At 55.1% G+C, this 57,671-nt stretch carries 46 protein-coding genes; 25 read left to right on the forward strand and 21 right to left on the reverse strand.

Going from position 1 to position 57,671, the window contains the following annotated elements; translation table 11 throughout:
• The 3 genes from ACR0M3_RS11755 to ACR0M3_RS11765 form a co-directional block, all read right to left on the reverse strand.
• A partial coding sequence (locus tag ACR0M3_RS11755) for a M10 family metallopeptidase C-terminal domain-containing protein (protein WP_480910874.1) occupies positions 1 to 1,832 on the reverse strand: 1,832 nt, incomplete at its 3' end.
• A gap of 462 nt (positions 1,833 to 2,294) precedes the next feature.
• Entirely contained in the window at positions 2,295 to 4,667 is a 2,373-nt protein-coding gene (locus ACR0M3_RS11760) for a 1-deoxy-D-xylulose-5-phosphate synthase N-terminal domain-containing protein (protein WP_480911053.1), read from the reverse strand.
• Between the two features lie 14 nt (positions 4,668 to 4,681).
• Positions 4,682 to 5,881 (reverse strand): methionine gamma-lyase, encoded by a 1,200-nt coding sequence (locus tag ACR0M3_RS11765; protein ID WP_480487510.1) that lies wholly within the window; start codon positions 5,879 to 5,881, stop codon positions 4,682 to 4,684.
• Positions 5,882 to 5,996: 115 nt separating this feature from the next.
• Between ACR0M3_RS11765 and ACR0M3_RS11770 the strand changes: the two genes are divergently transcribed.
• A complete protein-coding gene (locus ACR0M3_RS11770; protein ID WP_480547002.1) occupies positions 5,997 to 6,449 on the forward strand; it encodes an Lrp/AsnC family transcriptional regulator in 453 nt (150 codons plus the stop codon).
• Between the two features lie 222 nt (positions 6,450 to 6,671).
• On the opposite strand, the gene ACR0M3_RS11775 is transcribed toward ACR0M3_RS11770, so the two are convergent.
• The 6 genes from ACR0M3_RS11775 to ACR0M3_RS11800 all read right to left on the reverse strand — a co-directional run bounded on the left by ACR0M3_RS11775 (position 6,672) and on the right by ACR0M3_RS11800 (position 11,901).
• Positions 6,672 to 7,610 carry an HAD-IIA family hydrolase gene (locus ACR0M3_RS11775; protein ID WP_480910876.1) on the reverse strand — a complete coding sequence of 313 codons (939 nt, stop codon included), beginning with the start codon at positions 7,608 to 7,610 and terminating at the stop codon, positions 6,672 to 6,674.
• A complete protein-coding gene (phnE, locus tag ACR0M3_RS11780) occupies positions 7,574 to 8,389 on the reverse strand; it encodes a phosphonate ABC transporter, permease protein PhnE (RefSeq protein WP_267366604.1) in 816 nt (271 codons plus the stop codon). The genes ACR0M3_RS11775 and phnE (ACR0M3_RS11780) overlap by 37 nt, the downstream gene beginning before the upstream one ends.
• Positions 8,389 to 9,204: a phosphonate ABC transporter, permease protein PhnE gene (phnE, locus tag ACR0M3_RS11785; protein ID WP_480910878.1), complete on the reverse strand. Its 816-nt coding sequence runs from the start codon at positions 9,202 to 9,204 to the stop codon at positions 8,389 to 8,391. The genes phnE (ACR0M3_RS11780) and phnE (ACR0M3_RS11785) overlap by 1 nt, the downstream gene beginning before the upstream one ends.
• A complete protein-coding gene (gene phnC, locus ACR0M3_RS11790) occupies positions 9,201 to 9,995 on the reverse strand; it encodes a phosphonate ABC transporter ATP-binding protein (RefSeq protein ID WP_267366602.1) in 795 nt (264 codons plus the stop codon). Before phnC ends, phnE (ACR0M3_RS11785) begins: the two co-directional genes overlap by 4 nt.
• Positions 9,996 to 10,055: 60 nt before the next feature.
• Positions 10,056 to 11,030 (reverse strand): phosphate/phosphite/phosphonate ABC transporter substrate-binding protein, encoded by a 975-nt coding sequence (phnD, locus tag ACR0M3_RS11795; RefSeq protein WP_480483730.1) that lies wholly within the window; start codon positions 11,028 to 11,030, stop codon positions 10,056 to 10,058.
• 61 nt (positions 11,031 to 11,091) lie between these two features.
• Positions 11,092 to 11,901, reverse strand: coding sequence for a DeoR/GlpR family DNA-binding transcription regulator (locus ACR0M3_RS11800; protein WP_480487502.1), 810 nt, complete (start codon positions 11,899 to 11,901; stop codon positions 11,092 to 11,094).
• 224 nt (positions 11,902 to 12,125) lie between these two features.
• On the opposite strand from ACR0M3_RS11800, the gene ACR0M3_RS11805 reads away from it, so the two are divergent.
• From ACR0M3_RS11805 to ACR0M3_RS11825, 5 genes are read left to right on the forward strand one after another with little or no spacing between them, the layout of a single operon-like run.
• Entirely contained in the window at positions 12,126 to 12,590 is a 465-nt protein-coding gene (locus ACR0M3_RS11805; protein ID WP_480910881.1) for an NUDIX hydrolase, read from the forward strand.
• A 58-nt stretch (positions 12,591 to 12,648) separates the two neighbouring features.
• Positions 12,649 to 13,674 (forward strand): ABC transporter substrate-binding protein, encoded by a 1,026-nt coding sequence (locus ACR0M3_RS11810; RefSeq protein WP_480539136.1) that lies wholly within the window; start codon positions 12,649 to 12,651, stop codon positions 13,672 to 13,674.
• On the forward strand, positions 13,675 to 15,891 hold the full coding sequence (locus ACR0M3_RS11815) for an ABC transporter permease (protein ID WP_480547007.1): 2,217 nt from the start codon (positions 13,675 to 13,677) through the stop codon (positions 15,889 to 15,891).
• Positions 15,888 to 16,958: an ABC transporter ATP-binding protein gene (locus tag ACR0M3_RS11820; protein WP_480483725.1), complete on the forward strand. Its 1,071-nt coding sequence runs from the start codon at positions 15,888 to 15,890 to the stop codon at positions 16,956 to 16,958. Before ACR0M3_RS11815 ends, ACR0M3_RS11820 begins: the two co-directional genes overlap by 4 nt.
• The gene (locus ACR0M3_RS11825) at positions 16,959 to 17,525 is read left to right on the forward strand and encodes a histidine phosphatase family protein (RefSeq protein WP_480910884.1); all 567 of its coding nucleotides are present in this window, start codon (positions 16,959 to 16,961) and stop codon (positions 17,523 to 17,525) included.
• Positions 17,526 to 17,528: 3 nt separating this feature from the next.
• Here the strand turns inward: ACR0M3_RS11825 and ACR0M3_RS11830 are convergent, their stop codons facing one another.
• Together ACR0M3_RS11830 and ACR0M3_RS11835 are read right to left on the reverse strand one after the other, a co-directional pair.
• On the reverse strand, positions 17,529 to 18,320 hold the full coding sequence (locus tag ACR0M3_RS11830; RefSeq protein ID WP_480910887.1) for an inositol monophosphatase family protein: 792 nt from the start codon (positions 18,318 to 18,320) through the stop codon (positions 17,529 to 17,531).
• A gap of 93 nt (positions 18,321 to 18,413) precedes the next feature.
• On the reverse strand, positions 18,414 to 20,462 hold the full coding sequence (locus ACR0M3_RS11835; RefSeq protein WP_480910890.1) for a dockerin type I domain-containing protein: 2,049 nt from the start codon (positions 20,460 to 20,462) through the stop codon (positions 18,414 to 18,416).
• Between the two features lie 228 nt (positions 20,463 to 20,690).
• Here ACR0M3_RS11835 and ACR0M3_RS11840 point away from each other — a divergent pair, with 228 nt between their 5' ends.
• From ACR0M3_RS11840 to ACR0M3_RS11860, 5 genes are read left to right on the forward strand one after another with little or no spacing between them, the layout of a single operon-like run.
• Entirely contained in the window at positions 20,691 to 24,521 is a 3,831-nt protein-coding gene (locus ACR0M3_RS11840) for a beta strand repeat-containing protein (RefSeq protein WP_480910893.1), read from the forward strand.
• 46 nt (positions 24,522 to 24,567) lie between these two features.
• On the forward strand, positions 24,568 to 25,395 hold the full coding sequence (locus ACR0M3_RS11845) for a SapC family protein (protein ID WP_480910896.1): 828 nt from the start codon (positions 24,568 to 24,570) through the stop codon (positions 25,393 to 25,395).
• A gap of 1 nt (position 25,396) precedes the next feature.
• Positions 25,397 to 26,740 carry a TolC family protein gene (locus ACR0M3_RS11850; protein WP_480910899.1) on the forward strand — a complete coding sequence of 448 codons (1,344 nt, stop codon included), beginning with the start codon at positions 25,397 to 25,399 and terminating at the stop codon, positions 26,738 to 26,740.
• Positions 26,737 to 28,884 (forward strand): type I secretion system permease/ATPase, encoded by a 2,148-nt coding sequence (locus ACR0M3_RS11855; RefSeq protein ID WP_480910902.1) that lies wholly within the window; start codon positions 26,737 to 26,739, stop codon positions 28,882 to 28,884. Before ACR0M3_RS11850 ends, ACR0M3_RS11855 begins: the two co-directional genes overlap by 4 nt.
• A 22-nt stretch (positions 28,885 to 28,906) precedes the next feature.
• A complete protein-coding gene (locus tag ACR0M3_RS11860; protein WP_480911055.1) occupies positions 28,907 to 30,178 on the forward strand; it encodes an HlyD family type I secretion periplasmic adaptor subunit in 1,272 nt (423 codons plus the stop codon).
• Between the two features lie 115 nt (positions 30,179 to 30,293).
• On the opposite strand, the gene ACR0M3_RS11865 is transcribed toward ACR0M3_RS11860, so the two are convergent.
• The 3 genes from ACR0M3_RS11865 to ACR0M3_RS11875 form a co-directional block, all read right to left on the reverse strand.
• On the reverse strand, positions 30,294 to 30,995 hold the full coding sequence (locus tag ACR0M3_RS11865) for a response regulator transcription factor (RefSeq protein ID WP_480483716.1): 702 nt from the start codon (positions 30,993 to 30,995) through the stop codon (positions 30,294 to 30,296).
• Positions 30,995 to 32,890, reverse strand: a complete 1,896-nt coding sequence (locus ACR0M3_RS11870; protein WP_480911058.1) for a PAS-domain containing protein — start codon at positions 32,888 to 32,890, stop codon at positions 30,995 to 30,997. Before ACR0M3_RS11870 ends, ACR0M3_RS11865 begins: the two co-directional genes overlap by 1 nt.
• A gap of 201 nt (positions 32,891 to 33,091) precedes the next feature.
• Complete coding sequence (locus tag ACR0M3_RS11875; RefSeq protein ID WP_480773678.1) at positions 33,092 to 34,630, reverse strand: alkaline phosphatase family protein; 1,539 nt, start codon at positions 34,628 to 34,630, stop codon at positions 33,092 to 33,094.
• Between the two features lie 257 nt (positions 34,631 to 34,887).
• On the opposite strand from ACR0M3_RS11875, the gene ACR0M3_RS11880 reads away from it, so the two are divergent.
• The 4 genes from ACR0M3_RS11880 to ACR0M3_RS11895 are packed head-to-tail and all read left to right on the forward strand — an operon-like array spanning position 34,888 to position 38,804.
• Complete coding sequence (locus tag ACR0M3_RS11880; protein ID WP_480483714.1) at positions 34,888 to 36,012, forward strand: ABC transporter permease; 1,125 nt, start codon at positions 34,888 to 34,890, stop codon at positions 36,010 to 36,012.
• A 1-nt stretch (position 36,013) separates the two neighbouring features.
• On the forward strand, positions 36,014 to 36,829 hold the full coding sequence (locus ACR0M3_RS11885; RefSeq protein ID WP_480483713.1) for an ABC transporter ATP-binding protein: 816 nt from the start codon (positions 36,014 to 36,016) through the stop codon (positions 36,827 to 36,829).
• A gap of 5 nt (positions 36,830 to 36,834) precedes the next feature.
• Positions 36,835 to 38,151 (forward strand): MlaD family protein, encoded by a 1,317-nt coding sequence (locus tag ACR0M3_RS11890; RefSeq protein WP_480910904.1) that lies wholly within the window; start codon positions 36,835 to 36,837, stop codon positions 38,149 to 38,151.
• Positions 38,148 to 38,804, forward strand: coding sequence for an ABC-type transport auxiliary lipoprotein family protein (locus ACR0M3_RS11895; RefSeq protein ID WP_480483711.1), 657 nt, complete (start codon positions 38,148 to 38,150; stop codon positions 38,802 to 38,804). Before ACR0M3_RS11890 ends, ACR0M3_RS11895 begins: the two co-directional genes overlap by 4 nt.
• An 85-nt stretch (positions 38,805 to 38,889) precedes the next feature.
• Here ACR0M3_RS11895 and ACR0M3_RS11900 read toward each other — a convergent pair whose 3' ends face one another.
• A complete protein-coding gene (locus ACR0M3_RS11900; RefSeq protein ID WP_480487475.1) occupies positions 38,890 to 40,470 on the reverse strand; it encodes an FMN-binding glutamate synthase family protein in 1,581 nt (526 codons plus the stop codon).
• A 251-nt stretch (positions 40,471 to 40,721) separates the two neighbouring features.
• On the opposite strand from ACR0M3_RS11900, the gene ACR0M3_RS11905 reads away from it, so the two are divergent.
• Complete coding sequence (locus ACR0M3_RS11905; RefSeq protein WP_480483709.1) at positions 40,722 to 41,090, forward strand: fluoride efflux transporter FluC; 369 nt, start codon at positions 40,722 to 40,724, stop codon at positions 41,088 to 41,090.
• On the forward strand, positions 41,087 to 41,449 hold the full coding sequence (gene crcB / locus ACR0M3_RS11910) for a fluoride efflux transporter CrcB (RefSeq protein WP_480483708.1): 363 nt from the start codon (positions 41,087 to 41,089) through the stop codon (positions 41,447 to 41,449). The genes ACR0M3_RS11905 and crcB overlap by 4 nt, the downstream gene beginning before the upstream one ends.
• A gap of 200 nt (positions 41,450 to 41,649) precedes the next feature.
• Here crcB and ACR0M3_RS11915 read toward each other — a convergent pair whose 3' ends face one another.
• Complete coding sequence (locus ACR0M3_RS11915; protein WP_480483707.1) at positions 41,650 to 42,267, reverse strand: TetR/AcrR family transcriptional regulator; 618 nt, start codon at positions 42,265 to 42,267, stop codon at positions 41,650 to 41,652.
• Between the two features lie 145 nt (positions 42,268 to 42,412).
• Here ACR0M3_RS11915 and ACR0M3_RS11920 point away from each other — a divergent pair, with 145 nt between their 5' ends.
• The 5 genes from ACR0M3_RS11920 to mtnA all read left to right on the forward strand — a co-directional run bounded on the left by ACR0M3_RS11920 (position 42,413) and on the right by mtnA (position 47,408).
• Entirely contained in the window at positions 42,413 to 43,342 is a 930-nt protein-coding gene (locus ACR0M3_RS11920; RefSeq protein WP_480910907.1) for an AEC family transporter, read from the forward strand.
• 102 nt (positions 43,343 to 43,444) lie between these two features.
• Positions 43,445 to 44,278, forward strand: a complete 834-nt coding sequence (gene fghA, locus ACR0M3_RS11925; RefSeq protein ID WP_480910910.1) for an S-formylglutathione hydrolase — start codon at positions 43,445 to 43,447, stop codon at positions 44,276 to 44,278.
• Between the two features lie 3 nt (positions 44,279 to 44,281).
• A complete protein-coding gene (gene sthA / locus ACR0M3_RS11930; RefSeq protein WP_480910913.1) occupies positions 44,282 to 45,739 on the forward strand; it encodes a Si-specific NAD(P)(+) transhydrogenase in 1,458 nt (485 codons plus the stop codon).
• Positions 45,736 to 46,191 (forward strand): YaiI/YqxD family protein, encoded by a 456-nt coding sequence (locus ACR0M3_RS11935; protein WP_480910915.1) that lies wholly within the window; start codon positions 45,736 to 45,738, stop codon positions 46,189 to 46,191. Before sthA ends, ACR0M3_RS11935 begins: the two co-directional genes overlap by 4 nt.
• 122 nt (positions 46,192 to 46,313) lie before the next feature.
• Positions 46,314 to 47,408 (forward strand): S-methyl-5-thioribose-1-phosphate isomerase, encoded by a 1,095-nt coding sequence (mtnA, locus tag ACR0M3_RS11940; protein WP_480910918.1) that lies wholly within the window; start codon positions 46,314 to 46,316, stop codon positions 47,406 to 47,408.
• 62 nt (positions 47,409 to 47,470) lie between these two features.
• Here the strand turns inward: mtnA and ACR0M3_RS11945 are convergent, their stop codons facing one another.
• Positions 47,471 to 48,706 carry an MFS transporter gene (locus ACR0M3_RS11945; RefSeq protein ID WP_480910920.1) on the reverse strand — a complete coding sequence of 412 codons (1,236 nt, stop codon included), beginning with the start codon at positions 48,704 to 48,706 and terminating at the stop codon, positions 47,471 to 47,473.
• A 149-nt stretch (positions 48,707 to 48,855) separates the two neighbouring features.
• Between ACR0M3_RS11945 and zapE the strand changes: the two genes are divergently transcribed.
• Complete coding sequence (zapE, locus tag ACR0M3_RS11950) at positions 48,856 to 49,914, forward strand: cell division protein ZapE (RefSeq protein WP_209507118.1); 1,059 nt, start codon at positions 48,856 to 48,858, stop codon at positions 49,912 to 49,914.
• Between the two features lie 60 nt (positions 49,915 to 49,974).
• Here zapE and ACR0M3_RS11955 read toward each other — a convergent pair whose 3' ends face one another.
• Genes ACR0M3_RS11955 through ACR0M3_RS11970 form a run of 4 tightly spaced genes read right to left on the reverse strand, consistent with a single transcriptional unit; the run spans position 49,975 to position 56,223 of the window.
• Entirely contained in the window at positions 49,975 to 51,249 is a 1,275-nt protein-coding gene (locus ACR0M3_RS11955; RefSeq protein WP_480910923.1) for a bifunctional folylpolyglutamate synthase/dihydrofolate synthase, read from the reverse strand.
• A complete protein-coding gene (accD, locus tag ACR0M3_RS11960) occupies positions 51,246 to 52,178 on the reverse strand; it encodes an acetyl-CoA carboxylase, carboxyltransferase subunit beta (protein WP_209597255.1) in 933 nt (310 codons plus the stop codon). Before accD ends, ACR0M3_RS11955 begins: the two co-directional genes overlap by 4 nt.
• A gap of 60 nt (positions 52,179 to 52,238) precedes the next feature.
• Complete coding sequence (locus tag ACR0M3_RS11965; protein WP_480910926.1) at positions 52,239 to 53,123, reverse strand: CPBP family intramembrane glutamic endopeptidase; 885 nt, start codon at positions 53,121 to 53,123, stop codon at positions 52,239 to 52,241.
• Positions 53,116 to 56,223: an ABC transporter transmembrane domain-containing protein gene (locus ACR0M3_RS11970; protein WP_480910928.1), complete on the reverse strand. Its 3,108-nt coding sequence runs from the start codon at positions 56,221 to 56,223 to the stop codon at positions 53,116 to 53,118. The genes ACR0M3_RS11965 and ACR0M3_RS11970 overlap by 8 nt, the downstream gene beginning before the upstream one ends.
• A 250-nt stretch (positions 56,224 to 56,473) precedes the next feature.
• On the opposite strand from ACR0M3_RS11970, the gene ACR0M3_RS11975 reads away from it, so the two are divergent.
• Together ACR0M3_RS11975 and ACR0M3_RS11980 are read left to right on the forward strand one after the other, a co-directional pair.
• Positions 56,474 to 57,235 carry a DUF6478 family protein gene (locus tag ACR0M3_RS11975; protein ID WP_480773664.1) on the forward strand — a complete coding sequence of 254 codons (762 nt, stop codon included), beginning with the start codon at positions 56,474 to 56,476 and terminating at the stop codon, positions 57,233 to 57,235.
• Between the two features lie 11 nt (positions 57,236 to 57,246).
• A complete protein-coding gene (locus ACR0M3_RS11980) occupies positions 57,247 to 57,606 on the forward strand; it encodes a hypothetical protein (protein WP_480773663.1) in 360 nt (119 codons plus the stop codon).
• Positions 57,607 to 57,671 lie beyond the last annotated feature (65 nt).

Consider the following 57,671-nt stretch of genomic DNA (forward strand, 5'->3'; position numbering starts at 1 on the left):
TTGTAGCCACCGCCCGAAGCTTCGGCCTGAAGCGCCTGCCAGCCCGGCAGGCTGTCTGGCCCAATTGTATTGCCATTATACGTCAGGTTGATGGTACCGTTGATCAGGTACTCACCGCGGGTTGAAGACGCGAGTGTTATCGACCCGCTGGTCTCGATATTGGTTATGGCGTGGCCGGTGTGGCCGTCATTGTTCAGATCAACACCATAGAAAACTTCGACATCGACAACATTGGCGATGGTAACGCCGCTTTGGTATTGCCCCGAAGCATCCGTGGTCCATTCGGCATATGACCCGTTGGTGTTCAGCCACAACACCTTGTAGCCACCGCCCGACGCTTCGGCCTGAAGTGCCTGCCAGCCTGCAAGCGAGTTTTGCCCAATAGACTGGCCACCGTAAATCAAAGCAATGTTCGCACTGCCGCCATCCAGCACATAAAGCCCTTGGCTGGCATGTTGTAGCGTTGTTCCCTGAGTATCGATATCTGAAAGCTGCATTGCAGACTTGATATTCGACCGGGCATACTGCTGTAGCCCGTCAAGAAACTGGACCAACTCTACGTCGTTTGCAATCGTGAATGTTGTGCGTGTGACTACATCCAGAAATTCGTACAAGACACCGTTTTCAAAGAATAAATAGTTGCTTATAGCGCTAACGAATCTGACAGTGTCGGTGCCGGTTCCACCCGAAAACGTACCTGCGTTGCTCCGCACAACAGCCAGATCATTGCCCTGGTCCCCAAAGACCTGGTCAGCACCAGTACCTTGGGCCACAAAGATGATATCGTCGCCTTGGCCGCCATAGATGGTGTTGTTGTTGCTTCCGTTGGACAGCGAGTGAATGGTGTCGTTTCCGTCGTTCCCGCGCAAGACGTTCTGAGCGGTATTGCCGACAATAGTATCAGCACCCGATCCGCCAGACGCGTTTTCAATCACAACGCCATGCGCGATTGTGAAACCACCTTTTATTCCAGCCGCATGCGAAATCAGCCCACCTCCGGTGACGGAATAGTCCAATGTGGCGGCCCGGAGATCTATGTGTGCGTTCGAACTGCCAACATGTTGTATTGTGTCAATCCCGCCAGTATCCCAAATGGCCTGATACCCAGTTCCTGCGACGTTTGCAGAGGGAAGTGTGTAGGTATTGCCCCCGGAATTATATGAAGTATTCGCCCCATACATGGCCTGCAACGCGGCAATATCCAAAGCCCCAAGCCCCGTTGAACCACCGTACGTTGCGTTAAAGTGTAGCCCCCCGTTTTGTGAAGTCCATCCATCGTTATACGACATCACAGTGTAGACACCCTGATTGAGGCCCGCCGCCCCAAACGAGTCGAATGGCGACGTTACACCGCTCAACACGGTTGTACCCAATCCGGTGTCATGAGGATGCCCCAACCCAAGGGCGTGACCTAATTCATGGACCAAAGTAGTAAAGAAAAACCCGCCCGGATCACCGTTTCCGTTGAAAGAAGCAGTCCAGTATGACGTGTTGAACGCTCCATAGGATGTCCCGCTCGATGGCGAATAGTGAAATCCGAGAGTTCGCGGGTTTTCAAAGAATGAAGAAGGCGCGAGAACCTCAACCAAGTCAGCGGAACCGGAGGTGACTTCGACAAAAGTAATGTTTGCAACGGCTTCTATTGCGGCCAGCGCCGCACGGAACTCCGCCTTATACTCTGATGACCAAGCCTGCGTATCAGAGAAGTGCCCGAAACTGTAGGAAATCACCGTCGTGGTCGACGGATTCCCGTCACCATATGCATAGGTGCCCTGGATAGAGCTGAGCGGAGAACTTACGGACGGTCTGGGGATTGTTGTAACGGTGGCCATTATTCTGTCTTAGAAATTAGGTGTTATTGATTGCGCTGAAACTGCTCGAACAAAGTGTTCTTTTTGGGGCAAACGCGTACTGGAGTGTCTCCTGCAAACTACATTATCAACGGCTATTCAAGAGTTACATTCTAGAGGAACAGACCCATTTTTATTAAGCGCATACATGAATAAGAATATTTCCAAAAAACCGGTCGGATAGCGTGCATGGGCCGACTTGATACACGCAAAATTGATTTTCATGGCGGTCCATACCTACGACAGTTTTGAGCACCTGTAGTGACAGAAGCAAAGGCGTGCGGATCTTTTCTTTAGTCCCGAGTCGTAATTCTTCTCAGATCCCAAAAGTTTGGTTCGAACAAGGTGCCTTTCGTTCGGGGCTTCGAACCCAAACGCGCGTCTGCACAAAGGGCCCAAATACCCTGAGGGTAAGGCCCAAGCTGTGACGTCCAACACCGCCGCTCATGTGCGAAGCAAAGCCTTGCCATGGGTCAGACCATTCACCTTCTCCAGGATAGCGTCCGCGTCAATGCAATGGTGCCGATAGAGGTCGCCGATTGTCCCTGTCTGACCAAAATGTTCGACCCCCAAAGGGATGGTCTGATGTCCCTGTACGGCACCCAGCCAAGACAATGTCGCGGGGTGTCCGTCAATCACGGTAACCAGCTTGCAGTGGCGCGGCAGACCGGACATCAAAGTTTCGATGTGGGACCGAGCCTCCTGATTGCCGCGCGATCGCGCCCGTTGCGCTGCCGTCCACCCGGCGTTTAGCCGGTCTGCCGAAGTCACCGCCAGCACTCCGATGTCTTTGCGTCCTTCGCCCATCACGCCAGCGGCTTTGATCGCTTCGGGTGCAACGGCCCCCTGATAGGCGATTACGACCTCGCAATTCGGCCCCGGTTTTCGCAACCAGTATGCGCCATCAATAGCACCTTGACGGAACTCATCGTCCACGCGTTTGCCAGGCTGTTCAATCGGGTTTGTCGTCAAGCGCAGATAAACTGAACCGCCTGTTTCGTCACGCAGCCAGGTGCGTTCGTCCGGTTGCCCTTCGCCGTCACGCTGCAGATAGTCAAAGGCCCACTCCATTATCACCGCCAGTTCATCAGCAAAGGCTGGCTCAAAGGCCGCCAGCCCGTCCTGGCTCATCCCGATCAAAGGTGTGCCAATGGATTGATGCGCGCCGCCTTCTGGGGCCAGCGTTATGCCCGAAGGCGTGCCGACCAGCATAAAGCGCGCATCCTGATAACAAGCATAATTGAGCGCATCGAGGCCACGGCTGACAAAGGGGTCATACACAGTACCGATCGGGATTAGCCGCTTGCCGAACAGGGAATGCGAAAGGCCCGCAGCGCCCAAAAGCAACATGAGGTTCATCTCGGCAATACCAAGCTCGATATGTTGCCCTTCGGGAGTAAATTCCCATCTTGCCGTCGAGGGGATACGATGTTCAATAAAAGCGTCGGCTTGCTCGGATCTGGCAAACAGTTTGCGCCGGTTAACCCACGGGCCAAGGTTTGTTGTGCCTGTGACATCAGGGGACGTCGTCAGGATACGCTCGGCCAATTGGCTGTCGCCCTTCGACAAGTCATCCAAAATCTTGCCGAAAGCCATTTGGGTCGAGATTTCGCGGCTTGTGTCGATGTCAATTGATGGAACATCCAGCTTGCCATCGAAATAGCGTCGCGGACCTTTTGCAAAGAAGGGAACTTTCGACAGAAAATCTTTCAACGCCTCTGGGTCCGGCACTGCCGAGAGAGGTTCCCATTCCTTGCCGGCAGGCACGCCCATATGTTCTTGCCACGCGACGAACTGGCTGTTGTTCATCAGTCCGCCGTGGTTGTCCTTGTGGCCCGCAATTGGCGTGCCCCATCCCTTGACAGTGTAGGCCAGGAAACAGGTAGGGCGGTCATGTTCGATTGCATCAAAGGTTTGGGCCATGGTCTCGACGCAGTTGCCGCCGAGGTTTTCCATCAATGCAGCGAGTTCGGCATCTGTGCGCCGTTCGATCAGCGCCGTCACATCCCCCTGATCCCCAAGATCGTCCATGAGGCGCTTTCGCCAAACCTCGCCACCCATGAACGTCAGGGCCGAGTATTCCTGGTTCGAGCAGGCATCAATCCAGTCTCGCAGCCGATCACCGCCAGGTTCCTTGAAGGCCGCGCGCTGCAGGACACCATGCTTCACGCGCACAACATCCCATCCAAAGGCATCAAAGATTTTCTCGATCCGTTCGAACAAACCTTCACGAACGATGCCGTCGAGCGACTGCCGATTGTAGTCGATAATCCACCACGTGTTGCGCAGGCCGTTTTTCCAGCCTTCCTGCAATGCTTCGTATACGTTGCCTTCATCCAGTTCAGCGTCGCCTACAAGCGCCACCATGCGCCCCATCGGGGCATCTGCCCCCCAGTTTTTGGCCTTGACGTAGTCCTGAATGATCGAAGCAAACGAGGTGATCGCGACACCCAAACCTACCGAACCTGTCGAAAAGTCGACATCATCGATATCCTTTGTCCGGCTGGGATAGCTTTGCACGCCGCCAAACCCGCGAAAGTTCTCCATCTTCTCGCGGGTCTGGTTGCCCATAAGGTACTGCATCGCGTGGAAAACCGGTGACGCATGAGGCTTGACCGCAACCCGATCTTCGGGACGCAAAGCCGAGAAGTAGAGCGCCGTCATGATCGAAACCATCGACGCGGACGACGCTTGATGACCACCAACCTTGATCCCATCCACCTTGGGACGGATATGGTTGGCATGGTGGATCATCCAATGCGACAACCACAGCAAACGCTGTTCGACGATTTTCAACAGCTTGGGATCATTCGGCATGGTGGTCTCCGGGTTCATGCGGCACTGCGGGCAGGGTAGGGCAGAGCTTGCTCCAAATCCGCAAGGATGTCATCAACGTCTTCCAGCCCGACGGAAAGACGGATCAGACCGTCGCTGATCCCATGTTCTGCCCGTTCTTCCGCAGTATAAGTCGAATGAGTCATGGATGCCGGGTGCTGGATCAGGGTTTCTGCATCCCCCAAGGACACGGCGCGTTGGATCATGTTCAGGCGGTTCATGAACTCGATGCCACCGGACAGGCCAGACTTGATTTCAAAGGCGATCATGGCCCCCGGCTGCGACATCTGGCGTTGTGCGACATCGTGCTGGGCAAAACTCTCAAGCCCCGGGAAATAAACCTCACTGACGGTAGGGTGTGCCTGAAGGTAATCGGCAACCACCTTGGCGGACGCACAGTGACGATCCAATCGCAGGTTCAGTGTCTTCAACCCACGCAGGATCAGCATTGCGTTAAAAGGTGCCATCACTGCGCCTGTCATGTCTTTCATGCCGACCAGCCGGATCTCAGAAATCTGCTCGGCGGTTCCGACCACAAGACCCGCGACCACATCGCCATGCCCGCCCAGATACTTGGTGGCGGAGTGCAGGACGATATCCGCGCCGTGCTCGATCGGGCGGGTCAGATAGGGGCTGGCATATGTATTGTCGACCACAACATGCGCACCAACAGAATGCGCAATTTCTGAACTGGCAGCGATATCCACCAAGCGCATGTTTGGATTGGCTGGGGTTTCAAAATAGACGACGCGGGTTTTTTCGGAAACGGCGGCTTTCAGGTTTGCAGGGTCCGTCATGTCGACATGGGTAATAGTGACACCCCATTTTGCCAGCCCGTGGCGCATGAAAGCGAAAGTGCAGCCGTAAAGCGTTTTGTCGACAATGACTTCGTCACCTGGTGACAACAGGGTCCAAAGTACGGCGGTAATTGCGCCCATCCCGCTGGAGAGGGCGAGCCCGGCCTCGGCACCTTCCAGCACGGCAATGCGCTTTTCAAGAAGGTCACATGTCGGGTTCGATATCCGGCTATAGATATGACCTGCGCGCTCACCGGCAAACATTTCCCCGCCAGCCTCTGCGGTTTCGAAGGAGAAAGTTGAGGTCAAGTGGAGGGGCGGGGTCAGCGCACCATCGTTTTCAAACGGGTTGTAGGCATGATGAATGGCGCGAGTGGCAAATCCGGTTGTGCGGGTCACGGTGGGCTCCTGATCTAAGTTGTTATCACTTTGCGCCTTTACTTTGAGCAATAGGTTGCGAATAATGCCAAGTTTAGGATCAATATTGGCATATTATGCTAATAGTGGAGAGAAGATGGACGCCAAAGACAGGCAGATCATTCGAGCGTTGCAGCGGGACGGGCGTATGACGAACCAGGATCTTGCTGATGAGGTCAACCTGTCTCCTTCACCGTGTCTGCGGCGGGTCAAAAACCTTGAGGCCAGCGGTGTCATCAAAGGATACAGCGCCGATGTGGACGCTGCCGCATACGGGATGGCGATTACCGTCTTTGTCCGCATCCGGCTTGAGCGGCACAATGAAACAGATGTGCAGAAATTCGAAAAACGCGTTCGAATGATCGATGAAGTTTTAGAATGCCATGTGCTGACCGGCGCAATGGATTACCAGTTGCGGGTATTGGTATCGGACCTCGAAGCATACGAAGACTTTATTCGAAACCGAATTCACCCGATCGGCGGAATAGCTTCGATCGACACCAGCTTTGTTTATGGAACAGTCAAGAAAACATCGGTTTTTCCAGCCTGAGAAAGTTTAAATTCTCGAAAGTGACCCTTAATATTGAGTTCGAGATTGTTAGGATGCGGAAGAACCGGATTCGAGGTTCCGAGACTGTGAGAATTTGCCGTTTAGCGAAAATTGCCAACTGGATACATCCCCGTAAAAAACAACATAATCATTGTTACGCGCGCCTTCTGCAAGTCAACGCTGCCCGTTCGCTCTGCCAAAAATACGCTTTACTTCAAAATCCTAAGGTCGGGTCACGACAAAGTCCGGCACGATCGCTGCTTGTTTGATCGCTTCCTCGACATCATGCCCGGCGAAGAACCCAAAATCCGAGACAAGTGCGGAAGCCACTCCGGCATGACGCGCGCCCAGAATGTCAGTATGCAGACTGTCACCTACCATCAGAACGCGGGATTTGTCGACGGGCCCAAGTCGCTGAAAGGCAAGATCATAGATATTGCCGAAAGGCTTTCCATAAAACTGCGGGGCTACACCCGTTCGGTCGGCCAAACGGTGCGCGAAAAGACCGGGCTCTTTGGAAAAGCCGTACTCGCGTGGGGCAACGATGTCCGGGTTGCCCACCAATACTGGACGGGGTCGGCTTAACAATGCCGCCTCCAACATCGCTTGTCGGGCTTCAGTCCAGGCGGCTGACCCGATCATCAGAAAACCATCAACGGTTTCGTAGGGCTGCGGGTCATCTTCCAGATAGGTTAATTTCAAACCTTCCAAGTCGCGAAGACCGGCGCTGGGCGTCGCCATCAAACCCCAGTGCAGCCCACGTCTGCCATTCAGCCCGGACAGCAACGTAGCCCGACTGGTAATCACATCCTGCGGCGCGAAGTCATATCCCAGCCTAGTGTATTTCTCCAACAGCGTGGCATGAGGAAACCCTGCGGCATTCGAAACCACCAGGACACGTTTGCCCGCATCCGTCAGTGACTTGATCCGTTCAGGCGTTTCGGGGATTGCTGTTTCTCCGATATTGAGAACCCCGAACGCATCCAGCAGAAATACGTCAAACTCATCCATAATTTCGGAAAGGGTCTCGATACGACGACAACTCACGTCGTTCGGTTCAATATCTGGAAGGCGGTGCCGGACGGCTTCGTATGCCTTAAAAGCCTCCTGCGCTGAGAATCCGGTCAAATGATCGCTCCTCGTACTTTTGCCGAAACCCATTCGCTGATCATGACCGCAAAAAGAATTACAATCAGGATGAGGCTGACTTGCGGCCACGCCAGAACATTAAGCGAGGCCGAGAGCTGCAACCCGATGCCACCGGCACCAACCAGACCAAGCACTGTAGACTCGCGAATATTGATATCCCAACGAAAGACCGCAATTCCGGCAAAGGCTGGCAGGATTTGCGGAACGATCCCATATGCCATGACTTGCCACCGCGAAGCACCGGTGGCTGTGATCGCCTCGACCTGACCGTGATCAATCTCTTCAATCGCTTCATAAAGAAGTTTGGCGCAGAACCCGATTGAACGAATGGCGATTGCTATGACACCGGCGAACACACCCGGTCCGATGATAGCGATCAATAGCAGCGCCCAGATCAGCGAGTTGATTGAGCGGGTCGAGACAATGACCAACAAGGCAATGGGGCGGATGAACAACGCCGACGGGGTAGTATTGCGGGCCGCCAAAAAGGCAACCGGCACGGCCATGCACAGAGCGATGATCGTCCCCAGTGTAGCGATGTTCAGTGTATCCCAGATCGGGCGACCCAGCTGGGTAATATAATCCCATTTCGGAGGTGTTGCGCGGGTCCAGATATCGTTGGCGATACGGGGTGCGTCCCAGACGAAAAACCAGGTTGTCGATTCCGAAATGAGCTGCCAACAGTAGACAAAAACCGCTACTCCCAGAAGCCATCCAAACCAGCGAACCAGGCTTTGGCCCGTCGTCCGCCTGCGCCAGATTTGTGTATCGTCGCGTTCAAGAACCGGCATTACTGAACCCTCGCTCGGATTATTCCGGAAAGGTATTCGAGGGCCATGACGATCCCGATGATAAGGATCAGAATGGCGGCAGCCGTATCATATTCATATCGATCAAACGCGGTGTTGAGTGTCGCGCCAATGCCGCCTGCCCCCACCAGCCCCAGAATAGCGCTTTCCCGGAAATTGATGTCGATCCGGTACATGGAAAGACCCACAAGCCTAGGCATGATCTGAGGCTGAACCCCGTAGTTGATCCATTGCAGCCATCGTGCACCAGAGGCCTGAATCGCCTCAGCCTGAACTTTGTCCATCGCCTCGATATCTTCGGCCAAAAGCTTGGAAAGAAACCCAATGGTTGCGAAAGACAGCGTCAAAAATCCTGCCAGCGGGCCAAAGCCAAAGATGGCCACAAGCAAAATGGCAACGATAATTTCCTGCAATGCCCGGCTTAACGCGACAATGCCGCGGCACATTACGTAGATTGGCAACGGGGCGATATTACGTGCAGCCCCCAATCCAATCGGGATCGAAATCAGGATACCGACAACCGACGCGGCCACGGTCATTACAATGCTTTCCAGAAGGCCGGCCCAGATATCTGACCACCGTGAAATAAAATCCGGGCTGGTAAAGGCAAGGACGAACGCCCATCCCCTGTCCAGTCCCTCATAGACCCTGCCCCAATCAACATCGATGGTCATGAAAGCCGCAATCAGGTAAGCGAAGAACCCAAGTATCAATGCCCTGCGCAGCAACGTGTTTTTAATAAAGGCCGGTTTGCGCCAACCTTTTCCCAGCATGTCGTCAAGTTCTCGATGGCTCATTCTGCAGCCTCGACATCTTCATCCTCATCCACTTTTTCGATGGTCGCTTCCCAATCTTCCTCACCGTAAATCTCGGTCAGCTTTTCCGGGGTGAGCCCTGTTGGAAGACCATCAAACACGATTTCTCCAAAGCGGAGGCCCACGACACGGGGAACGAACATCTGGGCTAGTGCCACGTCATGGATGTTGATGATGGCTGCCAGCCCGCGCTCCTGACACAGCTCAGTGATCAGCCGCATGATCTGACGACTGGTCTTCGGATCCAGCGACGCGGTCGGTTCATCGACCAGCAACAACTTTGGGTTCTGGATCAGGGCGCGGCAGATACCGACCCTTTGGCGTTGACCACCCGACAACTCGTCCGCGCGTTTGTCAGCCATATGCAACAGCCCCACCCGGTCCAGCAGGCGGAAAGCCTCGTCCACATCCGACTGCGGATACCGCCGCAGAAAGCTGCGCCAGAATCCCACATACCCCAACCTACCGGACAATACGTTTTCCATCACGGTGAGGCGTTCGACCAGGGCATATTCCTGAAAGATCATACCCATTTCGCGGCGTGCTTTCCGCAACGCACCCGACCCGAGTTTGGTCAGGTCCATGTCATCCAGAAGAACACCGCCGCTTGTGGGTTCAACCAAGCGGTTGATGCAACGGATCATGGTCGATTTTCCCGCGCCCGAGGGTCCAATCAGTGCAAGCACCTGCCCTTTGGGTACCTCAAGATCGATGGCCTTCAGTGCCTGATCTCCGGTCTTGTAGGTTTTCGTCAGCTTTTGAAGACGCAGCATAAATTGCCCCCGATTAGGGTGATTAGCGGGCCTTTTCAGGCCCGCTGGATTAAGCAAGACTTATTGGCAGGCGTAGGAGACGCCGTTTGCCGCGTCAATTTTGCGAATGACGTCCCAGAATTCCTGGTAAGTCATCTCAAGAAATTGGCCTTCGTTCGACTTGGAAAACTCCGCTTCAAGCGTCGTCCCTTCCCACTCGAAGTTGAAGAAAGCATTGCGGATTTTCTCCTGCAATTCGGGCGTCAGGTTGTAGACAGTGCCAAATCCGGTGGTTGGGAAGGTCTGCGATTTGTAAATCGTAACAACATCTTCCTCCTTGATCACATCCCGCAAAATCATCCGTGCCTTTACCGAATTTGCAATCGATGCCGCTGGATAGTCCTTGTTCGCCACACCAAGGATCGAGTTGTCGTGCTTTCCCGAATAGACGGGTTCGAAGTCGCGATCGGGCAGAAGATCAAAGTCACTTTTCAGGATCGCCGACGGTGCTTTGAAGCCCGAGTTGGAAGTGGGTGACGTGAAGGCAAGTTGCTTACCTTTGATATCCTCGACCTTTTCGATGCCCGAGCCTGGGTAGGTGATGATCTCCATTTCATAACCGAAGTTACCGTCTTTTGAGGCCATAATCGTAAACGGTCGGAACCCGGCACAGTTTACTGCCAGTGGGTTGGACCCGGTGTTGAAGCCCGCAATATGCAGGCGTCCCGACCGCATCGCCTCGATCTGGGCGGCGTTGTTTTGGACCGGAAAAAATACCACATCCTTGCCTGTCTCAGCCTTCAGATGCTCTAGAAAGTCTGACCACGCGGTTTTGTATACGGCTGGGTCTTCGACCGGTGTATAGGCAAAAATCAGGGTGTCAGGATCAATTAGCTGGGAAGAATCTGTGGGGATATCCGCAATCAAATCCCCATCGACGTCGCAAAACCGCTCGTCCAGATCACCCCTCGGGCAATCTTGCGCCGAAGCTGTCCCGGAAAGCGACATGAGCGCAATTGCCGATGCCCCAACCAATAATCTGATGTCTATCTTCATGTTTTCCTCCCAGTCATGCGCGGTCATTTTGCAGTCCGCTGTTCGTCATTCATTTCAGTGTTTACGGGGCGACGAGAACATCAACCTCGGCACCGTTGATCGCGTTAAGCAACTCTCCTGTTGGTTTCGTGTCGGAAACTATGGAATCCAGTTTGGTCAGGTCTCCGACCTGAGACAGGCCTTTACGACCAAATTTCCCTGAATCGATTAAAAGATGTCGATTTGCTGCGCGCGTCAGCATCATTCTTTTGACAGCCGCAAAGCCGCGCACGGTTTCTGAAGGGCCTTCGACCGAAAAACCTGACGAGCCGATCATGCATCTGTCGACATTGAACCGAGACAGGAATTCCAGCGTTTCGGTTCCAATCGTCGCAGATTCGGTTGCCAGATATTCTCCTGGACAAAGCAGAACCTCGGCAGCCCCATGGCCGAGGGTCATTGCCACCGGGATTGAATTCGTAATCACTGTGCAAGGAGTGCCGAGATAGGCCAATGCACGGGCCATTTCGATTGTGGTCGAACCGGAATCGATCATGACCGTTTCACCATCACGAACCAGTCCCGCCGCGCTGATACCTATGCGTTCGCGCTCCTCAATCCGCGCGTTGGCTCGCTCGTCCAGACCTGGATAATGCCCTTGCGCCGGGGCAGATGCCCCTCCGTGCGCGCGTGCGATCAGGCCGTCATTCGACAGGGCGTCAAAATCCCTGCGCACCGTCTCGTTAGAGACGTTGAAACGCTGGGCCAATTCATTGATGCGAACGTGCGGGCGAAGCTTCAACTCCAGCAGTATTTGCTGGCGCCGGTCGGATTTCTTTACCCTACCCCGTCCCTTTTCAATCGTTTTGGCACGTATTTTCGTTTTGGACATCCAACAACCCAATCAGGTTTCAAACCCCACTTTTGTGGGATTTCGGGCATAATGCAATAATTTTTGTTGCATAACCCTCAGTAGGTTGTGACAATTCGGAAGAGTCCAAAGCGCAAGGCAAGAATGTGTGAATTGAACCGTTTCATAGTGAAAACCCAAGAACCACCGTTAACGACTGAAGGTTATTCTGGGTGCGCTATTGATACCGTGTCATTGAGGGCAGCATGAGCGACGGCAACATAACAGACCAGATTGCAGCACTTCCGATGCGCTGGGACAGGGATGGAAAACTACGCGTTCTGATGGTGACTTCGCGCGATACTGGGCGGTGGGTCATCCCAAAAGGTTGGTTGATGGAAGGAAAGAAACCTTGGCATGCCGCCGAAATTGAAGCTCTGGAAGAAGCAGGTGCAGTCGGGGCAATCTCGAAACAGCCGATTGGCCATTTTTTCTACGACAAGCGCTTTGAAGGCGCGAATAGCGTTCGCTGCCGCGTTACCCTCTATCCCATGGTCGTTGAAAAACTGAAGCGGCGTTGGAAAGAACGGGACGAACGGACGCGTCACTGGTTTTCACCGGGGAAAGCGGCAAAGCTGGTGGAAGAAAGAGATCTGTCAAGTTTTCTGAGAAATCTGACGGGCAATCAGAACGCCCAGTCTGTCATTAACAAGCTACGAAAAGCTGGATGAGAAAGCGCCTGACAAAACAAAAGATACTGGTGCACGATAACCAAAGGGAGGAATGATAATGAAAAAACTTACATCCACGGCCGTCGGGTCGCTGATTGCAATAGCCGCATCTGTGTCGGCAGCGCAGGCAGACAAGCTGACACTCTATTGCTCGGCGCAGGAAGACTGGTGCCAACTCATGGCGCGCAGTTTCGAAGATGCAACGGGCATCGACGTCAACATGACGCGTAAGTCGTCAGGCGAAACCTTTGCCCAGATTCGTGCCGAAAGCTCGAACCCGAAAGGAGACGTTTGGTGGGGCGGCACGGGTGATCCGCATTTGCAGGCCGCCGAAGAGGACCTGACAATGGAATACATGTCGCCAATGCGCGACCAGCTTCATGATTGGGCAATTTCCCAAGCCGAAAGTGCCGGAAACAGAACGATCGGCATTTATTCCGGCGCACTTGGGTATGGTTATAACGCAGACCTACTGGCGGCCAATAACCTACCCGAACCCGCCTGTTGGAAAGACCTGCTAAAGCCTGAATACAAGGGTCACGTTCAGATGGCCAACCCGAACTCGTCTGGTACGGCCTACACAACGCTGGCCTCGATGGTGCAGATCTTTGGCGAGGATGAAGGTTTTGAGTTCATGAAAGGCCTGCATTCGAATATCAACCAGTATACAAAATCCGGATCTGCACCAATCAAAGCAGCCGGTCGAGGCGAGAACACGATTGGCATCGTCTTCATGCATGATGCGGTAAAGCAGGCTGTTTCGGGTTTCCCGATCAAGGTAGTCGCGCCTTGTGAGGGTACGGGATACGAAATTGGCTCGATGTCCATTATTGAAGGCGCCCGCAACGAGGAAGAGGCGAAGAAATTCTATGACTGGGCGCTGTCGCCCGAGGCGCAGAACCTTGCTCTTCAGGTCAGCGCGTTTCAGGTGCCATCAAATAAGAGCGCAGAAACGTCGGAAAGCGCGCCTGACATGAGTCAGATCAAGCTGATCGACTATGACTTCAAAAAGTATGGTTCCTCAGACGAACGAAAGCGTCTGTTGCAGAAATGGGACGAAGAGGTTTCGGTTCTGCCGCAGTAAATGGCCAACCATATTACAAAAAAGACCCGTCCGGTTCTGATCTTTTGGGTCATCGCCGGGTGGGTCGGGTTTTGCCTGCTGCCGTGGTATATGGTCGACGGCGGCCTGTGGTCATTCGAATGGCTTTTTGACGGTTACCCGTTTGACGAAGATTATGCCCCCGCTGCATTCCTGATCGCACAGGGTGAGAAGCTTTGGCTTGCCCCACTGTTGATCGCTCTGACCTTACCCCTTCTGGTGCTGAAGCGAGCCAAGTCTGACCCCCTCTATGCCCGGGTTCTGATCCTTTCCGGTGCGCTCGGCTTCGGCTGGTTGATCGCACAGGGATTCGGGATTGGCATCAGGGGTTTCAATTTCAATTGGTTGGAAGCCTATTTTGGCGAACTTGGTGATCGCCAATTCGGTATGGGCTATGGCGCAATGATTTGCGCTTCAAGCTTTCTGTTCCTGTTGACCCAAGGCATTGCGGCAAGAGGTGCCATCAACGGTGACGTCTTTGTTGTTAGTGCGATTGGCGGTGTGATTACCATCGTCACCGTCTTTGTTTTTTTTCCGATCGCCAAGATGCTGTTCGCTGCCTTTGTCACTGAAGATGGCGCATATTCCATTGCTGTCTTCTTTTCAAAGTTCTTTGATGCCCGGCTTTGGGGGTTGGGGTGTTTTTATGGTGCCAGATGCGGCGCGGCATGGAACTCGCTGTTTCTTGCCATCCTGGTTGGCTTCGTCACGACTGCCCTGGGTTTGTGCTTTGCACTGGTCGTGACCCGCTCGGGTTTCCGCTACAAACGCGTGCTGCGGGCTTTGACTGTTCTTCCGATCATCACCCCGCCATTTGTGATTGGCCTCGCGCTGATCCTGCTTTTTGGTCTGTCAGGCTCGGTCACACGGTTCGTCGCCGAGCTGTTCGGCACGCAGCCAACGCGCTGGCTGTACGGAATGCCAGGCATATTCATCGCACAGGCCCTTGCATTCACGCCCATTGCATTCCTCGTTCTTATCGGCGTGGTGGAAGGCGTCTCGCCATCTATGGAGGAAGCGGCCCAGACTCTCCGCGCCAGCAGATGGCAAACGTTCAGGACAGTGTCCCTGCCCCTGATGCGCCCCGGTCTTGCCAATGCATTTCTTTTGGGCTTCATCGAAAGCATGGCCGACTTCGGAAACCCGCTTGTTCTGGGTGGGAATTTCGACGTTCTATCGACCGAGATTTTCTTTGCCATCGTCGGGGCGCAATATGACCAAGGACGGGCCGCCGTTCTGGCCATGGTATTGCTGTTTTTTACTCTTTCGGCCTTTTACGCACAGCGTGTTTGGCTGGGCAAGAAAAGCTATACCACCGTAACAGGCAAAGGCGACGCAGGCGTGCACCCTTTGATGCCTACGGGTCTTTCTGTTCCAGTGCTGGTAATCGCTCTTGGCTGGGCGGTGTTCACGATCATTGTCTATGCAATGATCATCTACGGCAGTGTGGTCGAGCTTTGGGGTGTCAATAACTCCCTGACCCTAAAACACTACGTCACGGCATTCTCTGTTCGATTTGAAGAAGAGGGCATTCGTTGGACCGGCGCCGCGTGGGACAGCTTCTGGACCACCATAACCATTGCGGCAATTGCTGCACCTCTGACGGCAGCGGTTGGGTTGGTCACGGCTTACCTGTTGACCCGGCAAAGCTTTGCGGGAAAGAACGCTTTCGAGTTTGGGACCATGCTGTCCTTTGCAATCCCCGGTACGGTGATTGGTGTCAGCTATATTCTTGCCTTCAACGTTCCGCCCATCGAAATAACCGGCACAGGCGTTATCCTTGTTATCAGCTTCATATTCCGCAACATGCCGGTTGGGGTCCGTGCGGGCATCGCCAGCATGTCGCAACTTGACCGCAGTCTCGATGAATCCTCGCTGACCCTTGGTGCAAACTCGTGGCAGACATTTCGTCGTGTCATTCTGCCGCTGCTACGTCCCGCGATACTTGCCGCGCTTGTTTACAGTTTTGTCCGCGCGATGACGGCGATCTCGGCTGTGATTTTTCTGGTCAGTGCCGAATACGACATGGCAACCAGCTATATCATCGGGCGGGTCGAGAATAACGACTATGGTCTCGCCATTGCGTATTCGACGACGCTGATCTTCGTGATGCTGGCAGCGGTCGGTTTATTGCAAATTCTCGTCGGTCGGGTCCAGATCGGTCGGCGCACACAGAACACAACGGAGACACCCTCATGACCGACAACAAAATCGGTTCCAAGGCCGCCCCGGTATTATTTGAGAAAGTGTCGAAAGTGTTCGGCAAAAACGTTGTGGCTGTTGATAACATTAACCTTCATGTCGAAGCGGGAAAACTGGTCACGCTGCTTGGTCCGTCAGGCTGTGGGAAAACAACGACGTTGCGCATGATCGCCGGGTTAGAGATGGCAAGCTCTGGCAAGATTATGATTGGCAACCGGGACGTCACCAAACTGCCCGCAACAGACCGCGACGTATCAATGGTGTTTCAATCATACGCGCTGTTTCCCCACATGAGCGTGCTGGAGAACGTGATGTACGGCCTCACATTCTCGGGCTTTGCCAAGGATGAGGCTCGCAGCCGCGCCTTGCATGGCTTGCAATTGGTAGGGCTCAAGGGGTTCGACAATCGCCTTCCCTCCGAACTCTCGGGTGGTCAGCAACAACGTGTCGCCGTCGCGCGAGCGCTGGTTCTAGAACCACAGGTTCTGCTGTTTGACGAGCCGCTATCCAACCTTGATGCCAAGCTGCGACGCCAGGTGCGCGAGGATATCCGGGCCATTCAGCAAGACCTTGGATTGACGGTTGTCTATGTCACCCACGATCAGGAAGAGGCCCTGGCCGTCTCGGACGAGATTGTTGTGATGCGGAACGCCGCGATCGCTCAGATGGGTACACCTCGCGAGCTTTATGATGCCCCGAATGACCGGTTTGTTGCCGATTTCATAGGCGAGGCAAACCTGCTCAACTGTCAGATCGTTGCAACCGACGGTGATGCTGCAACAATCGAGATCGAAGGTTACCGTCACACTCTGCCGCGTCGGGGTTTGACCAATGGGCCCGCGACCATCGCTGTACGACCCTCGCGCCTTGTGATTGGTTCTGATGACGGCATCGCCGCTACAGTGGCCAAGGCAACCTATGTTGGCGTGCGGATGGAATACACACTGACCGGCGCATTTGGTCAGGTTTTTGCGGTCCACGATGATGTTGATGCACCGCTTGCACCGGGTACCGAAATCAGGATGGGGTTTGCGGGCAAAGGGCCGGTACTTCTGCCCGACTAGATGCCGAATTTACTGATCATCACTCACCCCGAGGTCGTTATTGATCCGGATACCCCCATTACGGAATGGGGTCTGAACGCGACAGGTCGCCGGCGCGCCGCATCCTTTGCCGCCAGTGAAGCTATGGCCAATGTCAGCCATATCTGGGCCAGCGGCGAACGAAAGGCTCGTGACACTGGTGAGATTCTGGCCGCGCCCTTGGGGTTGCCTCTAAGTATCCACCCGGAACTTGGCGAGAATGATCGGAGTACCACTGGTTTCCTTCCACGGGAAAAGTTCGAGGCGGCCGCGGACGCATTCTTTGCCCAGCCGGATATTAGCTTTCGCGGTTGGGAAACTGCGGCCGACGCGCAGAGGCGCATTCACCGGGCAGTCTTGGAAATCACTCGTGCCCATGGCACCGGAGACCTCGCCATCGTTACACATGGTGCGGTCGGGACATTGTTGTGGTGTGAGCTTTCCGGGATTCCGATTGACCGCCAGTACGATCAACCGTCACAAGGCCATTATTGGCAGACAAGTCTGACAACTTTGCAACCTAATTCCACTTGGTTGCCAATGGCCTAGACGTTAAGCCCCCCAAGCGTTCTCTGCGATTTCCAACAAACTTTCAAATACATCTGGTGTACCGACGATCACGCGCCCACCGTCGCGGATCATCGCGTCGGCGTCTTGATCTTCGACAACACCGCCCGCTTCTGCAACCAACAATTGCCCAGCCAGACAATCCCAGGCGTTCATGTGTTCTTCCACATAACCCAGAAGTCGCCCGGCTGCGACATAGGCCAATGACAATGCACCGCTGGCGTTTCTGTGAAACATGGAACCGCGCTCGATAAGTTCTGCAACCACCGGCACGACGTGGCGAGTTTCGATCCGGTTCGAATACCCCACAGAAACCGTCCCATCCCGAAGAGCAACCCCAGAGGCCACGTGTATCGGTGAACCGTTCAGTGTCGCGCCCTCTCCGCGTGTTGCCACAAAGGTTTCATCCATACTCGGATCCCGGATCACACCCACCGCAGTGTGCCCTTCGGTGACACCGGCCAGAACAATCGTCCATACGGGTATGCCATTGACGAAATTCGTAGTTCCATCAATTGGATCAATCACCCAGTCAAAACCGCTCTCGCCTGTGGCAGCGCCGTGTTCTTCGCCAAATATCCCATCCTGCGGCCAAGCATCCATGATCTTTTGGCGAATGAAGGCTTCGACGTTTTTGTCCGCGTCGCTCACCCAGTCCTGAGCACCTTTTTGATCGATAACCAGATTACTCCTGTCCAAGAAGTATTTCTCGGCTATCACCCCAGCTTCTTCACAGACCGCGATGGCAAAATCTCTGCGTTCCGAAAGACGATTCATGGCCTGTCCTTTTGTGTTTGTGTATCTAAGGCCAACATTGCGGTCCAAGCGGAAGGCTTGCAATGACTGAGTTGCAGCACCGTTCAATTCAATTCATGCCGCCTCGAGGTTGCCGAGCAAAATGGACGTCATATCGGCGGTTATCACCCCGTCTATGGCTACAACATCCATTCCAGTCTGATAATCAACGTTGCTTTTTGTAACTCCCGACAAATCCGCATCTGAATCCAAAAAGACCCATTGAGGTTCATGCGCAGTGGTTTTCCCAACAGCCACCTGCAAAATCGCCAGTGCATCCAGGGCATTGATGGTTCCATCTTGATTGATATCCGCTGCGATTAGGTTTTCCGCATCGGCGGGCCCCCATGTCGGATCGAGGCCAACCGAAATGCGTAACACTTGCAAAGCATCCATCGCGTCGATCTCTTTGCTCGCCGTTGAATAATGTTTGACGATGTCCAGTCTTCCGGGGAACGTGCCATCCGGAAGGTCCAAGTCAAATTGCCCCTGATCGTCAGCCGTGACAGATACCGTGCCACCGCCGACCGGTGTGAACTTGATCTCTGCATCCGACAATCCGGGGTTAGCAGATTGGCTGTCCACTGTGATTGGCCCAAGCACGCCATCCGAACTGTCCGGCGTCAAACCGCCGAAATCACCGAATTCAACCGGAATGTGATCGGGGCCTTCAAACCCGGCCCCGAAAATATCGGTACTGGTCAGCGTTCCGCCCGAAGCGGACTGAACCTGCACCACCTCGCCCCGATACTCTATCCGCGCCCCTTGGGTGGTGCTGGTGAATGTCAGTTGCTGAGGGGACCGCAACAGCAAATAGTCGAACATGTCCAGACGGTCCACACCCGGTTGAAAATCCGTGATCGTGGTCAGACCGCTGCCCGACTGCATCACGAAAATGTCGGCCCCTGCCCCACCTGACATGGTCGTAGCACCTGTTCCTGCTATCAGTATGTCATCGCCATCGCCACCCATCAGGGTGGTATCCAGAATACTGCCGCTCAGCATGTCGTCTAAGGCCGTCCCCGATACTGTTCCAAACCCTTTGTCCACGACCCCAAGATCATCGACAGGAACCGAAATGACAGTGACTCCAGCGTCTTGTTGCGACGTAACTAGAATCTGCAACTCATTGCCGACGTGAGCAAGGCTCAGCGATTCGACATTCTGCAATCCACTACTCAAAGTGTCGGCGAAACTGTCCAGATAGACCAACTGGCCTTCCGGTGTCAGCGTGAACAATGTAAGCCCATCGTCGCCGCCACCCGCCACGACGAATACGCGCCCGTTGATGTTCACGACCTCAAGGTCTTGCACGGATTCAAAGCGGGTCGTGTGCGAATCCAGAATATGGTCTGTGGCGCTCAGGCTGCCGTCAGCTTTCAATTGAAGCACACTGAGCGAGTTGCTGCCTGCGCCCGCCACGATCACCCAGGGCTTGCCATAGGCATCGATCGTTTCGACGGCTGTCGGAGTCGAGATTCCAAGGGTTCCCATGGCTGAACTGTTGTCAATCTCGGTCAACTGACCGGAAATGCTGTCGATCCGATAAGTTGAGACTGTATTGCTGGCCGCATCACTTGAGATCAGGAAATGGTCTGTTCCTGCGCGCAGCGTCTGCATCGCGTCTCCAGAGCCAGCAACAAGACCAGCAAGGCTCAGCGTTCCATCTGGATTAACAAGATATGTCCCGATTTGACCCGTTTCTTCATGAGCCATTGCCAGAACATCCATGGGTCCGATCGACACTTGAACAATCGCCGAGACATCTCCTCCTCCTGCCAGAGATCCGGTTTCCGTAAGGCTGTCCAGGGTGCCATCCACGTTCAGGTCATATCCGACCAACCCGACCGCCATATTCACATCCAGTACAAGTTGTTCGGATCCCGCCAGCGTTATCGGTGTGCCACTGCGACCAACGTGAAACGTGATTGTGCCGCTGTAATATTCCGTGTCGACCAGTTGCGGTAACGCGCCCTCGACCAGCCTCCAGACCGCGACGCCGCCGCCCGGTCCGGTGACGGTATAAAGATAGGTGGTTCCGTTAAACGTTTTTAAAGCCGTATCGCCGATACCTGAATCGAGCGCCGCGCTCCCCGTTGCCACCACACCTTCGAATTGAAGCATCACAGCCACACCTCCATCGCCACCCCTGGCCTTGATCAAAAGATGACCTGATGCACGGACCGAAACAAAAGCGGAATTGTGGTGAAAACGAGAAGTTCGGTTTCAGATTAACTCAATTTTTCACTTTCGATCGCAACAGTAACCAGTGGGAAAGACAGATGAGCCAGCCGTTATCAGCGCGACCTGTCTTCCATTTCGGTGATCGCGGAAACCACATGTGAGGGTAAGATGACCAAAGCACCAGAGTTCAACAACCGTCCGGCGGCTGAACCTTCGGAAACGGACCGCAAGCAACACATTCGCCAGTGGATCGATGGAAAACTTGGCCGCTGGGCAGGGCGCGGCGCGGCCGGCGGGTTGATTTCAACTTTGATGGCCTTGCCCGCGTTATCACAAGCCACAATCGAAGAACTGTATGCTTTTCAGTTCGCGGAAACCATTCCAGGCGTTCGCTCGGTCAAGTTGATGAAGAATGGCGATGTTCTTCTAAAAATGGCCGATGGCCGGACAATGATCGTGGCAGCTGAAAACGTCCAGATCCTGGACAGCGGTGCAATCATGATCGCTGAGAACGCGGTTCAGGAGATTGCCCAGTTCAGCGCTGTGGAAGCAGGTGTTTCCGCGGGTGCGTCCGCAGGCGGCATCAGTGGTGCCGGCGCGGCGTTGGGCGGATTGGGCCTGGCAGGGGCGGCTGCGGCCGCAGGAGGTGGCGGCGGTGACGGTGAAGACAGCCCCGTCGTATCCGAACCCACCCCGACTTACACAAGCCTCAACCTCGCCGAGCTGCAATCCACTGCGCTGAACAACGTTAGCACCAACGCCATCGCTCCCGAAGGGACTGCGACCATCGAAGTCACAATAGGGTCACTGGTGAAAACCGTGACACCCAACCCCGATGGCAGCTGGAGCATCTCTCTGACAGCAGCCGAAGCCAGCGGGCTTCCACAGGGTGTGTCGACGGTGACCATCAGGAACCTGGATGGGTCGGGGGCCGAGCTGTCGACACAATCCGTTCAGTTTGACATCGATACTGTCCCGCCAAGCCTGTCGATCACCGGGTTTTCTGACGGGCCGGTACTCAACCTGGGAGAGCAGGCCACCGATCTGACGGTCACCGGTGTAACTGATGCTGAAGACGGGCAAATCGTAACGGTTTCACTGAACGGGCAAAGCTATTCCGGTACGGTTTCCGGAGGACAGTGGAGCGTAACCGTCCCGGCGGCTGACCTTAGCGCCTTGCCTGACGGCGCAATCGTAAATGTCACCGCAGACGTGACTGACGCGGCTGGAAACCCGGCCGCACAGGCCAGCGGAAGCTTTGATACGGATTTCACCGCGCCAAGTGTTTCTCTGGATCCTGTTGCGGGTGGATCAATTGACCTGATTGATGTGGCTGGTGACTTAACCTTAACGGGTTCCACCACGGCCGAGGACGGGCAAACCATCATCGTCACGTTCGACGGGCAGGTGTACACCGGCACTGCGACAGGCGGAAACTGGACTGTCACGATCCCCAATTCTGACCTCAGCGGTCTGTCCACCGGAACACCTGCTGCAATTGTTGTGGCGGTCGAGGATATCGCAGGCAACCCGGCCGTGCCGATTCTAGTTACTGTACCAGTAGACCTGACCGGCCCCTCAATTTCGATATCTCCGCTTTCCGTCGGCGCAGTTCTCAACGCCGCTGAAGCCGCGGCAAGCTTGGCTATAAGCGGCACAACCGCCAATGTCGAAGATGGCCAGCAAGTCACCGTCACACTGGATGGTCAAACATATACCTCGACAGTGACGGGCGGAACATGGACTGTAACTGTCCCAGCCGGTGATCTCGCATCTTTGGCCAACGGAGGCAGCTTTCAGATCACCGCAGATGTCAGCGACGCAAACGGGCTGGCAGCCCCTCAGGCTGATGTGACACTTTCGAAAGACGTCACAGGACCGACCCTCAGCATCGACACGTTCTCGACCGGCGCATTCATGAATGCTGCCGAACAAGCGGTGGACCTGACAATATCGGGCGCAACGTCGGCCGAAGATGGCCAAGTCGTGACCGTCACTTTGAACGGTCAATTTTACACTGCTACAGCCACCGGAGGGTCTTGGAGCACAGTTGTCCCCGCTGCCGACCTTGCGGCCCTCTCTGATGCTGCCACCGTGGCGGTAACGGCGGATGTCTCCGACGCCGCAGGAAATCCGGCGTCACAGGCCAGCAACAGTTTCACGACCGATTTCACACCCCCTACCCTGGGAATAACCAGTATTTCTGACGGCACTGTCATGAACGCTGCTGAGCAAGGTACCGACCTGATTGTCTCGGGAACCTCTGACGCTCAGGATGGAACGGTCATTACTGTGGAGATCGCGCGCGCAGACGGAACTGTAGATGTAAGCGGTACAGCAACGGTAACCGGTGGTGTCTGGACCTATACCGCAACAGTTGCCGAACTTTCAGGCCTCCAGGACGCAAGTACTTATAATGTCACGGCTTCTGTTTCAGACACTGCTGGGAATGGCAACCAAATCTCGACGAGTTTCACAACCGATTTTACAGCGCCAGCAATCACGATCGACAGTTTGCCGGTTGGCTCCGTATTGGATGTAATGGAACAAGCTACAGACCTGACAATTTCAGGCACGACAACCTCGGAAGATGGCCAAATAGTCTCTGTCACGTTTGGCGGGCAAACCTATACAGGTGTTGCATCGGGTGGAACCTGGGCGATAACTGTGCCAGCCAGCGACCTGGGTGCGCTTTCCGATGGAACAAACTACACCATCACCGCAACAGTTGACGATATCGCTGGCAACAGTGCAGTAGCGGCAAGCAGTTCGGTAACAACGGACTTTCGGCCAGTTCTGATGCTGGACGATGTCGGCGTGAACAACGCGGTGGCCCTTGCTGATGCCAAGGCGTCAGGCATTACTGTCAGCGGTTCCTCTGCCGGGCTTTCAAACGGCCAGATTGTAGATGTTTTGCTGAACGGCAGTTCCATCGGCAGCGCGACAGTAACCGCGGACGGATCCTGGACACTGGCTGTTGCGTCGTCAGATTTCGCCGCCATAGAAGCTGGGGATGCCCTGACTATATCAGCCCAGGCAACCGTTGCAGGGGGACCAGATCCCTTACCTGTATCGGATCAGGCGGTTGCTCATGAGCCAGCTGCCTACGTGGTCTCAGAGGTCGGGCGCAGTGGATCAACCGTTACATTTGCCATTTATGCTGATGCTAATCGTGACATCTCTGGTGGCTTGGCTTTTACAGCGGAGCTTGAGTTTGACTCATCTGTCGCCACTTTCGACATCGGATCAGACACGGAACACAGCGCGTTCGATTTGTTCCTGGCAAACCCAGGCACAGGTGACATCATCAACTTCGCTGGGGCGGCGACTGTTTTTTCCGGTTTGTCTCAGCCTCTTGTCACTTTCACGATGACAGTACAGGACGCTGCTCAACCCATTGAGTTAACGATCAAAACACCTGAAGGTGGCCCTGTTGCAGTTCAGTTTGGCACCAACGGCAATGACATCCTAACCGCGGCAAACACGGATACAATCATTCGTGGCGGTGGTGGCGATGACAGCATTGACATCACCGAAGCCGGGCGGGATGTCGTTGTCTTTGAAGCCGACCCGAACAACAATGGCGTAGACAGCATAACCGGTTTCACAATTGGGCCCGCAGCAGATGTAACCGACGCTCTGATGTTCAGCGGACTGAATGTCGCTACGCTCCGAGGTGATGGCACGGGTTTTGAGCTTCTTACCGTCGGTGACACATTGGGCACAGACACTGGATTTGTAGGCCTCGATACCGTTCTTGCAGACCTCAATGCCGTTACACTCGAAACGGCTGTAGAGAGCCTTGCCGGAGCAATTGCAGGTGACGCGCTCTATGTGATGGCAACGGACGGAACGGACAGTGTCCTGATCAAAGTTGATTTCGTGACACCTGGCGATGCCAACGTCGAGACCCTCGCCACTTTCCATGGACTCGCCGATCTCAGCGGCTTGACAGCCGACAACATCATACACACCGACCCAACCGGTGCGACGGCCTGAGCCAGCTCAGGAACAAATTGGCGTTCATCAGAAACACGAGGCAGTTATGGCACAGAATGGCTTAACCCCGGTCACACGAGTACGACATGGTCACCGGTTCTGGAAACGTTACACGTCGTTCGAATTCGCGCGCGATATGGTCGACTGCCCGGTGGCTGAGGCAGAGATCCTACAGGCAGCGGCCAATTTTCCGATCGCGTTCCGGAAATCCAAACGGGGATTTTACCCCGTGGCAATCTTATCGATGACACAAGACAAACCGACGCCATACGTGTCAGCAAAAGGGGAATGGCGCGCAAGCTATGTTCCCTCGGCACTACGGTGTGTGCCCTTTGAATCCCGACCACCTGAGCTTCAGGACAAAACCGGAGAGGGGGAGTTTGACTTGCTTGTCAACGAAAGCCTGGAGCTGGTTACCGACAACCCTGACGATGAGCCATTCTTTGACCGAACCGGAGCGCTGGGGCCGGAACTGAAAAAAGTCCAAGCGTTCTTTCGCACTCTTACAGCATCACTGGAGAACACATATCAGTTGTGCCGTACGATAGGCGGTATGGGGCTTTTTTCCCCACTCGCCTGCGCACACATGGACGAATGTCTCGGCGGTTACTTCGGCGTCGATCTGGCTGTTTTGCGGCAAGTTCCTTCAGCGCATCTGTCATTGCTCGCCATGAACGGAGGCCTGCGCCTCATACATGCCCACCAAGTTTCCTTGAGCCATTTTTCGTGGCTAACGACAGCGCAATTGCGTGCCGAACAATTGGCTAAAAGGTCGTCGCCAAGCGTACGAGCTGATGCTTCAGGTTTTCTAGAAGCGCTGGCTGCTGCCCAACAAAACGAAAGCCTACTGGACCATCGGTGGCAGGAGGGTTAGTATGCCATTTAATAAGTATTCTCCGCATCTTGCCACGCTCAGTCTGCTTCTGGTTTCGGTTTCCGCCTGCACGCGTCCACCCGATTTGACGCCTGTGACGATGTCCTTCGCAGCCCAAACAGCCGGTGCTGGGGCAACTAAACCATCAAAAACACTCAGTCACAGCGCCTTCGGGCAGCGGGTAAAAAAGGCGGTTGAGAACAGCCCAAACCTGGCGCAAGTCAAATCCAGAATGGGCATCGCGAAGGCCAAACAAGACGCGGCTGAAGGCGCTTTTCTCCCGGAGATTTCGCTGGGGCTAAACGCGCGATCTGAAAGGATTGCATCAGATATTGCGGATGTATCGCCGTATCTGAGGGTCTCACAATTGGTCTATGACGGCGGGGCGGCTTCAGGGGATCTGACCGCTGCGCGGGCACGTGTCTTGGAAAGCAGAGGCGATCAAATTCAAACGGCCTCATCCACTGCGCTCGCAGCTATCGAGACCTATGTACTTGTCCTCGATCAACGAAAGATTCAAAGCATCGCAGCACAGAATGTTTTGACCCATGAAGAGCTTGTTCGCCAGATAACCGACCGAACAGAAAACGGCGTCGGTTCAAGTGCCGACGTCCTGGCAGCCCGGTCACGCATGTCCGATGCACGCACAAAACTGGCTGATGCGTATGCGCGCACAGACCGTGCCGAAGCGCGGTTCCGCGAAGTATTTGGGGATGAACCTGGCACTCTTTCTGCACCAGTTCCGGCACCTGGGCTGGAAAGAAGTGACATGCAGATCATAATGAACAGTCCTCAGGTTCGGCGGTCCGATGCAAGCCTTCTGGCCGCCAAGGCGGAATGGTCCGCAGCGCAAGCGCGCCGCAGCCCTGATGTCAGGGTCGCCGCATTCGCAAACCAGGATAACAATCGTGACGCGAATTTTGGAGTGGATCTTTCTTTCAATTACGAGTTGGACAGCACCGGCCAACGCCGCGCCGCAATAGCAGCGGCGGAATCGTTGGTCAAAGAGACAGAGTTTGCGCGCGAGCAGCTTATCCGAGAAATTACGCGAGAATTGGGTTTTATCCGTTCGGATCAAAAAGCGGGTGCCGATCGGTTACGCGAAGCCCGAATTGCCGTAGAGGCTAACGCGGAAAGTGTCGCTGCATCCCGTGAACAATTTTCAATCGGCCGCCGTAGCCTCATTGAAATTCTGGATGCTCAGCGCGACTACGTAAATGCTCAGGAACGTTTGATCCTTGCGGAACAGAGCTACTTTCTAACCAATTATGCAGCCCTAAGCCTGACCGGAGACATACTCGACCTGCTTGGGGTTTCATTGGGCGACTGGGGCACTACACAATGAACGCATCCCACCCTGCCACCGATGCCTCGTTACTTACACCGTTTGAAGCCTGTCTGTTGAATATCTCGTCGGCACTTGAACGGCCATTGAGTCTCGCGGTGCTGCACGCGGCGCAAACTGGCGCAGATGGGGATTTGACAGTACGGGACATTCTCGCCCTCGCGCCAAAGGCGGGCATGCAGGCGGGATATGGGGCAATGCGCCTTTCCGACTTGGATGACAATCTGACACCCACCCTGTTGCTGTTGGCAGAGGGTAAAGCCGTTGTCTTTCACGGACGAACGCAAGCTGGCGCCTTTTTGGTCTTCGACCCAGAGCTTGGCGAAGGTATCGGTGAAGTTTCCGAAGACATGCTGGCAGCCTGTCATACCGGTTACGCAATCCTGTTCCGTCGCCATCACGACGGCGAAACATTGGACGGGCCCGGTTCACATGGCGGCCACTGGTTCTGGAACGCCCTGTCCGCCAGCCGGTGGTCATACGTTCAAGTCGCACTCGCTGCGGCGCTGGCAAACCTCCTTGGTTTGTCTACGTCCGTTTTCATCATGGTGGTCTATGACCGGGTATTGCCCAACGAAGCAACAGAGTCTCTGATCGCTTTGACCCTGGGTGTGGCGTTGGCACTGTGTTTTGACTTTGCCCTCAAGTTGCTGCGGGCGGGATTTATCGACAAGGCTGGGCAGAAAGCCGACTTGTTGATGGGCCGGCGCATTTTCGACCAGTTGCTGAACATCCAGATGAAATCGCGCACTGGGTCTACCGGTGCCATGACCAGCACCATTCGCGAGTTTGAAACTCTGCGAGAATTCTTTACATCCGCGACGCTGGTGGCCGTTGTTGACCTGCCTTTCATCGGGTTGTTCATCCTGGTGATCTATCTGGTTGGGGGACAACTGGCTTTGATCCCTGCACTGGCCGTACCGGTGGTGCTCCTGACAGGTTTGGCGGTGCAGCCAGTTTTATCAAGGATGGCGGAACGAAGCTTGTCCGATGGACAGTCCAAGCAATCAGTTCTGGTTGAGGCTGTCTCGGGACTTGAAACCATTAAAACAACGGCAGCAGGCAGAAAAATGCGCGCACGATGGGAACAGGCCATCGAACAGCAGTCAGCGCATGGTGCACGAAGCCGAACTGTCACGCAATTTGCCCTGAACCTGACCGGATTCACCCAACAGGCCGCACAAGTGCTTGTCGTATTTCTTGGTGTTTTTCTGATTACAAACGGGCAAGCCAGCATGGGTGCGCTGGTGGCTTCGGTAATGTTGACTGGTCGGGCGTTGGCCCCTCTGGGTCAACTGGCGCAGACTTTGACCCGCGTAAATCAGGCCAGGTGCGCCTATCGCAACCTCAATGCGCTAATGCATGCAGAAAGCGAACGCCCGGAAGGGCGCACATGGCTGACCCGATCTGATTTCAAAGGGGCAATTGCCTTCAATAACGTGCATTTCTCGTATTCTGACCAAAGCGAAGATACCCTGCATGGTGTCTCATTCACAATCAAGCCTGGCGAGAAAGTCGCAATTCTCGGTCAAATCGGGTGCGGGAAAAGCACGATTGCGCGCCTGCTATTGGGGCTTTACACGCCGCGAGTGGGCTCGGTCATGATTGATGGATTAGACATACGTCAGATCGACCCGGGTGACTTGCGACGCAATATCGGATCCGTTCTGCAGGATGTCTGGCTTTTTTCGGGGTCTGTCAGGGACAATATCGCAAGTGGCGCAGTCCGGCCCAGAGATTGCGACATCGTCGAAGCCGGCCGTATTGCCGGTGTCGAAGAATTCGTGAACAGCCATCCTTCGGGCTATGACCTTCAACTCGCTGAACGCGGTGAGGGGCTTTCCGGTGGGCAACGGCAGGCAATCGCCCTGGCACGGGCACTTGTCGGGCGACCTCCGGTTTTACTTTTTGATGAGCCAACCAGTGCGATGGACGTCAAAACCGAAGCCCAACTGGTTCAACGCCTGAGTGCGTCAACCTCCGGGTCAACCTTGGTCATTGTAACGCACAGAACCAGTCTGCTGGAGCTTGTGGACAGGGTTATCGTTCTGGAAAACGGAAAAATCGCTGTTGATGGACCCAAGAGCCTGCTGACGCAGCACATGCGCCAGAAAGGGAGGCACCTGAATGTCGCAGCATCCTGATCTGGCGAAGTTGGCGCGCGAAATGCAGGGGCGGTCCCCCGTTCGTGGTTCATTGCTCTTGCTGTTGATCCTGTCGTGTATTGTCTCGGCCGGGTTGTGGGCGCATTTGACCGAATTGGATGACGTAACGAGGGTCGATGGGCGGATCGTGCCTTCGGGAGACATACAGGTGATCGACGCCGCCGAGCCTGGCGTGCTGCGGTCGCTTCATGTGCGCGAAGGCCAGTTGGTCGACAAAGGGGCATTGTTGATGGAATTGGACGCCACACAAATCGACAGCCAACTTAGCCAGGAACAACAGCGCGCTTTCGGGCTGCAAGCCCGTGCACAACGACTGCAGGCAGAAATAGATGGTACGCAATTGAATTTCGGTGCTCAGCTGATCGAAGGTGCGCCCAGTGTCGTGCGTTCGGAAACTGCTCTGTATCAGGGTCGGCAAGCAGAGCTGGCGGCAGAAATCGCCATCTTAGAACGACAACGTGAGCAAAAGCAGCGAGAACACGAAGAAGGTCTCGTGGATCAGGTAACAGCAGACGAAACCTTAAAAGTGCTTGGTGAAGAGCGTGCGATCATAGCTCCGCTTGTTGAGCGGCAAATGGAACCGGCAACGACATTGCTGGCGTTACGGCGCAGCGAAGCCGAGTGGCGCGGCCGCAAAGTCCGTGCCGAAGCCGTGACCAGCAGGTTGCAAACCGGTTTAAATGAAATAGATGATCGGATTCAAGCTGCTCACAGCCGATTTCGAAGTGCAGCGCTTACTGAATTGGCCATTGCAACTGCGGAACTGGCGGCCTTGCAACCCGCCTTGCCTGCCCTACGCGACCGCGCTGCACGAGCGCAGGTTCGCTCTCCGGTTCGCGGGATCGTCAACCGCATCCACCGAACCACCATTGGAGGTTTGGCGCGGAGCGGCGAAGATCTTGTCGAGATTGTTCCCCTGGACGACACACTTTTGGTCGAAGCTTACGTAAAGCCCGAAGATATTGCATTCTTGCGTGCTGGACAGCCCGTAAAGGTAAAGATCACGGCTTATGATTTTGCGCGATACGGGGCGCTGGATGGTGAAATCGTACGGATTGGCGCCGATACCGTCACACGATCAGAGCGGAACGATGAAGAGGTGTTCGTTGTGGAAATCCGCACGAGCAACACCATGCTCGATGGAAATGGTGTCGCAGTGGGAATCATACCCGGCATGATCGCAGAGGTTGACATTTTGTCAGGTCGAAAATCCGTATTGGAGTATCTACTGGAACCTGTCGTGAAGATAAAAGATCAAGCTTTGCGTGAGTGAGCGCAAAGACCAAAATATTCGTTCTTGCGACGCTTACTGTGTTTTCTATCTACACTGCCTGACGCAGAGGGGATCGAAAGAAATTCAGGTTCACACTCTGGCCAACAGAGCGTCGCTATTTCCAGTCGACATCCCCTAAAAAAATATACCCAGCACCGTAAATCGTTTTGATCAGGCGCGGATTCTTCGGGTCTTCACCAAGTTTCGTACGCAACCTGGAGATTCTGACATCCATAGCACGATCAAAGCTGTCGCCCGCTGCACCGCCCAAGGATTCCTGCATCTGCCCCCTGCTGATCAGCCGCTTGGGGCTTTCCAGAAACAAACGCAGAACCTCGCCTTCTGCATGGCTGAAAGGTGTTTCAGCCCCTGACCCGTCTTCCAGAACATACCGATCAAAATGCGCAATCCAGCCGTTGAATTCCGCCCTGTCCGATTGTGATGTCCGACCGCGCGGCGCGCGCAACCTGGCCCGTACCCGGGCTACGACCTCGGTAGGGTCAAACGGCTTGGTAATATAGTCATCTGCGCCAAGCTCCAGTCCTGTCACACGGTCCTGAACCTGCGCCCGGCCAGAAATTATGATCACTGCTGCACCCTGTTCTAGCGCCAAGCGATGAACAAGCGCCAGCCCATCGGTATCTGGTAAGGAAAGGTCCACAAGGCAGACATCAGGGGTTACTCGATTAAGGGATGCTTCAAACTCTCTGGCACGCGAAAAACTCTGCGTTCTGAAACCGGCATCCTCCAGCGCATCCGTCAGAATGCGCCGAATTTCGGGTTCGTCGTCGAGAATGGTCACCATTGGTTGCGACATCAGGCGGCCTCGGCTTGGATGAGAGCGGACAATTGGGCCTGTGAGAACGGTTTACGCAAAACAGGTGCCAAAGCAAGGGCCCGTTGATGCAGCGGATCTGAATTTGGCAGAGATGTCATAAGGATAAGCGGCAACCCCGGTTTCAACTGTTCAAGGATATCCAAGCCTGTACCGTGTCCTTCCAAACGGATATCGGACAAGACCAGCGAAATGTCCTTCACACTTGATATCAAGGCCAGTGCTTCATCAACTGAATTTGCTTCAATGACAGTAAAGCCCAAATCCACCAGCATGTCCCGAAACTGCCCGCGCAGGTCTTCGCTGTCTTCAACCAACAGTACCAATCCGTCCTGCGCCGGAGGAGCGGGCCGAAAAGGCAAACGCATGACAACTGAGGCCCCAGATGGCGTATTTCTTAGATTCAGATCGCCACCAGCAAGCTTGACCGTATCATAAACCATCGGCAGCCCCAGACCCGAACCGTCGCTCCCTTTTGTTGTGAAAAACGGGTTCAGCGCCTTTTCAAGCGCCTCGGGTGAAAACCCCGGCCCAGTGTCGTAAACCGTGACTTCGATCCAGATCTCACCAATGGCATGTGCACTGATTGTGATCTGGCCCGTGCTCCCGCAGGCATCCCTGGCATTCAGAACCAAATTCAAAAGCGCATCCTGAACCATACCCGGATCAAGCATCAATGTCTGTTTTGGCAAGGTGTTTACGACGGACAGGCCCACACCGCGAGGCAGCGAGGGCGTCGCCAGGATCCTCAGGTCTTCCAACAATCCCCCGATGTCAGTGGCCTGCGGTTGCGGCGTTCGGTTTCCAGTCATGTCGGCGATCCGGTTCAACAGCTGCCCGCCCCGGCGCGCCGTTTGTTGAGTTGCGGCCACAAGTTCCTGCGCGCCATCCGGCAAATCCATCTTGTCGAGGCGGGACTGCATCCCAAGGATGATAGTGAGCAGATTGGAGAAGTCATGGGCAAGCCCGCTGGTCATCTGGGCTGCCATCGCCCGGCGGCGGGTTTGTTGTAATGCAACGCGTGCCTGTGTCTCTTCGGTGATGTCCACCGACATCACGTACACACCCCCTGCCCCATCTGGCGTAAACGAAACCCGAATACGGCGGGAATCCTGATCTTCTGTGAACTCGAAAACCGACGGCTCTCCGCTATAGGCCTTAAGCAAATGGGCCTGAACCCGTTCAAAGGCGGCCGCACCCAGCGCTTCAGAAATGTGAAGCCCCAGAATATCGGACGGACGCCCGGGCATGACGGCGCTCAGGCGGCGGTTCGAGTAATCGTAACGGCCGTCGCTGTCCAAATGTGCGATATGAGCCGGCATCATCTCGGTCACCATACGAGTACGCGCTTCGATTTCGGTCAGTTCCCGCTTGGCCTCTTCCAGCGCCGCGATCGTGGCCGCAAGTTTGCGGTTGGTTGCGGACAGTTCTTCCGCGTGGCTCAGCAACTGTTCCGACAGTTCCTCTGACCGCGCCCGCAACAGGTTTTCCGCCCGCCGCGTGCCGGTGATATCCGTGTAGACCGCGACCCACCCGCCTTGGGGCAGCGGCGCGCCTTCAATTGAAACAACCTGCCCATTGGGGCGTACACGCTCCATGTAGTGGGGCTCAAACGCCAAGGCTTGCTGGACACGTAAATTGACCATTTCCTCGACACTTTCATCGTCGCCATACTCACCGCGGCTGGCAAGAAAGTGGATCGTGTCGCGAAACAGAGCGCCCCTTTGAACCAGCTCATCCGGCAAACCGAACATTTCCTGGAAGCGGCGATTGCTGAGCACCAGTTGCAACTTGTTGTCATAAATGGAAAGCGCCTGACCGATCAGGTTCAGCCCAGCGGTCGTCATCGCCTTGATACGCTTTTCCGTTATGTCCAACTTCGTTTTCTCCACGGCTCATGCCTAGCATCAGAAATCATGCACGGGTAGTGGAATTGAGGGGAGGCGTTTCGGACTCTGCCTTCGTTCAAGTGCTTTTGCCAATCCGCGAATGCGCAAAGAGAAATACGTCGACACACCTGCCCGTGACCGAGTGCCCGGTATAGTTAGAACAGATGAACGTTGACAAAAAACCGCGTTCTAAGATGTGTATCTGGGGCGGGATTTTGCACCCTCAGATGTGATCGAATGCAAGGACAATGTGTGGTCCATATTTCTCATCCGGTGGCGCAACATCTGTCGGCTTAACCGTGCGAGGTCCGTTGCAAAATCTGGATTCTCCGCGACGTTCTCGAATTCGCCCTTACCTTGGTGGTCGAACAGGATCGGGGGCAGGTCGGCAGCGAACTCGACCAGTGTGAACCGTTCATCCCGCAATATTCCCAAACACGAGTCGCTGTTACCGGTCCCCAAGTCTTGCTGCCACAGCGTCGGGTTTTCAGGTTCTGAAAAATCAAGTTCACTGAAAGAATAGTCGCGCCAATCGTCTGGGATATTACCGCGCAACAATGGCAGCAAGGACCGACCATCCATAGCGTTCGGAGCAGCCTGTCCAATCCAGTCCAGTATGGTCGGAGTGACATCCACGGACTCGGTTGGAACGGTGATCTTGCTTCCCGCTACAGCTTCGTTCCCGGGCAAACGGATCATCAGCGGTGTGTGATACGCTGCGTCGTAGACCGTCATTTTGCCCCAGCTGTGTCGATCCCCCAGCATTTCACCATGATCGGCGGTGATAACCAGCAATGTATCGTCGTATTGCCCGCTGTCCTTCAGGTACTGGACAACACGACCGATGTGGTGATCAACCTCGGTCGCCAGGCCCAGATATATAGCACGCAAGGTGCGAATGTTTTCGTCCGTAGGTTCAACGTCATCGAAACCATGAACAAACTTTTTCGCGCTAAAGGTATCCAGCTTTGGTCCGAAGAACGGGTGCAGTGCTTTTTCTGCTGCTGCGCTCGGCAAGCAGTGCGGCAGAGGGATATCCGCCGGGTCATACATGTCATTGTACGGGGCCGGTGCGACCAAGGGCGGATGCGGGCGGATATAGGTCAAATGGGCGAACCAACCGTTTCCACGATGCGGCGCGATCCCATCAAGAAAGGCATCTGTCAGAAAAGCTGTATCGCTGTCTTCCGCCCGATACAGCGCGGGATCATTCAGCCGCGGGTGTCCACCGTCGGGCGAAACGGGCTTGTAGACATCCCAGTACTTTTCGAACTGGTACCCCTTTTTCATCAGATGCGCTTGCCAAGGATATGATTCTTCAAGGCGCATTTCGACAACTTCAACAAACCCAGTCATCGACTGTTCGTAAGACTTGAGGTCAGGGTCATTGGGATCATGGACGCGCGGGTCGGCGGAGGTATCTGTGTACCCAAACAACATTGGCAAGTAACCAGCTTTGCGCATCTCCGTGGCGATGTTTGGGGTATCGTGCCGTAACGGCGTTCCGTTTCTTACCGACCGATGATTCATCGCATATTGACCGGTCAGAATCGATGCGCGCGAGGGACCACAGGGATTGGTGACCGAAAAATGGCGGGTAAAGGTCACGGCCTCATCCATAAAAGCCCGCAAATTCGGAAGGTTCACATGGTCTGCCAAGGCCCCGGACAGGCAATCCGCTCTAAGTTGGTCGATGATGACAAACAAGACGTTCTTGGTCTGATGCATACCGACTTCTCCGATTCCGCGCCGTAACAAACAACGCGGAATGTGTATTGCTTCCCGCCATAGCGCAACCGATTTGTCGGTCAGGCAAAGGCGTGCTATCCCGACAAAGTTGTTGTGCGACAACCTCTGGCATGCACCTGTTCAGCATAGCTCCAATGCGACGGTCGGCGTGACGTCAAGGCCATCCAGCGCGGCAAAAAGAAGTCCAATGGCACAAAGCCATTGCGGTCACTGAATGTTTCACTTCACATGACCTCATGACGCAGCCTTCGATAATCTCAGAACACGATTCCAGCGGTACTCGTGTACGCATATCCGGAGAGCTGCTCACGCAATCGCTGCAAACCGTTGAACAAGGTTTTGCCTCTGTCCGCCCAACCGGAGACAGGCTTGTTCTCGATCTGTCCGAGGTCGAAGCCCTGGATACCGGCGGTGCCTGGCTGATCGCGGACCTTGGCAAACGCTTCACGTCACAAGGTGCAACACTTGAATTTCAAGGTGTGAAACCGGCACATGCCACTCTGATAGATACTGTAACCCGCAGCATACCCGACGAACCCGGTGAACTTGATAAACCGCGAAGTCTGTTGGATTTGATCGCACAGATGGGTCACATCACCGTAGGTGCCTGGCGGGATACGCTTTCCATCCTCGAATTTCTGGGTCTGACACTGCATCGGCTGTTTCGTACCATTGTCATGCCATGGCGACTTCGCAAGGCAGCGCTGGTCACACACATGGAAGAGACCGGGTTCAAGGCACTGCCAATCGTGGCCCTTATGGGGTTTCTGATCGGTGTCGTACTAGCATTTCAGGGCGCGACCCAACTGAAGCAATTTGGAGCTGAGATATTCGTGGTCGAGCTGATCTCGATCTCGGTTCTGCGTGAATTGGGCATATTGCTGACGGCTATAATCGTTGCCGGGCGCTCGGGTTCTGCATTCACTGCGTCAATCGGCTCGATGAAAGTGCAGGAAGAAATCGACGCAATGCGAACGCTGGGTCTGGACCCGATCGAAGTTCTGGTCATTCCGCGCGTTTTGGCCTTGTTGATCATGCTACCCATATTGGGTTTTGTCGCCGATATGGCAGGCCTGTTTGGCGGTGCCTTGATGAGCTGGATCGACCTGGGTGTAAGCCCCGGAATGTTTCTTACCCGTTTGAAGGAAAACACCGACGTCTGGCAATTGGCAGTCGGTCTTATCAAAGCTCCGTTCTTTGCGCTCGTCATCGGCGTTATCGCCTGCTGGCAGGCAATGCAGGTCAAGGGGTCCGCCCAAAGTGTCGGTCAACGTACGACAGCATCAGTTGTTCAATCCATTTTCATGGTGATCGCAATCGACGCTTTGTTTTCGATCTTCTTCTCAGAGATCGGGATATGACATGACCGGGGATACACCACAGCCATCAGCTGCCGCGACTAAAGGTCGTGAGGCTGTCATTCGTGTACGCGGGCTCCGAACTCAGTTCGGTACCCAGGTGGTACACGAAAACCTGAATCTTGATGTCTGGAAGGGAGAAGTTCTGGGAATCGTTGGCGGGTCGGGCACCGGTAAATCCGTATTACTCAGAACTATCGTAGGGCTGAACAAACCCGCCGCCGGAGAAATCGAGGTGCTGGGCGTCGATGTTCTGAATGGTCCGGAAGATGATCGTCGCAGAATCGAACGCCACTGGGGCGTTGCTTTTCAGGACGGGGCACTGTTTTCGTCGCTGACCGTGCTCCAAAATGTGATGGCTCCTTTGCGGGAACACACAGGTCTCAGCGAAAAACTGATGGAGTCTCTGGGTGCATTGAAGATCAGCCTCGTGGGTCTGCCGCAGCTGAGTTGCGGCAAGTTTCCGTCAGAACTGTCGGGTGGCATGCGCAAACGCGCCGCGCTAGCACGAGCGCTTGCCCTTGACCCCGAGATCGTTTTTCTGGACGAACCGACCGCAGGATTGGACCCGATTGGCGCAGCCGCGTATGATGAGCTGATCGGCGAGTTGCAGCAGGCACTTGGGTTGACTGTTTTCATGGTCACCCATGATCTGGACAGTCTATACGCGATCTGCGACCGCGTTGCAGTGCTTGCAGAAAAGCGTGTGCTGGTTGAAGGTCCGATTGAGGATATGACCAAGGTCGACCATCCTTGGGTACAGGAATACTTCACAGGCCCCCGCGCCCGCGCGGCGCAACAGAAGGGGCAAAACAGGTAAAGGCAATGGAAACCCGGGCGAACTATATTCTGATCGGCGCGTTTACCCTTGCGGGGTTGTTGGGCGCATTCGGCTTTTTCCTGTGGCTCGCCAAGTTTGAGATCACGCGCCAATACGCTTATTACGATGTACTATTTGACAATGTCGCAGGTCTGTCGGCAGCCGGCGGCGTGAACTTCAACGGCCTGCCGGTCGGGCAGGTCGTTTCCTTGCAACTGGATGAAAATGATCCGTCAAAGGTTCGGGTGCGGATCGAAGTGGACGCAGACATTCCGATAACCAATGAGACAATCGCGCAGCTTCAGTCACTTGGCGTGACCGGTGTTGGCTATGTTGAACTGACCGGCGGATCGGCTAACGCTGAACGATTGCCACAAAAGAGTGTTATCAAGAGCAAACGCAGCACAATTCAATCCCTGTTCGAAGGCGCGCCAAAAGTTCTGGATGAAGCCGTAACGCTTTTGGAAAACCTAAACAAAGTCGTCGATGATAAAAACCGGGAAGCTGTGAGCGGTATTCTGGACAATCTTGCTTCGGCTACGGGTAAACTGGACAAGACACTGACAAGTTTTGAATCCGTCGCAAATGACATCGGCAGCGCTGCGCAGGATATTGGCGCGTTTTCAAAGCGGCTGGACCCGCTGATCGAAACTGCGCAAACAACGCTCAAGACCGGCGCGGAAACATTGGAAGCCGTCAAAACGGCATCCGGGTCCGCCAAGACGGCGCTGGACGAAGCAAAAACAACCCTTCAGACGGCGGACCGCATTTTGCAGCAGGACGTGAAGCCTTTCATCGAGCGAGGCTCGCAACTGGCTGAACGATTGACCGTTTTGTCTGATGAAGGCAGCTTTACCCTTGGAATTGTGAACGAAACCGTGATGAACGCCAATTCGACGCTTGGTTCGATTTCTACGACGATGGAGTCCGCCAAGGGGGCGCTGGCTTCGGCAGAATCCGCTTTTGACTCTGCAAATCGGGTCATGGAGGAAGACGTGGCACCTGTTGCGGAAGATGTCCGGAAGGCGGCCAATCAGGTGACTGAAACCGTCGCGGGCATAACGGAAAAGATCGACCAGATCTCGGACGACGTCCTGAGCGCGTCAAATTCCGCGTCCGAATTGCTGGGAACCATCGACGGCATTGTTCAGAGCAACCGCCGACAAGTGTCAGACTTCCTGCGGGTCGGGTTGCCTCAGTTTGTTCGTTTCATCGAAGAATCCCAGCGTCTTGTTATCAGTCTGGATCGCCTCGTAGACAAAGTTGAACGCGATCCGGCACGTTTCCTTCTGGGCACCCAAGCATCGGAGTTCCGTCAATGATCAAGCCTGCACTTGCAATGTTGATGGTCGCGTTGTTTGGCGGCTGCGCTGGTCTGGGCACGTTGCAACAAGCGGCGAAACCGAATGATTTGTATCTGCTGACCCCAAAAAGCACGTTTTCCTCGGCGCTGCCCAGGATTGAAAAGCAGATCGTCGTTCAGGAACCCACGGCAACTGCCGCTGTAAACACGGACCAGATTGCCATTCAGCCCACCTCGTTGCAGGTTCAATATTTGCCCCGCGCCCGCTGGGTGGATCGCGCGCCCTTGATCGTTCAAACCTTGTTGGTTGAAAGCTTTGAGAACTCGGGCAAAGTCGCAGCTGTTGGACGCTCAACCGTTGGCCTGCGGGCCGATTATGTAATAGCCCCGGACCTTCGAGAGTTTCAGGGGGTCGTGATCGAAAATACCGAGAACGGAGCCAATATTCGCGTCGAAGTTCGCATTAACATCAAGGTGATCGACGAATACGAAGATAAAATCGTTGCATCCAGCTCGTTCCAGGAAAACGTCGTGGCGGCAAGCGATCAGACGCCGGATCTGATCAACGCGTTTGACCTGGCCTTGGGGCGCGCGATGAGAGATTCTGTTGAATGGAGCATTCGCAAGATCAATACCCACGTGGCAAACAACCCGCGATCCATTCCCAGATAACGAAAGTTGCATAAGACGGCGGAAAAAGCGGGCAATTACGGCCGCGCTTTCACATGACCAATCATCGCGCTACCCAATGTGGTTTTCAGAATTGTGCGGCCGAAGCTCGGTTCCAATCATCTGCAAATTCTTCGGGAATGTCGTCCTTTAACAAGGCACCGTCCTCCAGATAAATATAAAGCTCGGCATAGGTACGCTCATGCTCGTCCGCAGTTCGGCGCAGGATATCACGGGGATGTAACTCGGACGCTTTTTCCTTGCCCATCGCGCCCAAAAGCTCGCGGAAACTTTCCAGTGTGGCATCGTGATAGCGATGAACACGGCGGCGTTTCTGCGGCACGTTCACAGCGCGCCCGCGGATGGGATCTTGTGTAGCCACCCCTGACGGACAACGGTTTGTGTTGCAATGCAATGCCTGGATGCAACCCACCGCAAACATCATCGCGCGCGCCGAGTTGCACATGTCGGCACCAAGCGCCAACTTCTCGACCATGTCATAACCGGTCGCCACTTTTCCGGAACAGATGATCCGGATCTTGTCACGCACTCCGACACCACGCAAACAGTTGCTGACAAAGATCAAGGCTTCGTTCAGGGGCATACCCAACCGGTTGGTAAATTCCACCGGGGCTGCGCCCGTGCCCCCTTCGGCCCCGTCAATTGTGATGAAATCCGGCAAGATACCCGTTTCAAGCATTGCTTTACAGATCGCCATGAATTCGGACGGCCTGCCGATGCACAGCTTGAACCCGACAGGTTTGCCGCCTGACATTTCTCGCAGGTGCTGGACAAAATGCATCAAACCTGTGGGCCCATCGAAGGCACTGTGGGTGGGCGGAGAAATCACATCCTGATGTTCGGGCACTCCCCGTATCTCGGCAATCTCGGCATCGACTTTGGCTGCAGGCAGAACACCGCCATGGGCGGGCTTTGCACCTTGTGACAGCTTGATCTCAATAGCCTTGACCACGTCCCTTCCTGCCTTTTCGGCAAACTTGTCCTTGTCAAATCCACCAGCAGGGGTCCGGCACCCGAAGTAACCCGTCCCGATCTGCCAGATGATGTCCCCGCCTTCGGCCAGATGATGCGGTGACAGCCCACCCTCTCCGGTGTTATGCGCGAACCCCCCATCCTTGGCTCCTCCGTTCAGCGCGCGGATGGCATTGGCGCTGAGCGCGCCAAAGCTCATGGCAGACACATTAAGGCGTGAGGCGCTGTAGGGTTGCGTACATTGCGGACCCCCCAGCACTATGCGTTCTTCACTTTTGTCTACATGTTTGGGGGCTAGTGAGTGGTTGGCGCGATGATACCCGGTTTCGGTAATGTCGTATTGCGTGCCGAACGCCTGTGTGTCCACCTGCCCCTTGGCCCGAGAATAAACCAGCCCTCGGACAATCCTGTTGAAAGGCCGTCCGCTTTCGTTGGTTTCCACAAAATATTGGCGAATTTCCGGGCTTACAAATTCCAGCATGTACCGGAAATGCCCAAGAACCGGGTAATTGTTCAGGACGTTATGCCTGGTCGTCAGAACATCATAAAGACCGATGATCGCGTACGGCACCAAAATGATCAGAAGCCAAAGCGCATGAGACCAGAAGAACCCAAGGATCAGAACCACCGGCAGACAGACACAGCTCAGAAAAAAGAAAATTCTGCGTACAATCATGTTCCATACTCCTTGTGTTATTATCGGGCTGATGAGCCATGCTGTCAGAACTCAACGTGAAACAGATTGAAATTTTATTTCAAGTGCCCGCGGAAAAATGTCTGCTGAGGGACGCAAACGTGAAATCATGTTACGAACCTCCCAACTGTTGAACCCGGTGCAACCGGCGGATAAATCACGCTTAACGGACGACAAAGGGCCGATCCTTGGCAAACACACAATCCCACCTCTGGCGTGACCGAAAAAGCGTGATGTTTCTGTCCGTCTTCGCAGGCGGTGCGCTTGGGTCGTTGTTGCGTGAGGCGTTTGCACTAGAGATCCCAGGCCTAAGCTTTCTCACCTCGACTTTTGGCATCAACGTAGTCGCCTGTTTTGTTCTGGGCTCGCTATATTCCGTGCGCCATAAGGTGCACGCGCATGTTCTGCATCTTGGCGCCGTCGGGTTTTGCGGTGGATTGTCGACCTTTTCGTCTTTTGTTGCAGATCTTGAACGAATAGCCGACGGCGGCCTATGGGTAACGTCCCTGGCAATCGGGCTGGAAGTTTCATTTGGCCTTGCTGCCGCGCTGTTTGGTGAAAGACTTGGACGGCATTTTCATTCCGAAAAGACGCCGTCATGAGCGAAGTGTATCTTCATTCCATGTTCGCGTTGGGCGGAGGTCTGGGGGCTGTGATGCGCCATTGGCTGGCGCTGAAGATTCGGCACGACTTGCCACTAGCAACCTTGCTCGTAAATGTGTTGGGTAGCTTGCTGCTGGGGATCTGGGTTGGGTTTTTAGGAGGTCCAGTAGACATTCCAGAGGACCAAAAACGCCTTGTTTTCGGGTTTTGCGGTGGTTTTACAACATTCTCCAGCTTTGCCTACCAATCGCTCGAACTTCACCGCGAGCGCACATTGCTTTTGGCAGCAGGCAATATTCTGATCAGCCTTGCTCTGTGCTGGTTTTCTTTCTGGCTTGGCCTGTTGCTAACGAGCTAAAGTGCATCAAGCTGGGCAACAAGTTTGAACGCTGACCTGCTTTTCTTTCCGGCCAATGTTGGGTCCCAAGCCACGCCAATAGTTCGACAAATAAAGAGTTTGAAAAGACTTATCGCAGTAAGCTGAACTGCATCGAGTGTTCTGGTGTGTGAGCAATGGCCTGTGTCCCTGATCCGGATATGGGCCATTTCTTTCTTGGATCAGACCCCATACCGGGCAAGAAACATGTCCACGGCTTGTGTCGCTACTTCAGCGATTTCTTCTTTGCTGAATGAATTCTGAATTCCAAATGCAGCCCGGGTCCAGATCCGTACTTTGCAAAGCTCGGAAAACTGCTCAGCCGCTATTTGGACATTTTCAACTGCTAACTCACCTTTAGCCACGGCTTTTTCAAGGTATTCTGCCATTTGACGCTGGCCGTTTTGCGGCCCCGCTTCGTAAAATGCGCGGCCAAGTTCCGGAAACCGGTCTCGTTCGGCAACACAAATGCGGAAAACCTGCTGCGCGAAATCTGAAACCAGAAACGCCGTCAACTGTGTGGCCGCGATCATCAAAACTTCTCGTGCGGGTTTGGTCTCGTCGATCATCGCGACGACCCGTTCGGCCATAAGACAGCATTCCGTTTGTGCAACTTCCATGAACAAAAGGCGCTTGTCCGGAAAATAGCTGTACAAGGTTGCTTTTGACACTCCAGCCGCGCGGGCAATGTCATCCACGCTTGCGCCCTCGAATCCGTCCGCCATGAAAACCTCTCGGGCCCCGCGCAAAACCTGATCAAACTTTCGGCCTGTGCGCAGGATGGTGGCGGTCTGGGTCATGTCATCTCCTCGATCAATACCTGTCACAGTTTATAAACCGTTCGGTTCAGGTACAAGGATTCTCGTATCCCCCTTAACTCTGACCTCGCCCAATTTGGGGTGTTGAGCTCTTGCGACGGTTCTAAACCGTGCTAGGACTTGGCCCATGGCCGATATCTTTTTGCGTACACTGCCCTTTTTTGCAATCATCGGCCTTGGCTTTTGGGCTGGGCGCACACGGTTCTTTACGGCCGAAGCAACCGCATATCTGACCAAGTTCGTCTTCTTCTTCGCGCTGTCGGCAATGTTGTTTCGATTTGCAGCGACCCTGCCCTTTGCAGAGATTTTCAACGCAAGACTGATCTTCGGTTATCTCGTAGGAACCGCTGCTGTTTATGGCATAGCAACTTGCATAGCGTGGATACGCGGCCTTGACGTGCCTACTTCGGCGGTTGAGGCACAATGCGCTGCTATTGGGAACGTTGGCTTTCTTGGCCTGCCAATGCTCGCGCTGCTGTTCACCGAAGCCGCTATTGGCCCGGTCATGCTGGTCCTGACCGTAGATTTGGTTGTATTCTCGTCTCTGATCGTGATCCTGATCAACGGTGGGCGTGGCGGAAGGCTGACGCCAGCCACTTTCAAACTGATTGGAATGGGTCTGCTCAAGAACCCGATGATTGTCTCGATCTCTGCCGGGCTCGTCTGGTCATCCCTGCAAATCCCGGTTCCCGATCCGCTGAAAAACTTTCTGACCATCCTCGGTGGTGCCGCAACCCCCGGAGCGCTTTTTGCAATCGGTGCGTCCCTTGCTGGCAAATCCGCGGAAAGATTTCAGATCGCAGCCTGGTTGAGTTTCTGCAAACTAGTGCTCCACCCGCTTTTCGTAGCAATCGCCCTGATCTGGCTGATCCCGATCGAAACATTCCCGGCAAGCGTTGCAATTGCAGCAGCAGCTCTGCCCGTAGCAGGAAATGTCTATATGCTGGCCGCGCATTACGGCATTGCCCCACAGCGCGCCTCGGCTGCTATTTTACTGTCGACGCTCGTCAGCATTGTCACCATACCACTTGTTATTGCGGCTCTAGGTACCCCCTGACCTTCACCCTTTCAAAAATACTCACTCCAAAGGCACTCGGACTTTACGCCGGGTCCGTGGATCGTTAGCCATGTTGCGACTCTAGAATAAGGACGATGCCTAATGGAAACCCTTTCGGAAAATGCCTGTTTCGGCGGAGTGCAAGGCGTGTATCGCCATGCTTCGTCGACATGCCAATGCGACATGACGTTTGGCCTTTTTCTTCCGGCCGAGGCGAAAGATGGCCCGGTTCCGATCTTGTGGTATCTGTCTGGTCTGACCTGCACCCATGAAAACGCGATGACAAAAGCCGGCGCACAAGCTTGGGCTGCGGAACAAGGCATTGCAGTGGTATTTCCCGACACTTCGCCACGCGGTAAAAGTGTTGCGGATCACAACGACTACGATTTGGGTCAGGGCGCTGGGTTCTACGTGAACGCCACGCAGGAGCCCTGGGCACCGCATTTCCGGATGTGGGACTACATTGCCGACGAATTGCCTACCCTGCTGTTCGAAAGCTTTGCCATCGATAGCGAACGTCAGGCCATTACGGGTCATTCCATGGGCGGGCATGGTGCATTGACGTTGGCCATGAACCTTCCAGGACGGTACCGCTCGGTTTCGGCCTTCGCACCCATCGCGAACCCGACGGGCGCTGACTGGGGGCGCAAACAGCTGGGCGCGTATCTGGGGGATGATGAATCCCTTTGGGCCAAACACGATGCTTCCCTGTTGATGAAAGAAACCGGTTTCGACGGCCCCATCCTGATCGATACGGGCACCAAAGATCAGTTCATGGACCTGCTGCGCCCAGAAGCGCTTGCCCAAGCCATCGCTGAGCGTCGCCAGCAAGCAACCTTCCGCCTCCAGCCGGGGTATGACCATTCGTATTTCTTCGTATCTACCTTCATGGAAGATCACATCGTTTTCCACGCCGAAGCGCTGTACGGAGACTGAGATATGAGCAAATACGACTATGATCTGGTCATCATCGGATCCGGGCCTTCGGGGCGTTCTGCGGCCATTCAGGCTGGCAAGCTCAAGCGACGGGTTCTGGTGATTGACCGAAAAGACCGTTTTGGTGGGGTGTCCGTTCACACCGGAACTATCCCATCCAAGACATTGCGCGAAACGGTTCTGAACCTGTCGGGCTGGCGCGAGCGCAGTTTTTATGGCCGTTCCTATCGGGTCAAGGACCAGATCCGCGCCGATGATCTGAAAGCGCGCCTGCACATGACCCTCGATCACGAGGTCGATGTGTTGGAACATCAGTTCAACCGGAACCACGTCGATACTCTGGACGGTTTAGCCAAGTTCGTCGGGCCACATGAAGTGGAAGTCGCCACCGATGCCGGAGAGACCACACGTGTAACGGCCGCCAAGTTTTTGATTGCGACAGGAACCAAGACCTACCGCCCCGATTATGTTCCGTTTAACGGCAAGACCGTGGTCGATGGCGACGAGTTTCTGGAAATGGCGGAAATCCCGCGTTCACTGGTTGTTATCGGTGCCGGGGTCATTGGGGTCGAATACGCCACGATGTTCTCGGCGCTGGACGTTCGGGTGACGCTGATCGAGCCGCGGGATACGTTTCTGGACTTCATCGATAGCCGCTTGATCCATGATTTCACCCATCAAATCCGCGAAAACGGTGTTGATCTGAGGTTGGGATCGGCTGTCGAAAAGATTGAAGATGCGGGCGAGCACGTCGAAGTGACCCTAGAAAACGGGCGTCACGTGCGGGCCGAAATGCTGCTGTTTGCAGCCGGGCGCATGGGCGCAACATCGAAACTCAATCTGGACTCAGTTGGACTGGAAACCGATCACCGCAATCGGATCAAGGTAGACCGCAAGACATATCAGACCGCGGTTCCGCATATCTACGCGACCGGGGATGTGATCGGTCACCCTTCGCTGGCCTCGACTTCATTACAGCAAGGGCGTGTGGCTGCCTGCCATGCGCTCGAGACACCTACACTGCCGGAAAGCCCATGGTACCCATATGGCATCTACTCGGTTCCCGAAATTTCCACCTGCGGCATGTCCGAGGAAGAACTTCAGGAGCGTGGCATTCCCTATGAGGTTGGCGTGGCCCGATTCCGCGAGACCTCGCGCGGGCATATCATGGGGCTGGAACACGGCATGCTGAAGATGCTGTTTTCGCTTAAAACCCGCCGTGTCTTGGGCGTGCAGATTGTGGGCGAAGGTGCGACCGAACTGATCCACATCGCTCAGGCGGTGCTGAATCTAAAGGGAACTGTCGATTACTTCGTTCAGAACACGTTCAACTATCCAACTCTGGCCGAGGCTTACAAGATCGCCGGGCTGGATGCTTTCAACCGGATGCCGATCCCGGAGGAATTCAAGGTGCGGAAGAAACCTGCTGAACCAGAGAAAAAAGAGGCCAAAAAGGCGTGACAACGCTGTATGTCGATGGCGATGCCTGCCCTGTAAAGGCCGAGGCCGAACGGGTTGCAACACGACACAAGGTGCCTATGGCACTGGTGTCGAATGGCGGTCTTCGACCGTCAGCAAACCCGCTTGTACAGGTCATCGTGGTCTCGGAAGGTGCTGACGAAGCCGACAAATGGATTGCAGAACGCTGTGGCGCTGGGGATGTAGTTGTGACCTCCGATATCCCTCTGGCCGCGAAATGCGTCGAAACAGGTGCCCGAGTTTTGCGCCCGAACGGCGAGGCCTTTACGGCAGCCAACATAGGCCAGCAATTGGCAATGCGTGATCTGATGGCTGACCTTCGGGCCGCCAATCCGCTTGGGGCCGGAGGCGGCGGCCGACCATTCAACAAAGCCGATCGTTCAAGGTTTCTGGACGCCTTAGAGCGGGAACTTCGCGCGGCGACCCGAGGATAAGTGCAATCATCGGCAAGCTAAAATGCGAGCCTGCAACCAGAAACGCCCGTTTACAAGCCCGCCGAAAGAACGCAGGCTGCGAAAGACTTCTGATCAGGCTATTCGCAAACGGAGACCGAATTATGAAAGTACAGGGTGCTCATTACCGGTCGATTTGGTGGGACAAATCGGCAGGTGAGGTTCGGATTATCGACCAGCGATGGCTGCCCCATGACTTTCGGGTGGTTACCCTGAAAACGCTGGATGAATTTGCGACGGCGATCCGCGATATGTGGGTCAGGGGTGCGCCACTGATTGGTGCAACAGCCGCGTTTGGAATTGCGGAACAGATGTCCCGTGACAGCTCTGACGCTTCGTTCGATGCCGCATATGACGTATTGCACGCGACCCGGCCAACGGCAATCAACCTGCGATGGGCCTTGGACAGATGCCGCGGCGCGCTGATGCCACTTGCCCCAAGTGACCGTGCCGAACGGGCCTGGGCAATGGCACAGGAGGTTGCTGACGAAGATGTTGAGATCAATGCCTCGATAGGTCGCCATGGGCTGCAACTGATCAAAGAAATTGCAGCCAGAAAGCCCGCAGGTGAACCGGTGCGGCTATTGACGCATTGCAATGCCGGTTGGCTGGCAACGGTGGATTGGGGAACGGCGACAAGCCCGATGTATCACGCGCATGACGCGGGCATTCCGCTTCATGTCTGGGTCGATGAGACCCGGCCACGAAATCAGGGGGCGCTGACATCCTGGGAGCTTGGTGAACACGGCATTCCCCATCGTTACATCGTGGACAATGCAGGCGGTCACCTGATGCAACATGGTTTGGTTGACGCCGTCATCACCGGTACAGACCGGACCACGGCACAAGGCGACGTCTGCAATAAAATCGGCACCTACCTGAAAGCCTTGGCGGCGCGGGACAATGGGGTTCCGTTTTATGTCGCCCTGCCCTCGCCCACAATTGACTGGACGGTTCGGGATGGAGTGTCGGAAATCCCGATCGAAGAACGCGATACAAAAGAAGTGACCCATGTCATGGGCGTGGACGGCCAAGGGGATATCGCCGATGTTCGCGTCACCCCGAATGGTACGGAGGGTGGCAATCCTGCCTTTGATGTCACACCCAACCGGCTGGTGACGGGGCTTATCACCGAGCGTGGCGTTTGTGCCGCCTCGGCCGAAGGCCTTGCCGGATTGTTTCCAGACCGAGCTGGCTAGATTGACACCCCACACGGCACTACCGCTGGCACGTACACGTAGGTCGAGCGCGAAACGTCACGTCAGGCAGGGACTGAAAGACGGTTTTCTCGGATCGGTAGATGAACGATGGCGCTGAAGGCCCCAATTGCCACACCGATCCACCAGACCAGGGCATAGTCACCATACTGGTCATACATGCGCCCACCCAGCCAGACGCCCAGGAAGCTGCCAACCTGATGGCTGAAGAAGATTATGCCATAGAGTGTTCCCATGTAACGCAAACCATAGAGGTGCGCGACAAGACCCGACGTGAGCGGAACGGTGGCCAACCAAAGCGACCCCATCACCAGCGAGAATGTAATGACGGACAGCGGCGTTATCGGGAAAATGATGAACAACGCCGCAGCAAGCGTTCGACCGGCATAAACCGAGGCCAGCAGATATTTCTTGGGAAAATGATTACCCGCCCAACCTGCCACAAGGGTCCCGGCGATATTGGCCAAACCAATCAGTGAAATCGATACCGCGCCAAGTGCGGACGTGGATGTGATGCCGATGGAATACAGCACGCCGCCGGCTTGGATCGGGCCGCACATTTCGGTTACGAATGCCGGAAAATGAGCGGTGATAAATCCAAGCTGGTAACCGCAGCTGAAAAACCCAATAAATATCAAAGCGTAAGAAGAATCTCGGAACGCCTTCCCCAGAATTTCTCCCATGCTTTCTTGCAACTCTGCCTTTGAAGCTGGTTGAGGCGCCCGCATGAAGGGCAAGGTCAATACTAGTGCAAGAATTGCAGCGGCAAACACGACGAAGACTTGTTGCCAGGGCAGGAATGACAGCAGCCACTCAGCCGTCGGCGCGCCCAGAACCTGTCCGAAACTGCCCGCAGCTGTAACGACGGCCAGCGACATTGACCGATTTTCATCAGAAGACGCGCGACCGACCACAGCCAAAACCACGCCAAACCCGGTTCCGGCAATGCCAAACCCCACCAGCCACGCATAGACTTGGTGTTCAAGAGGTGTGACGGACCAGGCTGAAAGCACCATACCGGCAGCGTAGGTCAAAGCGCCAAGGATAATGGCCTTTCGGTCTCCTACTTTCTCAGCGATAGCTGCAAAGATCGGTTGGCCGATGCCCCAAGCCAGATTCTGGATTGCAATCGCCAGTGAGAAATCCGTGCGCAACCAGCCAAATTCGCTGGCGATCGGAATCTGAAACACGCCGAAAGATGCGCGCACGGCAAAGCTGACCGTGATGATGATACATCCAACGATCAGGATCGGGTTCAACATGCGGGTGGGTTGCGGCATTGCGACCTCGGGTAGTTTGGTCCGACGGACCGTACTGCATTTACAAGTCCCGTCAATTCAACAGATTTGCGGTCACGGATAAGCAAATTTGATACGTCAGGGAAATGTCTTCTTTTCAACGGGCTGGGTCACGGGTAAGGCTCTGGGTCATGACGGATCTGATTTCGCACTACGAAGCCCGCGTCTCGGATGGAACTCTGACGCGCGACGACGCTCAAGAGGCCGTTTTGCCCCAGTTTGAGCGCATCCGAGCGGCACTGGCCGAGCCGGTAAAACGAGGGTTTTTCCGCAAGGCTCCACCGCCACCCAAAGGCCTGTACCTGTGGGGTGGCGTCGGACGCGGTAAATCGATGCTGATGGATATGTTCGTCGACACGCTGGGTGAAATCCCCGCACGGCGCGTTCACTTTCATGCCTTCATGCAGGAAATCCATGCCAGAATGCACAAGGCCCGAAAAGAGAATGTAGAAGATGCTCTGGCACCTGTGGCGAAAGAAGTGGTAAAATCCGTCCGCCTGCTGGCCTTCGACGAGATGCAGATCACTGACATTACGGATGCGATGATCGTCGGCCGCTTGTTTGACCTGCTGCATGAAGGTGGTGTTGTCGTTGTGACCACGTCGAACAGGCATCCGGACGAGCTGTATAAGGATGGGTTGAACCGGCAGTTGTTCCTGCCTTTTATTGCCCATATCAAAGACCAGTTGCAGGTATGGGAACTGGTATCGCCCACGGATTACCGTCAGAACAGACTAGAGGGTGCCCCGGTCTATTTTACGCCCATCGGGCCTGAGGCGCGGCAGAAAATTCGGGATGTCTGGAAAGATCTTGCAGGAGGGCCTGCCGATCCGTTGATATTGCAGGTCAAAGGACGCGCCGTCGAACTGCCCGCATTTCGCAACGGGGTTGCACGGGCTTCGTTTTATGACCTGTGTGGCCGGATGCTGGGACCGGCGGACTATCTGGCTATTGCAGAAGCAATTAAAGTGTTGGTGCTTGAGGATATCCCCCGTTTGTCGAGAAATAACTTCAATGAAGCCAAGCGCTTTGTCATCCTGATAGATGCGCTCTACGAGGCAAAAGTTCGGTTGATCTGCTCGGCTGCGGCGGAACCCGAGATGTTGTATGTCGAAGGAGAAGGCACCTTTGAGTTTGAGCGTACTGCATCGCGCCTGCGGGAAATGCAGGACCAGAACTGGGGGAAGTAGGGGCTCTGCCCCCGTCGCGCTGCGCGCGCCTCCCCCGGAGTATTTGCGAAAAGATGAAGCTTAACCGTTTTCGCGCAGGATGTTTCCGGCAAGATAAAGGGAGCCGCAGATCAGGACACGCGCCTGTGGGTCTTTGTCCGTGATTGTCTTCAACGCTTCCGAAACACTTGCAGCGACTGAAGAAGGCAGGCCAACTTTGGTGGCAGCGGCGGCGGTTTCATCGGCGCTGAGCGTAGCTGCCTCGCCTGGTATGGAGATGGCGGTCAGGCTTGCAACCTGTCTGGACAGTGGCGCGAGATACCCAGTCACGTCTTTCGTGTTGAGCATACCGCAGATTAAATGCGTGGGGCGTTGCGGCATCTTTGCCAGTACATCGGCCAGCGCGATACCTGCGGCCGCGTTATGCCCTCCATCCAGCCACAGTTCGACCTGGGGGGCTTGCTCGGTCAGCGGACCGGTTTTGAGACGTTGCATACGCGCGGGCCAATCGGCATTGGACACGGCAGCCTCGTAGGCAGTGTCACCCATTGAAAGATGACGCAGTACCGCCAAGGCGGCACCGGCATTTTGGAACTGATGTGCACCCAGCAGGTTGGGGAGCGGCAGATCACGCAACCCGGTTTCGTCCTGATAGATCAAGCGCCCGTTTTCTTCATGAACGTGCCAATGCTGGCCATGTACAAGTAGCGGTGCGCCCAACCGGGCGGCTGTGTACTCGATCACCTCCAGTGCCTCGTCTTCCTGCGGGCCGACGATGCATGGCACACCGGGTTTGATAATTCCCGCCTTTTCGGCGGCAATCTTTCCCAGGGTGTCGCCCAGATACTGTTCATGATCGATTGAAACAGGCGTAATGACTGTCACCGCCGGTTCATCAATCACATTTGTTGCATCCAGCCGTCCGCCCAAACCGACCTCGAGCAGAGTGTAATCCGCTTTGCAGCGAGAGAAGGCCAGCAAGGCAGCGCAGGTTGTGATCTCGAAATACGTGATGTTTTCGCCGCCATTCGCCGCGTAGCACTCATCCAGAACCGCAGTCAGGTCGGGTTCTGAAATCAGTTCGCCCGCCAACCGGATACGTTCGTGAAATCGCGCCAGATGGGGCGAGGTGTAGGCATGAACGGAACGCCCTGCCCCTTCCAAGCCCGCCCGGATCATGGCCTGGGTCGAGCCTTTGCCATTGGTCCCGGCAATATGGATAACCGGTGGCAGCTTGAGCTGCGGATTGTCCAAGGCGGCCAGCAATCGCCAGACGCGATCCAAGGTCAAATCAATGATCTTGGGGTGTAGCGCCATCATCCGGTCGAGGATGGCGTCAGATGTCTTGGTGTTCATTTTTTCCCGGTCTCTTCGGCCTGCGCGACCTTGGCCGTTTCATCCGGTGTCGGTGCTGGCAGGTCACCTTTGATCGCCGGCGGTTGGTTCATCAGCATCCGGGTGATGGTGATCAGTTCGTCACGCATCTCGGTACGTTTGGTGACACGGTCCAGCATCCCGTGATCCAGCAGGTACTCGGCCCGCTGGAAGCCGTCGGGCAGCTTTTCGCGAATCGTCTGCTCGATAACTCGGGGACCGGCAAAGCAGATCAGCGCGTTCGGTTCAGAGATGTGGACATCGCCCAACATCGCATATGACGCCGTCACACCACCGGTGGTGGGATGGGTCAGCACAACGATATAGGGCAGATTTGCTTCTTTCAGCATCTCGACGGCCACGGTTGTGCGCGGCATTTGCATCAGGCTGAGAATGCCTTCCTGCATCCGCGCTCCACCCGCTGCCGAGAACAGGATCAGTGGGCGCTTTAGCTTAACCGCTTCTTGAGCGGCCGCGATGATCGCGTTGCCCACATACATGCCCATTGATCCGCCCATGAATGAGAAATCCTGCGCTGCCGCAACGATAGGCGTGCGCCCGATTTCGCCTTTGGCAACCAGCATCGCCTCTTTTTCGCCGGTCTTTTTCTGCGCCGCTCGCATACGCTCGGGGTATTTCTTCTGGTCGCGGAAATGCAACGGATCTTCTTTTGGCGCTGGCACTGCAACCTCGGTGAAAATACCGCCGTCGAACAGGTGATTGAACCGCTCGCGTGGGGTAATCGCCATGTGATGGTCACATTGGGTACAGACGTTCTGATTTTCCGCTAGTTCACGATGAAACAGCATCGTTCCGCACTCGTCACATTTCTGCCAGAGGTTTTCGGGCACTTCGCGGCGAGAGAAGATCGAGTTGATCCGGGGGCGGACGTAATTTGTGATCCAGTTCATGTCGGAACCTTGGCTTGTGCGGTGTTGACGTCAAATAAGACGCCACGGGAAGAAATGCAATCAACGCCTGATCGCAAGCCGCGCCGCCAGCCAGCATACGAACATCACAGCCAAATCCACCACCAGCCAGGGACGAAGCTGTTCGGCGTCAGATGCATCGAACGGAAGCGAGAAAAGCGCCAGCCCGCTCAGGTTGTCCGGCAGGGAAACGAACAATAGTGCGATGATGTTATTGAAGAAATGCAAGGCGATAGCTGGCCCCAATGTCCCTGATCGCGCTGTGAGATCGGATGCAAGCATCCCAAATATTAATGCCCACAGCACAAACAGAATTGCATTTTCTCCTGCCAGTTCCGGTGTGTAATGGCCAGCGGCAAACAAAACAGACGGTATCCCCATCCAAATGACCGGCGACTGAAACCTGGCGGCAAGGGCTTGCTGAATGTACCCTCGAAACAGAACTTCTTCGGCGCTGGTCTGAATCAGGACAACCAACACAGAGACCGGAAGCAACAACAGCCAAGTTGAAAATGGCAGATTCTTTGACAGAGAATCCCCCAAACCGTAGGGCGGCAGCAAGACACCGACAGCGCCCAAGAAAAGCAGGGCTTTCAGCACTTTCAGAAATTGGGCTGCAAACAGACCACGCTGGCCAAAAATTGATCGCAAGGATCGGTGCTGAAGCTGACGTGCGGCAACCGCCACGCCAAGAATGATGAACCCGAAACTGGCCAGTAACAGTAGCAGCGCTATAGGTGTGTTGCCTCGCAAAAGTTCCTGTGCCCATTCCTCCGAACCCAACCCCGCGATCGCGGTGAAAAACACCAGGTTCGAAACGCTGACCAACACGGCGATCAATGCCAACCCCAGCAAAAGACGCCAGATTTCGGGTTTGGCGCGGGCTGTTTCGACCAGGCGCGCATGAGCTGAATACGCGCTAGGCATTCTTACCAATACCTTCCTGCGCCGTTTCATCTGTCACGGGCGGAAACATGTCTTCGGCGTTCTGGGCCACGCTGATCCTGTTCGAGAGCGTCGTCAGATACCCTGCAACTGTCTGCAGCAACTGCAAAGCGACCGAAGCGTCACTTTCAACAACGGCACGCAGCTCTTCCGCGCCGATACGCAAGAAGCTGCTATCTTCCGTCGCGACCAGATCCAGCTGCCTTGGTTCCCCTGTAATGATGGATAGGTCTCCGATAAGCCGACCGGGTTCTATGATCGAGATTGTACGTTTCGTTCCATCCTCGTTGGACCAATCCAGTTTGGCCTGTCCTGAAATGCACAAATAGGCCGCATCCGGCGCCTGACCGCGGGAAAAAATGACTTGCCCGGCGCTGGCCTCGTACCATTGCGCCGAAAACGCCAGCAGCCGCTGGTTTCTGCCATCCAGGCCGGAAAACAACTGCGTTGCTGACAGGATCTCGAGTTTCCGGCTCAGATCGTCCGACGTGCTGTCCTCATGCGCTGGTCTGCTTCGCGAGACGCCGTCGATCCGTCCATCCTTGATTTCCACAAACAAGTCATAGGCTTCGGGATGTGCAAAATGATCCTCCATGAATATCATGATGGAATCGGGCAGCAGTTCCCGTAGTTTCAGGCGCGTGCGCAACCGGCTTTCCGAGTCGTGGCTGGCCAGCGCCTTGTCCAGGATCAGAACGTCGGGGCGTTTGATGCCTGCGCGTGAAAAAGCGGCACGCTCCTGAAACACGGTTGGAAGGTTGTTGCCGCCCAACCCGGACGGCAGGTCATAGATAATGGCCGCTGCCCGACGGCGCAGACCGGCTTCGTTCATGGCCTCGGCAACGATGTCTTCGATATCTTCGGCATGGGCACCCGCCATCAACGATATCCGGCCGTAGATTGCGTTTTCCATCACGGTCAGGCGCGGCACATAGATGTCAGGCGCCACAGACATGAACAAACCGTCCATTGCACCGCGCAACCGCTCGGCTTGGGTCTTGCGGATAGCAAGGATTTTTTCCTTGTATTCCTCTGGGAAATCCGGGCCGATCTGTTCTGCTGTCAGAAGGAAAGGCACTGTCAGTAGCAAGGCACGCTCCTGATCGCTCAGCGCAGCATTCCCTTTGGCTTTGCGCCGGTCCTGAATATCGAGCAGCCGATGATACATGTCCTTGGACATGCCAAGCCGCAGAAACAGGGGATGGTCGGCCCCGTCCCGCCCAAATGTCTTGCCAAGAGTATCCATGACAGCATTCGATATGCTGATCGCGTCATCTGCCAAATCATGGGTGCTGAGCAATTGCACGAACCGCGCGTCTCCGGCCAGAATGTCTGGAGATATGTCACGCGACGGTGCCGCGAACAACAAGTTGCCCCCAAGCGGGACGGCCGGGTTGAACTGGTTTGGATCGAACCGATAGACATACCGGTCCAGTCCTTTTGCCTTCAGCCGTTCGGCGATGGATTCTCTCAGCCTGACTATTTCCTGTGCCAGTATCGGGTGTATCTCTGGATCAAACTGGGTGCGCAGAGTGCGCCGGAACATGAACTCGTCAATCCCCATGGCTTCCACCAGCTGGAACCACCAGTCACGTATTCCATCGATATCGTCCAGACCGGCCAGTCCCGGATCGATCCACTCATCTTCCAGCGAATCCGGTGGGTTACCCGCCCGAACAGACTCGATCTGACGACGGGACGGGGTTCTTATGGCATCTGCCTCGTGCTGCGGATGGGTGCGCAACGGCATCATGAGGTTATCGCCCAAAGTCCCATCAAACAGATAGGGGCGTGAATAGGCATACCCGATCCGGGCCGCGATAACTGATTGGTGCAATTCGTCCAGCTTGTGGCCAGCTATGACCACATCCCCCTGAACAGGTAGCACCTCGCGGGTCAGCAACTGGCCCAACGCACTACGTTCCGACGCATGGGCGGATTGAATCGCCACACGCGCGCCCCGCGGGATGGTCAGATCAATGTCTTCCAGAATGGTTTTGCCGTCGCCATCGCGAACGGTCACATTGCGCAATTCGATATCACCGGTCAGATGTGGGATGGTTTCCGGCTCGCCGACGAACAGCTCTTCGGGGATCATGTTGTCCGGGGCAAATCTTTCGGTGACCACCTCCCACCGCAGGGACATGTCCTGTACCTGGTTGTAGTAGGTCAGAAGGTCTTTCCAGGGCCCGCTTAGGTCTTTGTACGCGCCCAACGCGGCAACCAATGCACCTACTGTCACCTCGCCCGTGATCGCCAGGTATCCGCCCACCGAATAAAACAGGAATGGCGTCATCTGAGTGATCAAATTGTTCAGGAACTTCATAAAGAATTTCTTGTTGTAGATCTTGAACCGGATCTCGAACAAGGTCCCCAACCTGTGACTGAACTGGGCCAGACGATAGCGCCAGCCGCCATTCGTGCGCAGGTCACTGATGCCCGCCGCGCTTTCCCCGATTTCCGAGCTCAGACGCCGAACCTCCTGAATACGATCCTTGTTCAGCAAGTTGATCTGGCGTTGCAGCTTCGGAATTAACCAGGCTTGGAGCGGAATCAGCGCGATGCTTGCCAAACCGAACCAGATGCTTTGCATGAACAGAAAGGTGACGATTGTCATCATCTGGCCAAACTGAAACACCGGTTGCGCGATCGCATCCCCCATAAGGCCGCCCATCGGCTCGGCCTCGGATGTGATCATCGAGACCAGCTCTCCTTGGCTGGTGGTCGCGAAATAGGACTTTGGGAACCGCATCGTGCGTTGAATCAGGGTATAGCGCAGACGGCGCAGCATGCGTTCAGACAAGATGCCTTTCATCGTGTTGATGCGCATCTTCATCAATCCGCTGGCAATCACAGTAGCCAGAAATGCAAAGCACAGTATCATCAGGTACTGAACCTGAGACACTGTGAAGCCCCAGATTGTCACCGTGTCGCCCGGCGCACCGATGGCATCGTTGATGATTTGTTTAGGTAGCTCCAGCGACGCATATAGAAACGGGAAGGACAGGACCGTTAACAGCAACAGGACAAGTTGCTGCTTTTTTGAATGCTTCCAAATAAAAGAAAATAATGTGGGCTCCATAGCCTGGCCTTATCGATAGCTGAACTGAAGTATGGCTGTTCAGGGGTAACCCATTTTTAGGAAACAGACGGTAAGCATTGACCCGACGTATTGCAAGAATTGACGGGGTCAGGCTCCTAATCCGGCACCTATCTTTTTTACGCTTAGCCACCAACCGGAAAACGTAGCGCTCAAGTAGTGTTTTTGTGATTGCGGGTTTATTCCTACTCATTTCTTTGACTAAAGAAGGACATTATCGGACGAAGAGACCATGCGCAGGATTCTGGATCGCTATATTCATCGCCGGACGCTCGGCCGCTGGCGCCGGGCCGTGCAGCAGGCGCCAGATTCAGCGCAGGCCGAGTTGCGGATGAAACGCGATCAGGCGCGCAGTCTGCGTGGACAACTGGATCGCCTGATCCAACTGGCGGATGCGCGCTTGCTCCGCCCGAAAATAGGATCAACTCAGTTTCACCGGCCTGTCGGCACCGACTGGAGCTGGCGACCCGACCTGTGGCGCGCGCCGTTGTTGCAATCCGGCATGGCCTCTGTTCCCCGTAAAACGGTAATGGACGATCAGGTCAGCTTATTTCACGACTGCCCGTTGACCGAAATCGCTGTGCGGCAAATCCGCAACCGGGGGGCAAGTGATCTGGCCCCGTTCAGTCTGGAGGTCGAGGTCTTTGGCTTCGAGGGGTCGTTCCTGTCGGTATCAATCGATTTGCCGCGTGAGGTCGCCCGCGACTTGACACGCGAGCATCTGATCCGGTTGGAAACTCTGATTGACTGCGAGAAACCGTCTGGCGCGTTTGCACGTCTCAATGTTCAGCACGGGCCCAACATGGAGCAGGTTTTGCGGCAGCTAGACCCTTCTGAAACCGTAAACGCAGTTGATTTCGACCTGGCTCACCTGCCCCTGAATGAACGTCGGATCGAAAAGATCTGGCTGGATCTTATTTTTGAGAAACCGCAGATGAACCGTATGAGTGTGCGAGACCTTACGTTTTGCCGCTTCCATCGCGCGGACTTGTGAGACGATCAAAGATGACACAACCATCCCTGACTTTCATTCAGTTCGAAAACGGTATTTGGCACGGCCATGTTGAGGCCGAACGGCAACCAGAGTTGGAGGTTCGATATCTGGGCAAAGCTCTGGAGAGTGTTGAGCTTTCACCTACAGACAACGGATGGAATCTGTATGTGCAGGTACCCGTCACAGCCCTGTCCGAAGGCGTGCACAGCTTCGTCATAGTCGACGCAGGCAGTGTCGATAAAATTGGGAGTTTCTCCATAATAGCAGGAGAGCCCGCCGCCGATGATCTCAGGGCGGAAGTGGACCTTTTGCGCGCGGAGCTGGATATGCTGAAACGCGCGTTCCGACGGGTAAGCCGCGGAGACGGCTGAAACGCTTGCGAAATCGGATCATCCATTCGGTTATGCGCACTCTGCGCGGCGCCTTCGGATTGCGC

It is taken from the genome of Ruegeria sp. O5, from assembly GCF_056535105.1.

Excerpts from the sequence above, each read along its gene's own strand:
- ACR0M3_RS11955 (WP_480910923.1), bottom strand. The coding sequence starts at position 51,249 with ATGAACACCAAGACATCTGACGCCATCCTCGACCGGATGATGGCGCTA.
- phnD (WP_480483730.1), bottom strand. The coding sequence starts at position 11,030 with ATGAAGATAGACATCAGATTATTGGTTGGGGCATCGGCAATTGCGCTC.
- ACR0M3_RS11860 (WP_480911055.1), top strand. The coding sequence starts at position 28,907 with ATGCAGGGGCGGTCCCCCGTTCGTGGTTCATTGCTCTTGCTGTTGATC.
- ACR0M3_RS11760 (WP_480911053.1), bottom strand. The coding sequence starts at position 4,667 with ATGCCGAATGATCCCAAGCTGTTGAAAATCGTCGAACAGCGTTTGCTG.
- zapE (WP_209507118.1), top strand. The coding sequence starts at position 48,856 with ATGACGGATCTGATTTCGCACTACGAAGCCCGCGTCTCGGATGGAACT.
- phnE (WP_480910878.1), bottom strand. The coding sequence starts at position 9,204 with ATGAGCCATCGAGAACTTGACGACATGCTGGGAAAAGGTTGGCGCAAA.
- ACR0M3_RS11980 (WP_480773663.1), top strand. The coding sequence starts at position 57,247 with ATGACACAACCATCCCTGACTTTCATTCAGTTCGAAAACGGTATTTGG.
- ACR0M3_RS11880 (WP_480483714.1), top strand. The coding sequence starts at position 34,888 with ATGACGCAGCCTTCGATAATCTCAGAACACGATTCCAGCGGTACTCGT.
- ACR0M3_RS11835 (WP_480910890.1), bottom strand. The coding sequence starts at position 20,462 with ATGCTTCAATTCGAAGGTGTGGTGGCAACGGGGAGCGCGGCGCTCGAT.
- sthA (WP_480910913.1), top strand. The coding sequence starts at position 44,282 with ATGAGCAAATACGACTATGATCTGGTCATCATCGGATCCGGGCCTTCG.
- ACR0M3_RS11805 (WP_480910881.1), top strand. The coding sequence starts at position 12,126 with ATGAGCGACGGCAACATAACAGACCAGATTGCAGCACTTCCGATGCGC.
- ACR0M3_RS11840 (WP_480910893.1), top strand. The coding sequence starts at position 20,691 with ATGACCAAAGCACCAGAGTTCAACAACCGTCCGGCGGCTGAACCTTCG.
- mtnA (WP_480910918.1), top strand. The coding sequence starts at position 46,314 with ATGAAAGTACAGGGTGCTCATTACCGGTCGATTTGGTGGGACAAATCG.
- ACR0M3_RS11815 (WP_480547007.1), top strand. The coding sequence starts at position 13,675 with ATGGCCAACCATATTACAAAAAAGACCCGTCCGGTTCTGATCTTTTGG.
- ACR0M3_RS11855 (WP_480910902.1), top strand. The coding sequence starts at position 26,737 with ATGAACGCATCCCACCCTGCCACCGATGCCTCGTTACTTACACCGTTT.
- ACR0M3_RS11970 (WP_480910928.1), bottom strand. The coding sequence starts at position 56,223 with ATGGAGCCCACATTATTTTCTTTTATTTGGAAGCATTCAAAAAAGCAG.
- ACR0M3_RS11875 (WP_480773678.1), bottom strand. The coding sequence starts at position 34,630 with ATGCATCAGACCAAGAACGTCTTGTTTGTCATCATCGACCAACTTAGA.
- fghA (WP_480910910.1), top strand. The coding sequence starts at position 43,445 with ATGGAAACCCTTTCGGAAAATGCCTGTTTCGGCGGAGTGCAAGGCGTG.
- phnE (WP_267366604.1), bottom strand. The coding sequence starts at position 8,389 with ATGCCGGTTCTTGAACGCGACGATACACAAATCTGGCGCAGGCGGACG.
- ACR0M3_RS11945 (WP_480910920.1), bottom strand. The coding sequence starts at position 48,706 with ATGCCGCAACCCACCCGCATGTTGAACCCGATCCTGATCGTTGGATGT.
- ACR0M3_RS11830 (WP_480910887.1), bottom strand. The coding sequence starts at position 18,320 with ATGAATCGTCTTTCGGAACGCAGAGATTTTGCCATCGCGGTCTGTGAA.
- ACR0M3_RS11975 (WP_480773664.1), top strand. The coding sequence starts at position 56,474 with ATGCGCAGGATTCTGGATCGCTATATTCATCGCCGGACGCTCGGCCGC.
- crcB (WP_480483708.1), top strand. The coding sequence starts at position 41,087 with ATGAGCGAAGTGTATCTTCATTCCATGTTCGCGTTGGGCGGAGGTCTG.
- ACR0M3_RS11825 (WP_480910884.1), top strand. The coding sequence starts at position 16,959 with ATGCCGAATTTACTGATCATCACTCACCCCGAGGTCGTTATTGATCCG.
- ACR0M3_RS11885 (WP_480483713.1), top strand. The coding sequence starts at position 36,014 with ATGACCGGGGATACACCACAGCCATCAGCTGCCGCGACTAAAGGTCGT.
- ACR0M3_RS11890 (WP_480910904.1), top strand. The coding sequence starts at position 36,835 with ATGGAAACCCGGGCGAACTATATTCTGATCGGCGCGTTTACCCTTGCG.
- ACR0M3_RS11915 (WP_480483707.1), bottom strand. The coding sequence starts at position 42,267 with ATGACCCAGACCGCCACCATCCTGCGCACAGGCCGAAAGTTTGATCAG.
- ACR0M3_RS11845 (WP_480910896.1), top strand. The coding sequence starts at position 24,568 with ATGGCACAGAATGGCTTAACCCCGGTCACACGAGTACGACATGGTCAC.
- accD (WP_209597255.1), bottom strand. The coding sequence starts at position 52,178 with ATGAACTGGATCACAAATTACGTCCGCCCCCGGATCAACTCGATCTTC.
- phnC (WP_267366602.1), bottom strand. The coding sequence starts at position 9,995 with ATGCTGCGTCTTCAAAAGCTGACGAAAACCTACAAGACCGGAGATCAG.
- ACR0M3_RS11770 (WP_480547002.1), top strand. The coding sequence starts at position 5,997 with ATGGACGCCAAAGACAGGCAGATCATTCGAGCGTTGCAGCGGGACGGG.
- ACR0M3_RS11900 (WP_480487475.1), bottom strand. The coding sequence starts at position 40,470 with ATGATTGTACGCAGAATTTTCTTTTTTCTGAGCTGTGTCTGTCTGCCG.
- ACR0M3_RS11800 (WP_480487502.1), bottom strand. The coding sequence starts at position 11,901 with ATGTCCAAAACGAAAATACGTGCCAAAACGATTGAAAAGGGACGGGGT.
- ACR0M3_RS11850 (WP_480910899.1), top strand. The coding sequence starts at position 25,397 with ATGCCATTTAATAAGTATTCTCCGCATCTTGCCACGCTCAGTCTGCTT.
- ACR0M3_RS11775 (WP_480910876.1), bottom strand. The coding sequence starts at position 7,610 with ATGGGTTTCGGCAAAAGTACGAGGAGCGATCATTTGACCGGATTCTCA.
- ACR0M3_RS11865 (WP_480483716.1), bottom strand. The coding sequence starts at position 30,995 with ATGTCGCAACCAATGGTGACCATTCTCGACGACGAACCCGAAATTCGG.
- ACR0M3_RS11905 (WP_480483709.1), top strand. The coding sequence starts at position 40,722 with ATGTTTCTGTCCGTCTTCGCAGGCGGTGCGCTTGGGTCGTTGTTGCGT.
- ACR0M3_RS11810 (WP_480539136.1), top strand. The coding sequence starts at position 12,649 with ATGAAAAAACTTACATCCACGGCCGTCGGGTCGCTGATTGCAATAGCC.
- ACR0M3_RS11920 (WP_480910907.1), top strand. The coding sequence starts at position 42,413 with ATGGCCGATATCTTTTTGCGTACACTGCCCTTTTTTGCAATCATCGGC.
- ACR0M3_RS11965 (WP_480910926.1), bottom strand. The coding sequence starts at position 53,123 with ATGCCTAGCGCGTATTCAGCTCATGCGCGCCTGGTCGAAACAGCCCGC.
- ACR0M3_RS11820 (WP_480483725.1), top strand. The coding sequence starts at position 15,888 with ATGACCGACAACAAAATCGGTTCCAAGGCCGCCCCGGTATTATTTGAG.
- ACR0M3_RS11895 (WP_480483711.1), top strand. The coding sequence starts at position 38,148 with ATGATCAAGCCTGCACTTGCAATGTTGATGGTCGCGTTGTTTGGCGGC.